A 54,942-nucleotide genomic window follows, 5' to 3' on the forward strand; every position below is an offset into this window, starting at 1 on the left:
CCACGGTGGCGCTGGGGTGCAGCATCGACTACCTGGCCCCGGCGCTGCGCGATGACGTGCTCACCGCCCACGCCAGCGAAGTCAGCCGCAAAGGCCGCACCGGCCTGTACGACGTGCGCATCGACAACCAGCGCGGTGAGCTGGTGGCGATGTTCCATGGCAAATCCTACAAAGTGCGCGGCACCGTGCTGGCGCAGGAGACGCAAGATGAATGAACCGACCCACGCCGATGCCTTGATCATCGACGCCGTGCGCACCCCCATTGGCCGCTATGCCGGGGCCCTGAGCAGTGTGCGCGCCGACGACCTGGCGGCCATCCCGCTCAAAGCCTTGATCCAGCGCCACCCCGAACTGGACTGGAAAGCCATTGATGACGTTATCTTCGGCTGCGCCAACCAGGCCGGCGAGGACAACCGCAACGTGGCTCACATGGCGAGCCTGCTAGCCGGGCTGCCAGTCGAAGTACCGGGGACTACGATCAACCGCCTGTGCGGTTCCGGCCTGGATGCCATCGGTAGTGCGGCACGTGCCCTGCGCTGTGGTGAAGCAGGGCTCATGCTGGCCGGCGGTGTGGAATCCATGTCGCGTGCGCCGTTTGTGATGGGTAAGTCGGAGCAGGCATTCGGGCGTGCGGCCGAGCTGTTCGACACCACGATCGGCTGGCGTTTCGTCAACCCGCTGATGAAGGCCGCCTACGGCACCGATTCCATGCCGGAAACGGCCGAAAACGTGGCCGAACAGTTCGGCATCTCGCGCGCCGACCAAGATGCGTTTGCCCTGCGCAGCCAGCACAAGGCTGCAGCCGCTCAGGCCCGCGGCCGCTTGGCACAGGAAATCGTGCCGGTCGAAATCCCGCAACGCAAAGGCCCGTCCAAAGTGGTCGAGCATGACGAGCACCCGCGCGGCGACACCACGCTGGAGCAGTTGGCTCGGCTCGGCACGCCGTTTCGTGAAGGCGGCAGCGTAACGGCCGGTAATGCCTCCGGCGTGAATGACGGCGCTTGCGCCCTGCTGCTGGCCAGCAGCGTCGCAGCCCGCCGCCATGGCCTGAAAGCGCGCGGGCGCATCGTCGGCATGGCGGTGGCCGGGGTCGAGCCCAGGCTGATGGGCATCGGTCCGGTGCCTGCGACCCGCAAGGTGCTGGCACTCACCGGTCTGGCACTGGCTGACATGGATGTCATCGAACTCAACGAGGCCTTTGCCGCCCAGGGGCTGGCCGTGTTGCGCGAGCTGGGCCTGGCCGACGACGACCCGCGAGTCAACCGCAACGGCGGCGCCATCGCCCTGGGCCATCCCCTGGGCATGAGCGGTGCCCGGTTGGTGACCACTGCCTTGCACGAGCTTGAAGAAACGGCCGGCCGCTACGCCCTGTGCGCCATGTGCATCGGCGTAGGCCAAGGCATTGCCATGATCATCGAGCGCCTCTGAGCGGTTCAGACCCTGCGCTTGTTACCGAACTGAACGCAGCCGTATATGCTGCCTCCATGACACTCACCGCGTGGCCTGCAACCGCTGGCGCGCGGCGTACAAGAACAATTCGAGTGAAGCCATGAACATGTACCATGATGCCGATCGTGCCCTGCTGGATCCGATGGAAACCGCCAGCGTCGATGCCCTGCGCCAGCACCAGCTGGAGCGTCTGCGCTGGAGCCTGAAGCACGCCTACGACAATGTGCCGCTGTACCGCCAGCGCTTTGCCGAGTACGGCGCCCACCCCGATGACCTCAAGTGCCTGGAAGACCTGGCGAAGTTCCCCTTCACCGGCAAGAACGACCTGCGCGACAACTACCCCTACGGCATGTTTGCCGTGCCCCAGGAAGAAGTGGTGCGCCTGCATGCCTCCAGTGGCACCACCGGGAAGCCGACGGTAGTCGGCTACACCCAGAACGATATCGACACCTGGGCCAATGTGGTTGCCCGTTCGATTCGTGCGGCCGGCGGGCGCAAAGGTGACAAGGTGCATGTGTCCTACGGCTACGGGCTGTTCACCGGCGGGCTCGGCGCGCACTACGGTGCCGAACGCCTGGGCTGCACCGTGATCCCCATGTCCGGTGGCCAGACCGAAAAGCAGGTGCAGCTGATTCGCGACTTCCAGCCCGACATCATCATGGTCACCCCGTCCTACATGCTCAACCTGGCTGATGAAATCGAGCGCCAGGGCATCGACCCGCACGACCTCAAGCTGCGCCTGGGCATTTTTGGTGCCGAGCCGTGGACCGACGAGCTGCGCCGCTCGATCGAGCAGCGCCTGGGTATCGATGCCCTCGATATCTATGGCCTCTCGGAAATCATGGGCCCCGGCGTGGCAATGGAGTGCATCGAGACCAAGGACGGCCCGACCATCTGGGAAGACCACTTCTATCCCGAGATCATCGACCCTGCCACCGGCGAGGTACTGCCGGATGGCCAATTGGGCGAACTGGTATTTACCTCGCTGAGCAAAGAGGCATTGCCGATGGTGCGCTACCGCACCCGCGACCTCACCCGGCTGCTGCCCGGCACCGCTCGGCCGATGCGGCGGATCGGCAAGATCACCGGCCGCAGTGACGACATGCTGATCATTCGCGGGGTCAATGTGTTCCCGACCCAGATCGAGGAACAGGTCCTGAAAATAAAACAGCTATCCGAGCTTTATGAGATTCATCTGTATCGTAACGGCAACCTGGATAGCGTCGAGGTGCATGTGGAGTTGCGTGCCGAGTGCCAGCACCTCGATGAGGGCCAGCGCAAGCTGGTGATAGGCGAGCTGAGCAAACAGATCAAGACTTACATCGGCATCAGCACCCAGGTGCACCTGCAGCCCTGCGGCACGCTCAAGCGCTCCGAGGGCAAGGCGTGCCACGTGTTCGACAGACGGTTGGCCAGCTGACCCATTCGGCTGCCTTTTCGGCCCCGGCATTGTCCGGGGCCTTTTTTTTGCCTGCGTTACGCCGGGCAAATGCTGCTGCCCGACAGCCCTCTTGGCTGTCAATGTGATACACAAATCTTACCTGATACACATAAATGTGTTTGACGTTATGTTTTGTATCGCTTACAAATGACTCATGCCTTAGCAGGAGTCGCAGCACATGTACGCACAGCTAGTGGAAACCGGAGTCAAGCGCGTTAAGACGCTGGAAGAAATGTCCCCCGAGGAACGCAACTTCCAGGAAAAGATCGACGCCGAAATCAAGATCGAAGCCAAGAACTGGATGCCCGAGGCCTACCGCCAGACCCTCATCCGGCAGATCTCCCAGCACGCCCACTCTGAAATCGTCGGCATGCTGCCCGAAGGCAACTGGGTCACCCGTGCCCCCAGCCTCAAGCGCAAACTGCAGCTGATGGCCAAGATCCAGGACGAAGCCGGCCATGGCCTGTACCTGTACAGCGCCATGGAAACCCTTGGGGCTGACCGCGACGAAGAAATCGCCAAACTGCACAACGGCAAGGCCAAGTACTCGAGCATCTTCAACTACCCCACCCTCAGCTGGGCCGACATGGGCGCTGTGGGCTGGCTGGTGGATGGCGCCGCCATCGTCAATCAGGTGGTGCTGCAGCGCACCTCTTACGGCCCCTACTCCCGCGCGATGATCCGTATCTGCAAGGAAGAGAGCTTCCACCAGCGCCAGGGCTACGAAATGCTCCTGACCATGATGCGCCAGGGCACCCAAGCCCAGCGCGACATGGTTCAGGACGCCATCAACCGCTTGTGGTGGCCGGCACTGATGATGTTCGGCCCTAGCGATGAACACTCGCCCAACAGCGCCCAGTCGATGGCCTGGAAGATCAAGCGCCAGACCAACGACGAACTGCGCCAGCGCTTCATCGACCAGACCGTGCCGCAGCTGGAACTGCTTGGCTGCACTGCGCCTGACCCTGAGCTGAAGTGGAACGCCGAGCGCGGCCACTACGACTTCGGTGAAATCCAGTGGGACGAGTTCTACGAAGTGATCAAGGGCAATGGCCCGTGCAACCTGGAACGTGTCGCCACCCGGCGCAAGGCCATCGAGGACGGCGCCTGGGTACGCGAGGCCGCCGTGGCCTATGCGCGCAAGCAACAGAACAAGAACGCCGCCTGAGCGGCGATTGATGCGGAGATCGAAAATGTCTGTCTGGACCCTCTACGAAGTGTTCGTGCGCAGCAAGCACGGCCTTAACCACAAGCATGTCGGCAGCGTGCACGCCGCCGATGCCGCCATGGCCATCGAGAACGCCCGCGAGCTCTACACCCGCCGTAGCGAAGGTGTGAGCCTGTGGGTGGTGCCGTCGGCGCTGATCACCGCCTCCTCCCCCGACGAGAAAGACCCACTGTTCGCCCCCTCGGACGACAAGGTCTATCGCCATGCCAGCTTCTACGAACTGCCCGACGAAGTCGGACACATGTGAGGTGGGCCATGCATAAAGAAGCCCTAATCCCCTATCTGCTGTTGCTCGGCGACAGCGCCCTGGTCCAGGGCCAGCGCCTCTGTGAGTGGTGTGGCCGCGCCCCGGCCATCGAGGAAGAGCTGGCCCTGATGAATGTCGGCCTCGATCTGGTCGGCCAGGCCCGCAACTGGCTGGAGTATGCCGCCGAGCTGCTCGACGATGGCCGGGATGCCGATGCCCTGGCGTTCCGCCGTGACGAGCGCGCCTACCGCAACCTGTTGCTGGTCGAGCAACCCAACGGTGATTTTGCCGTGACCATGACCAAGCAGTTCCTCTACGACGCGTGGCACTTCGCCGTGCTGCAGGGGCTGGTCGAGTCTAGCGACGCGCGAATCGCGGGGATTGCCGCCAAGGCTCTGAAGGAAGTCACCTACCACCTGCGCCGGTCCAGCGAATGGGTGCAACGGCTGGGCGGTGGTACCGATGTCAGCCGCCAGCGCATGCTCGCCGCTATCCCGGCACTGTGGCGCTTCACCGTTGAACTCGCCGCTGGCAGCGACAACGAAGTCCGTCTGGCCGAATGCGGTATCGCCGCCGACCCAGCGACCGTCGGCGCCACCTGGCTGAAGCAGGTCGCCGCGACGTTTGCTTCGGTCGAACTGCCGCTGCCCAAGGCCGCCAGCCACTTTTACCTGGATGGCCGCAAAGGCCTGCACACCGAGCATCTGGGCCTGCTGCTGGCCGAAATGCAGTTCCTGCCAAGGGCCTACCCCGATGCAACCTGGTGAACTGATTGCCGGTGACCGCGGCGCGCGGGCACAGCAAGGTGACGACCTGGCCCGGGCCTGGGCGGTACTGGGCCAGGTCATGGACCCGGAAGTGCCGGTGGTCAGCGTGGTCGACCTGGGGATCGTGCGCGATGTCGATTGGCGCGCCGGCCACCTGCACCTGGTGGTCACCCCGACCTACTCTGGCTGCCCGGCCACCGAAGTCATCGAAGGGGATATCCGCCAGGCGCTGGAACAGGCCGGTTTCACCGCGCCAGACCTGGAGCGCCGGCTGACCCCGGCCTGGAGCACTGACTGGATCAGCGAACTGGGCCGCGAGCGCCTGCGCGCTTATGGCATTGCGCCGCCGCAAGGCAGCGCCAGCAAGCGCAGCCTGCTCGGCGAAGCCCCCCAGGTGTGCTGCCCGCAATGCGGCAGCGCCCATACCGAATTGCTCAGCCAGTTCGGCTCCACGGCCTGCAAGGCGCTGTACCGCTGCCGCGAGTGCCTGGAGCCATTCGACTATTTCAAATGCATTTGAGCCGTGGAGACCACCATGAGCCAGTTTCACAGCCTGACCATCAAGCAAGTGCGCAATGAGACCCGTGATGCGGTATCGATTGCCTTCGATGTGCCCGAGCACCTGCAGGACCAGTTCCGCTTCACTCAGGGCCAGTACCTGGTCATGCGCACCCAGCTGGACAACGAAGAAGTCCGCCGCTCCTACTCCATCTGCAGCGCCGTGCAGGACGGCGAGCTGCGCGTGGCCGTCAAGCGCGTGCCGGGTGGGCGCTTCTCGGCGTTTGCCAATGAAGTGCTCAAGGCCGGCCAGCAGCTGGAAGTGATGCCGCCATCGGGTAGCTTCTTCGTGCCTCTGGACCCGGCTCGCCAGGGCAACTATCTGGGGGTGGCCGCCGGCAGCGGCATCACCCCGATACTGTCGATCATCGCCACCACGCTGGCCAGCGAGCCGCACAGCCGTTTCACCTTACTGTACGGCAACCGCTCCAGTTCGGGGGCGCTGTTCCGCGACAAGCTCGAAGACCTGAAAAACCGTTACCTCGACCGCTTGAACCTGATTTTCGTGTTCAGCCGCGAACAGCAGGACGTCGACCTGTACAACGGCCGCATCGACGCTGACAAATGCGGCCAACTGTTTTCGCGCTGGCTGGATGTTCCCGGCCTGGACGCGGCATTCATCTGCGGCCCGCAGGCGATGACCGAGACCGTGCGTGACAGCCTGCAGGCCAACGGCATGGCCAAGGAACGCATTCACTTCGAGCTGTTCGCCGCCGCCGGCAGCGAGGCCCGCCGCGAAGCCCGTGAGGCGGCACGCCAGGTGGATTCGGCGCTTAGCCATATCACCGTGATCAGCGACGGCCGGGCACTGAGCTTCGACCTGCCGCGCAACACCCAGAACGTGCTGGACGCCGGCAACGCCATTGGCGCCGAGCTGCCCTACTCGTGCAAGGCCGGCGTGTGCTCCACCTGCAAGTGCCGGGTGATCGAGGGCGAAGTGGAGATGGACAGCAACCATGCCCTCGAAGATTACGAAGTGGCGGCCGGGTATGTGCTGTCGTGCCAGACCTACCCGGTGAGCGACAAGGTGGTGCTTGACTTCGACCAGCTGTAGACCGAGTCGACTGCTTCGCGGGTAAACCCGCCCCTGCAGGGCCTGCGCAAGGCCTTGGGGCAGCATCCTTCCTGCGAAGAGGGCCTAAGCAACAACGCAATACCCCGCGTGACCTCAACAAAACAATTACAAAACCAAGAGATCGCTTGCCATGACACCCGAACGCATAGAAAGCATCGCCAACCACCCCGACTTCCAGCACCTGGTACGACGCAAACGCCGCCTGAACGGCAGCCTGACCCTGGCCATGCTGGTGGTCTACTACGGCTTCGTCCTGCTGGTCGCGTTCTCGCCCAGCACCCTCGGCCAGTCCCTCAGCGGCGGCGTGACCACGGTCGGCATGCTGGTGGGCGTGCTGATGGTGCTGCTGTCCTTTGCCCTGACCGGCATCTATGTGCACCGCGCCAACAACGTGCTCGACCCGCTCAACGACAAGGTCAAGCAGGAGTGCGCACAATGAACTGGACAGCCATTTCGATGTTCATGGTGTTTGTCTGCTTCACCCTGCTGGTCACCCGCTGGGCGGCCCTGCGTACCCGCTCGGCCAGCGACTTCTACACCGCCGGCGGCGGCCTGACCGGCATGCAGAACGGCCTGGCGATCGCTGGGGACATGATCAGTGCCGCTTCGTTCCTGGGCATTTCCGCGATGATGTTCATGAACGGCTACGACGGCCTGTTGTATGCCCTCGGTGTCCTGGCAGGCTGGCCGATCATCCTGTTCCTGATTGCCGAGCGCCTGCGCAACCTGGGCAAGTACACCTTTGCCGATGTGGTCAGCTACCGGCTGGCGCAAACCCCGGTGCGCTTGACCTCGGCTTTCGGCACTCTGGTGGTGGCGCTGATGTACCTGGTGGCGCAAATGGTCGGTGCCGGCAAGCTGATCGAGTTGCTGTTCGGCATCAGCTACCTGTACGCCGTGATGCTGGTTGGCGTGCTGATGGTTGCCTATGTCACCTTCGGTGGCATGCTCGCCACCACCTGGGTGCAGATCATCAAGGCGGTATTGCTGCTGTCGGGCACCAGTTTCATGGCTTTCATGGTGCTCAAGCACTTCGGTTTCAGCACCGAGGCCATGTTTGCCAGCGCCGTGGCCGTGCATGCCAAGGGCCAGGCGATCATGGCCCCAGGGGGCTTGTTGTCCAACCCGGTGGACGCTATTTCACTGGGGCTGGGCATGATGTTCGGCACCGCTGGCCTGCCGCATATCCTGATGCGCTTCTTCACTGTCAGTGATGCCAAGGAAGCACGCAAGAGCGTGTTCTACGCCACCGGTTTCATTGGTTACTTCTACCTGCTGCTGATCGTTGTCGGCTTTGGCGCCATCGTCATGGTCGGCACCGAGCCGTCCTACCGCGACGCCACCGGCGCAATCATCGGCGGCGGCAACATGGTCGCCGTGCACCTGGCCCAGGCCGTGGGTGGCAACCTGTTCCTGGGCTTCATCTCTGCCGTGGCCTTCGCCACCATTCTGGCTGTGGTCGCCGGCCTGGCGCTGTCCGGGGCTTCGGCAGTGTCCCACGACCTGTATGCCTGCGTGATGCGCAAAGGCAAGGCTACCGAGCAAGAGGAAATGCGCGTGTCGCGCATTGCCACACTGGTCATCGGCCTGCTGGCAGTGATCCTGGGCCTGATGTTCGAGTCGCAGAACATTGCCTTCCTCTCCGGCCTGGTACTGGCGGTGGCCGCTTCGGTCAACTTCCCGGTGCTGCTCCTTTCGATGTTCTGGAAAGGCCTGACCACTCGCGGCGCGGTGTGCGGCAGCATGGCCGGGCTGGTCTCGGCGGTGCTGCTGGTAGTGCTGGGCCCGGCGGTGTGGGTCAACGTGCTGCACAACGAAACGGCGCTGTTCCCCTTCAGCAACCCGGCGCTGTTCTCCATGAGCCTGGCCTTCCTCAGTGCCTGGGTGTTCTCGGTTACCGACAGCTCCGAACGTGCCGTTGAAGAGCGTGGCCGCTACCTGGGCCAGTTCATCCGTTCCATGACCGGTATCGGCGCAGCTGGTGCCAGCAAACACTGACTTCAAGGACGAACAGACATGTCGGGTAAAACAACAACAATGAACCGCACACACTTCCTGTCAGCCGCCTGGCTGGCCACCCTCGCCCTGCCCATGCCCGCGCTGGCCGATTTCATCGGCGACAGCCATGCTCGCCTGGAGCTGCGCAACCACTACATGAACCGCGACTTCCGCCAAAGCAACGCACCGCAGGCCAAGGCCGAGGAATGGGGCCAGGGCTTTACCGCCAAGCTGGAATCGGGCTTCACCGAGGGCCCGGTCGGCTTTGGCGTGGACGCCCTGGGCCAGTTGGGCATCAAGCTCGACTCCAGCCGCGACCGTCGTAACACCGGCCTGCTGCCGTTTGGCCCGAACAGCCACGAACCGGTCGACGACTACAGCGAGCTGGGCCTGACCGGCAAGGTTCGTGTGTCCAGGAGCACCTTGCGCCTGGGCACCTTGCAGCCGATCCTGCCGGTGGTGGTGTACAACGACACCCGCCTGCTGGCGTCCACCTTCCAGGGGGGGCTGCTCACCAGTCAGGACCTTGATGGCCTCACCTTCAATGCCGGACGCCTGACCAAGGCCAACCTGCGTGATTCCTCTGGCCGCGATGACATTGGCTATGGCGCAGCCAGCAGTGACCACCTGGACTTTGGTGGTGGCAGCTACGCCATCACCCCGCAAACCACAGTCAGCTATTACTACGCCAAGCTTCAGGATATCTACCGTCAGCAGTTTGTCGGGCTGATCGACACCCGCCCACTGGCAGAAGGTGTGAGCCTGCGCAGTGACCTGCGCTACTTCGACAGCCGCAACGACGGTGCCGAACGTGCCGGCAACATCGACAACCGTAACTTCAACGCCATGTTCACCCTGGGCGTGCGGGCGCACAAGTTCACCGCCACCTGGCAGCAGATGTCCGGTGACAGCGCCTTCCCGTTCGTCAACGGCGGCGACCCGTTCACCGTCAACCTGGTCACCTACAACACCTTCACCCGGGCCGGGCTGGACTCTTGGCAAGTGCGCTACGACTACGACTTCGTAGCCATGGGCCTCCCCGGCCTGAGTTTCATGACCCGCTACACCGACGGTCGCCACGCCGAAACTGCCACCGTGACCAATGGCCGCGAGCGCGAGCGCGACACCGACATCGCTTATGTCATTCAGAGCGGTCCGCTCAAGGACGTCAGCCTGCGCTGGCGCAATGTCACCTTCCGCTCCGGCAACGGCCTGACCAACGCCGTGGACGAAAACCGCCTGATCATCGGCTACACCCTGGCGCTGTGGTAACAGCGCCCCTCACATTTTGAACAGCATGGAGAACAGCATGTCTGCCGCCCCTACTCTGCAAAGTTTCATCGCCGGCCGTTGGCTCGGCCAGCATGGCGCCCAGGCCCTGCGTAGCGCCCTCGACGGCCACATGTTGGCCTACAGCCATGAAGAGCGCCCTGACTTCGCCGAAGCCGTGGACTACGCGCGTGCGCGCGGCCTTGCCTCGCTGATGGGCATGGATTTCCAACAGCGTGCCCAACGCCTCAAAGCCCTGGCCCTGTACCTGGCCGAGCGCAAAGAACAGCTCTACGCCCTGTCGCACCACAGCGGCGCCACCCGGGCCGACAGCTGGATCGACATCGAAGGCGGCAACGCCACGCTGTTCTCCTATGCCGGCATCGGCAGCCGCGAGCTGCCGTCGGGTAACCTGGTGCACGAAGGCCCAGCCATACCGTTGGGCAAACAAGGCCATTTCGCCGGCAGTCACATCCTGGTGCCACGGGCAGGCGTTGCGGTGCACATCAACGCGTTCAACTTCCCCATCTGGGGCATGCTGGAAAAGTTTGCCCCGACGTTCCTGGCCGGTATGCCCTGCATCGTCAAGCCGGCGACCTCGACCAGCTATTTGACCGAGGCCGTGGTCCGCCTGATGAATGCCTCAGGCCTGCTGCCCGAAGGCAGCCTGCAGCTTGTGATAGGCAGCACTGGCGATCTGCTTGACCGCCTGCAAGGCCAGGACGTGGTGACCTTCACCGGTTCTGCCGATACCGCTGCCAAATTGCGCGTGACGCCCAACCTGATTCGCAACTCGGTGCCGTTCACTGCCGAGGCCGACTCGCTCAACTGCGCCATCCTCGGCCCGGACGTGACACCGGACAGCGAAGAGTTCGACCTGTACATCAAGGAAGTGGTGCGTGAAATGACCACTAAAGCCGGGCAGAAATGCACCGCCATCCGCCGCGCGATCGTCCCGGCCAGGCACCTGGATGCCGTTGCCACCCGCCTGCGCGAGCGCCTGAGCAAGGTCGTGGTTGGCGACCCGTCGCTGGAAGGCGTGCGCATGGGGGCCCTGGCCTCCCATGACCAGCAGCGCGACGTTGGCGAGCGGGTGCGCAGCCTGCTGCAGAGTTGTGATCAGTTGTTCGGCGCCAGCGATGGCTTTGCCCCGCGTGGCGAAGGCGTGGCTGAGGGCGCGTTCTTTGCCCCGACCTTGTTGCAGGCCCGCGACCCACATGCCGAGGGCGGCGCCCACGACATCGAAGCGTTCGGCCCGGTCAGTACGCTGATGGCCTATGACGACCTCGACGAAGCCTTGGCACTGGCTGCCCGTGGCAAAGGCAGCCTGGTGGCGACCCTGGTCACCGCCGACCGCAACGTGGCCGCCAAGGCTATCCCGGTGGCTGCTGCCTGGCATGGGCGATTGCTGGTGCTCGATAGCCAGGCCGCCAAGGAGTCCACCGGCCATGGCTCGCCACTGCCGCAGCTCAAGCACGGTGGCCCGGGCCGCGCCGGTGGCGGTGAAGAGCTGGGTGGCCTGCGTGCGGTCAAGCACTACCTGCAGCGCGCGGCGGTACAAGGCTCGCCGAGCATGCTCACGGCGGTGACCGGCGAGTACGTGCGCGGCGGCGAAGTGGTCGAAACCGAAGTACACCCGTTCCGTCGCTACTTCGAGCAGCTGCGTATCGGCGAGTCGCTGCTCACCCATCGCCGCACAGTGACAGAAGCTGACCTGGTCAATTTCGGCTGCCTTTCAGGCGACCATTTCTATATGCACTTCGACGAAATCGCCGCCAAGGCGTCGCAGTTCGGTAAACGCATTGCCCACGGTTACTTCGTACTGTCGGCAGCGGCCGGGCTGTTCGTGTCGCCCGGTGCCGGCCCGGTGCTAGCCAACTATGGGCTGGACACCCTGCGCTTCATCAACCCGGTGGGCATTGGCGATACCATCCAGGCGCGCCTGACCTGCAAACGCAAGATCGACCAGGGCAAGACCAGCCCGCTGGGGCAGCCGCAGGGGGTGGTGGCATGGGATGTGGAGGTAACCAATCAGTTGGGTGAACTGGTGGCCAGCTATGACATCCTGACCTTGGTGCTGAAAAAGCCAGAATGATGGGTTGAAGCTACCGGCCTCTTCCCGGGCAAGCCGCCTTTGCCCGGTACTGCACGGCGCCCTCGTAGGAGCGGGTTCACCCGCGAAGAGGCCAGTAGCTGCCCAAGGCACTTGGGAAGTGCGCGTACGTGGCTGTAGTGAAGTACTCTGGCAACCGAAACCGTTGGTCAGCGACTGCCATTGCCCAGTGGATCTATGGCGTGTACCTGTCGATCTCAATTCATGACGATCATGAACGAGGACTGCACAATGGATTACCTACTGCAAATGGGCGGCGGCAATGTTGAAGATGATTGGCCGGAGCTGGAGCCTGATAGACGCAACGATCGGGCAGACGATCCTGATGCCGACCCCAATGTGACGGATGACGATGAAAACCGCCCTGGCGTCCCGGCCAGCGACCCTGAGTCCGGCGCCTGACAACATGAGCATCAACGTATCCTGCAGGAGCGGGCACGTCCGTTCCTGCAGTTTCTTTTACCGGTTGCAGGCGAGCTGTTAAACCATCGCCGCCGGATCGCCCACCGACTGGTTGGGCTTGCTCCCCGAAATCCGCCAGCTCACGGCGGTAATGCCGTAACGCTCGGCCATCGGCCGACTGACTTTCCTGATCTTCTCGCGACCGAACTTGGGAATGATGCCGATGCCCGCATCACAACTTGCCCAATGCCAGGCCTCGGCATTATCCAGGCGTTCCAGGCGAATAATGAAACTGCGCGGCTGGCCATGCAGTTTGTAATCAATTATGTACAGCTGTGGGCTAGGCATCGCAGGGGGCCTCCTCTTCTCCATGGATGACATTCTGATTGATCGGGCCGTGACCAGAAGATTCAAAATTTTGTCGAAACTTTGGTACCAGTGACCGAACGTGTGCCCTGCCTAGGTTCCAAGACCCCGGCTCATGTTGCGCTCAGTGGCTTTGGCGTCAGTTGACCGGGGGCATGAAAAACACGCAGGCAAGATGTTTGCGTGACGGAGGTGACCGTTCGTCAGCTTCAACGCAACGTTCATTGCCAACTAACGCCCAAACTTCATGCAATAAGGGACTCGCCCAGGAGCCTGAATGAAGCCAGTCAAGCATCGCGCCACCATTATTTGCCAGCATGGCAAGCAGCGCCATAAATGGTTGTGGGTGAGAAAGCCCAACGCGCCCTGGACCCTTCCAGGCGGCAAGATCGAGGCCGGCGAGACGCCAATGCAGGCCGCTGAGCGGGAGTTGCTGGAAGAGACCGGCCTACAGGCTGAGTCGCTGATTTTGTTGATGCGCCACGAAACGCCAGAACGGATGCATTACGTGTTCGCAGCGGAGTTTGCCGACGCACCGCAACCCAAGGCCCGGCATGAAATTTCCGATTGCCGCTTTGCCCACCTGGACCAGGTGGCTGCGGTGAAGGGCGAGATCAAGTCCCTGATCCGTTCCTTGCTGGCTTGTGACCCGGGCACTGCTGCGTCAGTTCGGTAAGCTAAGCGTGCACACTCCACTGAGCGGCATCCGCCTCGATCGGCATCTCGTCGATTGCGTGGATCATCCCGTTTGCCAGCGCTTCCTGCGGCGCCAGTATCCTGGGATAGGCCATTAGATAGCGCACTTGGTCCTGGCACCCTGCCATGAAGCGGGTATGCGGTGGAGACGCCAGTTGCCGCAAAGTTCAACTCGGCGTCAGCAGTTCCGTTGGTCAAGCGTTGTGAACCCTTGCCGGCCCTTGCCGGTCGCACTTTCAGAGCGACCGAACAAGGAACCGGCAGTGAGGACGGCAGCGTGAGCGATATTCGCATCGGTATCTCCGGGTGGCGCTATGGCCCCTGGCGCAAGGATTTCTACCCCAAAGGCCTGAAGCAGGACGATGAACTGGCATTCGCTTCACGGGCGGTGAACAGCATCGAGATCAATGGCTCGTTCTACAGCCTGCAAACGCCCGAGCGTTATCTGGGCTGGCGTGAACAAACACCGGACGGCTTCGTGTTCGCGGTCAAGGGGCCGCGCTATATCACCCATGTGCGGCGGCTGAAGGACATCGAAGAGCCAGTAGCCAACTTTTTTGCCTCCGGGCCGCTGCTGTTGGGCGAAAAACTCGGGCCATTCCTGTGGCAGTTCCCTCCCAGCATGAAGTTCGATGAAGACCGTTTTGCCCGGTTTTTCGAGCTGCTGCCTCACACCCGCAAAGCGGCCCGTGAACGCGCCCAAGGCTGCACCGAACGCCTCAAGGGCAATGGCAGCCTTGCCATCAAGGGCAATGCACGCTTGCGTCACGCCGTGGAAATCCGCCACGAGAGTTTTCTCTGCGAAGCCTTCATCAAGCTGTTACGCAAGCATCGCGTGGCACTGGTAGTTGCCGACAGCGCCGGCAAGTGGCCCTGTGTCGAAGATGTGACCGCCGACTTCGTCTACATGCGCCTGCACGGGGATGTGGAGTTGTACAGCAGCGGATATACCGCACGCGCGCTGCGGCGCTGGAAACAGCGTATCCAGCAATGGAGCGAAGGTACCCAGGCGGACGATGCCCGCCTGGTCGTGCCGGGGCCGCCGCCTCGGCGTGCGGCACGGGATGTATACTGCTACTTCGACAACGACCAGAAGGTTCACGCGCCATACGACGCCAGGCGATTGCTGCAAAAGCTGTCGTTGGATCATGAGCTGATGACCGAGCCTGGTATGGTGCCGGAGGTGGCCTTGTGAATAAGCCCCTGCCCACCCCACACTGCATCATCGACAAGGTGACAGCTGTACGCCGGCTCAATGTGTTGACGCTGAACGTGCACAAAGGCTTCACCTTCTTCAACCGGCGCTTCATCTTGCCCGAGTTGCGCGAGGCCGTACGGGCCACCGGCGCCGACCTGGTGTTTTTGCAAGAGGTGCACGGCAGTCATCAGCAGCATGCCCTGCGCCACCCTGCCTGGCCAGAAACGCCGCAATACGAGTTTCTGGCCGACAGCATGTGGCCGCAGTTCGCCTATGGCCGCAATGCCGTGTATCCCCATGGAGATCACGGCAACGCACTGTTGTCGAAATTCCCCATCAGCCGCTTCGACAACCTGGATGTCTCGGTGCAGGGCAATGAACAGCGTGGCCTGCTGCATTGCCAGCTGGAGGTGCCGGGCCATGACGAGGTGCATGCGGTATGCGTACACCTGGGCCTGCGGGAAGCCCATCGGCAGAGCCAGGTGAAGCTGATGCTGGACCTGCTGGCCAGCCTGCCGCCCAAAGCGCCGGTCATCATCGCCGGCGATTTCAACGACTGGCGGCTGAAGGCAGACGCGGTGCTGAGCGAACACCTGACAGAGGCCTTCGGCACCCCGGCGCGCAGTTTCCCGGCGCGCCTGCCGTTGTTGCGCCTGGACCGCATCTACGTGCGTAACGCCATACCGGGCGCTGCTCAGGTGCTGTCCAAATACCCGTGGTCGCATCTGTCCGACCACGTACCACTGGCTGCGGAGATCAACCTGTGAACCGACCTTGGGTAGAGGGCAACAGCGTGCAGTTGCTCATCAACGGCGAACAGTACTACCCCCGCGTGTTCGAGGCCATGGCCCAGGCGCGGGAAGAAATACTGCTGGAAACCTTCATCATCTTCGACGACAAGGTGGGCCAGCAATTGCAGCAGGTGCTGATCGACGCTGCCCGGCGTGGTGTGCGCGTGGAAGTGGCTGCGGATGGCTACGGCACAGCCGACCTGCCGGCTGCATTCATTTCAGCGATGACCGATGCGGGCGTAAGCTTTCACGCGTTCGATCCACAACCCCGGTTGTTAGGCATGCGCACCAACCTGTTCCGCCGTTTGCACCGCAAGATCGTGGTGGTCGATGGTGAGCGGGCCTTCATCGGCGGTATCAACTACAGCGCCGACCATTTGGGCGACTTTGGTGCCATGGCCAAGCAGGACTATGCCGTGGAGGTCACCGGCCCGGTGGTCGCGCAGGTACATGCCTCCAGCAAGCGCCTGATGTCCCCCGTGCTGCAGCCCCCCAGTGCTGTACGCCCGGTTACCGAGCCTGTCGGGGGTAGCGACGCTGTGCTGATCGAGCGCGACAACGGGATGCGCAGTAACGATATAGAAGCGCACTACCTTCAGGCTTTTCGCAAGGCCAGGCAACGCATCGTGGTCGCCAATGCGTACTTCTTTCCAGGCTATCGGTTGATGCGTGAGTTGCGTAACGCGGCCCGGCGTGGCGTGGAGGTTCACTTGATCTTGCAGGGCCAGCCTGACATGCGCTGGGTCCGGGCACTGTCGCGCCTGCTGTACAACTACCTGCTGCGCGACGGCGTGATGATTCATGAGTACTGCCAGCGGCCGTTGCACGGCAAGGTGGCCCTGGTGGACGACCAGTGGGTCACCGTTGGCTCCAGCAACCTCGATCCTCTGAGCCTGTCGTTCAACCTGGAGGCCAACCTGTTCATTCGTGATCGAGCCTTCAACCAGCAACTGCACCAGCATTTGCAGGCACTGGCCAGCGAGCAATGCAAACCGGTTACCTTGGAGCGCATGATTCGCGGCTACTGGTGGCGGGCACCGTTGATCTTCGCGTGCTTCCACGTGATCCGCCACTTCCCGCGCATTGCGGGCTGGTTCCCTGCGCACCGGCAGCGTTTGCGCTCGGTGCAGCCGGAGGTCGAACCCCAGGGCAAACTGCACGAGGGCAACTCCTGATGGCGCGCAAAAGCTGGCAAACCTGGGGCAAACGCTTGTTTACGCTTGCGTTCCTGATCCTGATCCCTGTGCTGCTGTACCTGCTGGCGCGTAATCTGGACTGGAATGAAGTACGCCAGTCTTTGCTGGCCTACAAACCTGGCATCCTTGCCACCGGCTTGGCGATCGCGTTGTGCAGCTATCTCGCGTTCGCCAGTTACGACCTGCTGGCCCGGGCTTACATCGGCCACACACTACCTGCCCGTCAGGTATTGCCAGTCGCGTTCGTGTGTTATGCCTTCAACCTCAACTTCACAACCTGGGTAGGCGGGGTCGCATTGCGCTACCGGCTCTATGGCCGACTGGGCCTGGATACCGCGACCATTACGCGAATCCTCACCTTGGGCCTGTTGACCAACTGGATGGGGTATATGCTGCTGGCCGGCACCGTCTTCGCCCTGGGCCTGGTCGAGATGCCCGGCGATTGGGCGGTAGGCACTACAGGCCTGCGCCTGATCGGCTTGCTGCTGCTGGCGATTGCGGGCGGCTACCTGCTGGCCTGTGGTTTTGCCAAAAAGCGCACCTGGTGTTGGCGCGACCACGAAGTGACGCTGCCCTCGCTGCGCCTGGCGCTTTGCCAGGTGGTGTTGGGTGCCAGCAACTGGGCACTGATGGCGCTGCTGATCTTCTGGTTGCTGCCGGGCGAAGCGTTCTACCCGTCGATTCTCGGCATCCTGCTGATCAGTTGCGTGGCTGGGGTGGTTGCGCACATCCCTGCGGGGCTGGGTGTGCTGGAAGCGGTCTTTCTGGCCCTGCTGCACGGGCAGATGGCACAGGGCACGCTGGTGGCTGCCCTGCTCGGCTACCGCACGCTGTACTACCTGATTCCGCTGCTGTTGGCGGTGGTGACCTACCTGATTCTGGAAAAGCGCGCCAAGGCCATGCGTCTGCGCGACAAGCCTGCCCAGACCTGAAAGGGGCCAGGTGCGCTGGAGGTGGCAAATGCGACGCGTTGTGTGGCACCGGCTGCGCCGGTGTTCGCGGGTGAACCCGCTCCTACGGGGGGCGCGCCAAGAAACCAACCCCGCGCAATCCATGCGCCGTAAATGTAGGAGCGGGTTTACCCGCGAAGCAGGCAACTCGTTGCATGGCACCGGCTGCGCCGGTGTTCGCGGGTGAACCCGTGCCTACGGGGGCGTGCGCCAAGAAACCAACCCCGCGCAAGCCATGCGCCGTAGATGTAGGAGCGGGTTTACCCGCGAAGCAGGCAACTCGTTGCATGGCACCGGCTGCGCCGGTGTTCGCGGGTGAACCCGCTCCTACGGGGGGCGCGCGCCAAGAAACCAACCCCGCGCAAGCCATGCGCCGTAAATGTAGGAGCGGGTTTACCCGCGAAGCAGGCAACGCAAAACCCGATGCCCCAATGACTGGCGACCGGGTGAAAGGGCAGCCCGCCTACTGGCTTCAGGGTGAAATCGGGTCACTCGCCGGATAGGTTTCATCCAGCGCATTGTCCACCGCATTCTCGCCCGGCTTTTCACCACAATGGCAGTCCTGCATCCGGCATGGCTCACCATTTCGGTGGCCGGTGGCGCAGGCCTCGCAGCAATATGCCTTACCGTCGCGCTCCATGGCATTGGCATCCACCGTGCAGGAACAGTGCGTGCACGCGCAGCGTTGATCGTTCATGGCTTGCTCTCCTCGTCGTCAATCACATCATCGGTCCAGGGCACCCCATCCAGCGGCGCGGATCGGGCCAGCTCGGCCTCGTCCAGGCCAATGCCGCCACCGATCTCATCGGCATCCACCTGGCGCAAACGCTGGTCTGCCGGGCCGCCACTGCCGCCCGCCTCGTGGGGGGCGCGGGCACCGGTTTCGTCAAGCAGCGTGTCCGGGCTCAAATCGTCGTAGGAGACATTGTCCTCATGCAGGCTGTCACTCAGCGCCTCGCCGCCGGTCATGCCACTCTGCGCCACGCGTCGGGGGGGAAACTCACGGGCGACTTCGGCGGCCGGTCGTTCGTCGCCCACACGCCCTTCACGCTCATCCAGGCGTTCATCGAAATCCAGCTCATGCACGCTGCCCATGCGGTCTTCGGTGTCATCGATTTCGGTGGGTGTGTACGGCTTAGGTTCATCGGATCGGGCCACGTGCGTTCTCCATCAGTTGGCTTCATTCGGTCGACTGCGCCAGCTCACGGAAGATTCAGAGTTTTTTGAACTACCGCCTCGGCCGACGCCTCCCACCTTAGAGACTGTGATCTGCCCGGAGCCCGCCATGGCCAAGCCCCTGCAGGAATACGCGCGCAAGCGCAACTTCAACGCCACACCCGAGCCCAGCGGCAAACGCATCCGGGGCAAGCGGGCTCATGCGCTGCAGTTCTGCATCCAGAAACACGACGCCAGCCACTTGCACTACGACTTCCGCCTGGAACTCGATGGCACCTTGAAAAGCTGGGCAATCCCCAAAGGCCCTTCGCTGGACCCCAAGGTGCGCCGCCTGGCAGTGCATGTGGAGGACCACCCGCTGGACTATGCCGATTTCGAGGGGCATATCCCTGAAGGCCACTATGGTGCAGGCGATGTGATCGTCTGGGACCGTGGCATTTGGGAGCCTGAAGGCGATGCGCATGAAGCCTACGCCAAAGGCAAGCTGCGTTTCCGCCTGCAAGGTGAGAAGCTTGGCGGCGTGTGGAACCTGTTCCGCACCCAGTTGGCCGGCAAGAAAGAGCAATGGATGCTGGTCAAGTCACACGATGGCCAAGCGCGCAGCGAAGCGGAGTACAGCATTGTCGAGGCCCTGCCCGACAGCGTGCTCAGCGAGCGCACGCTGGTGCCACGCAAACCCGCTGCAAAAAAAGCCGCTACACCGCGCAGTAGTCGTAAACGCCCCGGCAAAGCTCAGACTGCACCGTTGCCAGCGCAGTTGCAGCCGCAACTGGCCACGCTGGTGGATTCTCCACCCAGCGGCGACTGGCGCTACGAAGTCAAGTTCGATGGCTACCGTATCCTGGCCCGCATCAAGGGCCAGGACATCCGCCTGTTCACCCGCAACGGCCATGACTGGAGCAGCAAGATGCCCCGGCAGGTTGCCGCCCTGCGCGCGCTCGGTATCGACTCGGCCTGGCTCGACGGTGAAATGGTGGTGGCTGATGAGAATGGCATGGCTGACTTCCAGGCGTTGCAGAACGCCTTCGATACCGAGTACGACGAACACATCACTTATTACCTGTTCGACCTGCCATTTCTGGGCGGTCAGGACCTGCGACAGCTACCGCTGCAGAACCGCCGCGATACATTGCGCCAACTGCTTGAACACAACCATTCCGACGTCATCAAGTATTCCGCCGACTTCGACCAACCTGTCGGGTCACTGCTCGACAGTGCCTGCCGGCTGAAGCTGGAAGGCCTGATCGGCAAGCGTGCTGACAGTGTTTACAGCGGCCGCCGCAGCCCGGACTGGATCAAGCTCAAGTGCAAGCAACGCCAGGAATTCGTGATCGTCGGTTACACCGACCCCAAAGGCAGCCGGAGCGGCTTTGGGGCCCTGCTGCTGGCCCTGCACGACAATGACAGTGGCGAGCTGCGCTATGCCGGGAAGGTAGGCACCGGCTTCAATTCCACGACACTGGCCAGCATCCACGCGCGGCTCAAGCCCCTGGAAATCGCCAAGCCAGCCCTGCCCTCGCCGCCCGCCGGTGCCCAGGCGCGTGGTGTGCACTGGCTGCGGCCGCAGCTGTTGGCCGAAGTTGCCTATGCCCAAATGACCCGTGACGGCATCGTGCGCCATTCGGTATTCCACGGCCTGCGCGATGACAAGGCAGCAACCGCCATTGACCTGGAGCGCGCCATGCCGGCAAAGACTGTATCCAACCGCAACAAGCAGGCCAAGGCGTCTGAAAACCTGGGTGAAACTCGCCTGACCCACCCCGACCGGGTCATTGATCCCACCACTGGGGTGACCAAGCGCGAGGTCGCCGAGTATTACGCCGGCATCAGCCAGTGGATCCTGCCCCAGCTCAAGCACCGCCCGGTGGCATTGGTCCGCGCCCCGGACGGCCTGGGCGGCGAGCTGTTCTTCCAGAAAAACGCGGGCCAGTTGCACATACCCAACCTACTCAGCTACGAAAAGGCCGAGGCAGGCCAGGCGGCGATGGTCATCAATCGCCCGGACACGCTGCTGGGCGCGGTGCAGATGAACATGCTGGAACTGCACACCTGGAACGCCACGGACAAGAACTTCGACAAACCGGACCGTTTCGTGCTCGACCTGGACCCTGACCCCGCGCTGCCCTGGAAGGCAATGGTGGAGGCGACCCAACTGACCCTCACCCTGCTGGACGAACTGGGCCTGAAGGTGTTTCTGAAAACCAGTGGTGGCAAGGGTATTCACGTGGTCGTGCCCTTGACCCGGCGAGCCGGGTGGGACGAGGTCAAGGACTTCAGCCACGCCATCGTCAATTACCTGGCCAAGCTGTTCCCGGAGCGCCTGAGCGCGGTTTCGGGGCCGAAAAATCGCGTGGGACGCATCTTCATCGACTACCTGCGCAATGGCAAGGGCGCCACCACGGCGTGCGCCTACTCACTGCGTGCCCGTGAGGGGCTGCCTGTATCGGTGCCTATCTGGCGTGATGAGCTGGCGCACATCAAAGCCGCCAACCAATGGAACATCACCAACCTGCGCGAGCGTCTGGCGGAGGTCGACGACCCTTGGGCCGACATGGGCAAGGTACGCCAGTCGATCACCGCGCGCATGCGCAAGCAGCTAGGGCTCGAATGATGACGCCCAAGCGATTGGACACGACCCGGGAGGCCCGACCATGAGCATCGTTCAGGACTTCAACCTGACCACCCTTGACCGCCTTTTACGCACCTTTGGCGAACGCCAGTTACCGCTCAACCTGGACACCCAATTGCCGCAACTGATTCAGGCGCTGCAAGCTGATCACCTCGACCTGCTGCCGCTGCCGGGGCAAGGCAACACTTTGCTGCGCTGGCAGACCTTGGCACGGGTGGCCGGTTGCGACCTGGCGCTGGCCAAGCTCTATGAGGGCCATACCGATGCCTTGGCGATCCTGGCGGAATGTGGCGCTGCGCACCACGCCAACGACGGCATTTGGGGCGTGTGGGCGGCAGAGCCGCCCGATGCACGGGTCCACATCACTGCGCGTGAAGGCGACCAGGTGCGCCTGAACGGCACCAAAGCCTGGTGTTCAGGTGCCTTGCAGATCGATCGCGCGCTGATTACCGCCTGGGATGAGGCCGAGCAGCCGCAATTGGTGGCAATCGAGCTGTCACAGCCAAGCCAGGGCCTGAACATCGAGCACTGGCAGGCCGTTGGCATGGCCACCACCGCCAGTGTCGAGGTGGCTTTCAACGATACCCCAGGCACGCTCATTGGCACGCCAGGCCAATACCTCTCGCGCCCTGGTTTCTGGCAAGGCGGTGCGGGTATCGCCGCCTGCTGGTACGGCGCGGCCGAGGCGCTGGCGGATTACCTGCGTGAACATTGCCGCAAACCCCGCCCAGACCCGCATGCCGATGCGCATCTGGGGGCTGTGGACGCAGCGTTGCATGGCGCCCGTGCATCACTGCGTGAATGTGCTGCCTGGATTGATCAACAGCCCGGCGTGGATGCCAGTTTCGAAGTTCGCCGCACCCGCGCCCAGGTAGAACAGGCCGTAGAGCAGGTTATCAGCCACGTCGGTCGTGCCTTGGGGGCCACGCCGTTCTGTCGCAGCAGTCATTTTGCCCGGCTGAGCGCCGACCTGCCGGTGTTCCTGCGTCAGAGCCACGCCGAGCGCGATCTGGCGATGCTGGGCCAGCAGTTGACCCACTTGCCAGCGGGGGTATGGCAGCTATGAACCAGAACCTGATCCAGTCCGCCGGTGGCACGCCCTGGACAGCCTGGCAGCATAGCGCGCACCTGGCGCGTGCAACCTGGCTCGACGCACACCAACTGTGCCCGCCGGGGCGCCGGCTGGTATTGATTGCGCCGCATCCGGATGACGAAATTCTCATGGCCGGCGGCCTACTGGCAGGTTTCAAGGGGCGTGAGGATGAGCTGGTGCTGGTCTCCGCCACCGACGGCGAAGGCAGCCACCCCGGCTCCAGCCATTGGACCGAACATCGCTTGCGCCGCCAACGCCCTCAGGAAAGCCGGCAGGCCCTGCAACAGCTCGACCTTGACCTTGAGCGCCTGGACTGGCGCAGGCTCCATCTGAAGGACGGCCAGTTGCCGCGCGAAGAAGCGTTTCTGGCCAGTCACCTCACGCAGTTACTGCGCCCCAATGATCTGCTGATGGCCACCTGGCGCAGTGACGGCCATTGCGATCACGAGGCCGTCGGCCGCGCCGCTGCGCAGGCGGCTGCAGCCCGTGGGGTGCAACTGGCTGAGGTACCGGTCTGGGCCTGGCACTGGGCTGAGCCTGACGACCCGCGCCTGCCATGGCCCCGTGCGCACCGTCTGCAGCTCGATGAAAGCCATCTGGCACGCAAGCGCAAAGCCTTGGCCGCCCACGTCAGCCAGCTGCAGCCGGACGGCGAGCAGCCGCCGGTGCTACCGCCGCACCTGTTGGATTGCCTTCTGCAACCTTTCGAACTGGTGTTCCTTTGAGTGGAGCTGTCATGAGCCTCGATCCTCAGTATTTTGCCGAGCTATACGCCACCAATGAAGACCCTTGGGCCTTTCGCACCCGCTGGTATGAGAAGCGCAAACGCGAGCTGGTGATGGCCAGCCTGCCACGCCAGTGCTATCAGCGCGTATTCGAGCCAGCCTGCGCGAATGGCGAGCTCAGTGCGCTGCTGGCCGAGCGCTGCGCTGACCTGCTATGCCAGGACCTGGACCCGACGGCCGTAGGCTTGGCCCGGGAACGCCTGGCTCACGTGCACAACGCTACGGTCGAGCGGGCCCGGCTACCGGGGGACTGGCCGGGCGGCCGCTTTGACCTGATCGTGCTCAGCGAGGTGGGCTATTACCTTGATCCCACCGACTGGCTGCAGGTGATCGAACAGTCAGTGGCCAGCCTTGGCTACGACGGCACGCTACTGGCCTGCCACTGGAAGCACCCTATCGCGGGTTGCCCGCAGGATGGTCGCGAGGTGCACCGTATGTTGACCCGGCATTTGCCGTTGCATCTGCAGTTCCGGCATGAGGAGGCGGACTTTTTACTGGAGTGCTGGTCATGCCAGCCAAGCGTTGTCGATCTCGATGAGACGTGCCCATGATTGCCGTTGTCATCCCTGCACATAACGAAGCCCGCCGCCTTGGGCGATGCCTGCGGGCGGTGCTGGTGGCTGCTCAGCAAGCGCAGCAAGCGGGACTGCGCGTGGAAGTGCTGGTGGTGCTGGACCGCTGCAGCGACGGCAGCGCCGCCGTGGCGCGGCGTTTCGGTGTACACACGCTGGAGGTGGATGCCGGTAATGTCGGCATGGCACGTCGTGTTGGGGCGGCGCACATGGTCGAGCGTGGCGCCACGTGGCTGGCATGCACCGATGCAGACAGCAGGGTCCCGGCGCACTGGCTGCTGTCGCAGCTGGCCTGTAGCGCCGAGGTGGTTTGCGGCACCGTGCATGTCGAGTACTGGCAACCCTGGCAGACCGCCGCGCTGCGCAAGCTGTACCAGAGCCGCTACCAGACGTGTGAAGGGCATCGGCATGTGCACGGCGCGAACCTGGGGGTATGTGCCGATGCTTATGAGCGTGTGGGTGGCTTCCAGCCCCTGGCGGCGCATGAAGATGTGCAACTGGTCAGCGACCTGCAGGCCAGCGGTGCCCAGATCATCTGGACCGCCAGGCATAGTGTGGCCACCAGCAGCCGGCGCGATAGCCGCGCCCGCGAGGGGTTTGGGGATTACCTGGCCGGGTTACAGGCGCAGTCCTGAAATCACTGGGATTTCGGCAGTGTTCATGAAGCTTTGCGCGTTTTCTTCACCGGTTTCTTGCCACCCAGGCTGCGCTTGAGCAGTTCGGTCAGGTCGAGGATGTCCGCACCTTTCTCGGCCCCACCTGCGTCGCCCTTCTCCACCGCCTCGATCTTGCCCTTGCTGGCTTTCTCTTCCACCAGGTCCATGATCGTCTGGCGGAAGGCGTCATGATAATCCTCAGGCTTCCAGGGCCCGCTCATGTCCTCTACCAGGCGCTTGGCCATCTCCAGCTCGCGCTTCTCCACCTTACTGTCGGTGACGCTGGAGTCCAGCTCCAGCGTTTCCAGCCCTCGCACCTCTTCAGGCCAGCGCAAGGTGATCATCACCAGCGCATCGTCCAGCGGCCGCAGCAGCGCCAGGTGCTGCCGGGTATGCAATACCACGGTGGCCAGGGCCACCTTGCCGGTCTTTTCCAGCGTCTCGCGCAGCAAGGCGTACACCTTGCCGCCACGGCGGTCCGGTGTCAGGTAGTACGGCGTATCAAAATGCTGCAGCGGAATGTCGCCCGCTTCCACAAAGGAAAAGATATCGATCGTCTGGGTCGCTTCGGGCCGGGCCTTGCGGATCTCCTCCTCACTGATCACCACGTAGCGGCCCTTCTCGAACTCTACGCCCTTGACGATATTGTCCTTGTCGATTTCCTTGCCGGTCACCTTGTTCACCCGCTTGTAGCCGACCGGCTCCATGCTGCGCTTGTCCAGCCAGTCAAAATCCACACGCTCGGTGCGCACGGCGGTATTGAGTGCCACGGGGATGTGCACAAGGCCAAAACTGATGGCGCCTTTCCAGATTGCCCGAGCCATGAGGGTGCTCCCAGAGTTGCCTGCTGATACCAGAAGTGACTGCGCCGGGCGACAAAGGTTTAGCTGCCCTGCCCTGCGGCAACCGTCACGCCTGGCTGAACAGCACCCGTTTGAACGCTTCGGCCGCCAGGTGCACTTGCACTGCCCAATCCCCCGCGGCATCGCTGCCGGCGTCATCGGAAATGTATTTCAGGCACACGAACGGAATACCTTCGTCACGCGCGATCAATGCCAGCACGTAGGCTTCCATGTCGACCACGTCATAAGGTGCGTCGCCATGGTTGATCTCGAAGCTGTCACCGCTGCCACAGGTTTCCACAGCCAGGCCGGGAATTACCGCCCCATGCTCGAGTACCACCGGGGTATCGGACAAGGGCGTTTCATAGCGGGCAAAGCCCAGCGCGGTCACATCCATGTCGCGTTGTACGAAGCGGTTACAGCACACGACTTCGCCCTTGCCATGACGCTGGCTGCCAGCCGAGCCCAGGTTGACGATAAGTTTGGGCCTGCGCGTTGCGATCGCCTTGGTCAGGGCGATAGCGGCATTGACCTTGCCAATGCCGGTGAACACGGTGTTCACCTCGGTAAAGACATCGCCAGCCTCGGCCTCGAGGGCAAAGACGAACAGCGTGTCATCCAGGGAAATGTCGGGGAATTGCTTGATCAGCATCATAGAGCAGGTGTTTCCGAGTGGCTGCAAAGGGCGCGGCCATTGTCGGCCAACACAGCCTAAATGCAAGTCCCGGCGATATCGGCAGATTCGCTTTATTACGAGAGGTTCGGGCCGGTGGCGTTCAGCGACATTGCCATATTGGGTGCGCTTGTCAGTGGTGCGGCGGGCTCTCCATGCGCGCCTGGCGCCGGCCCAGCCAGCCACCTGTCGCGGCCCAGCCCACGGCAAGCAGCGCACCGATCAGCATCGCCAATTGCGGGTGCTCGCCCATCACGTCCAGTGCACGCTTGACCCAGCCGCTCAGGGCATCGCCACCACGGTAGACCACCGTGTCGATGAAGTTCTTGGCTTTGTACTTGTCCTCGGCGGGCAGCACGGTGAACAGCATCTCCCGCCCCGGCCGTACCAATGCGTATTCACCCGCCCGACGCACCACCATTACCACCACGAACAGGGCGAAAACCGGGGCCAGTGCCAGCCACAAGAAACCGGCAGCCATCACCAGCGGCACTGCAACCAGCAACACACCGACCCCCAGCCGACGGGCCAGGCGCCCGGTAAGAAAGACCTGGGTAAGGATGGCCAGGGCCTGCACAACCGTGTCGATCAGCCCGAATACCTGTGTCTGCCGGGTGCGGTCAGTGAAGGTTTCGCTGACAATACGCGCCTGCTCGAAGTACAAGAATGTGCTGACGCTGGCCAGCAATACCACGAACAAAGCGATGCCTAGCAGATAGGGCGAGCGCAGGACGGCGGTGGCGCCGGTAAACGGGTTGCCACCCAGTGGCCGCGCGTCCTGGTGTTTGGTTTGCATCGCAATGGGTTGGCGTGCTCGCCAGCGTTGTAGAAACAGTGTCGCGCCGACACTGCCCAGCAGCAATACCGCGGCCAGCACCAGCAACCCGGCATGTCCGAGCGGCGCCACCAGCAAGGTGCCAAGCATGGGGCCACTGAGCCCGCCCAGGCTGGCCCCGGCTGCCAGCAGGCCGAACAGCCGCTTGCCTTGGGCGGTGGAAAACAGATCGGCGAGCACGCTCCAGGCCAGCGAGATCGTCAGCAAATTGAACACCGACAGCCAGATGTAGAAAGCCCGGGCGGTCCACAGATCGTCAGGGTTAGCGGCCAACAGTGCCGCGAACAGCAACAGGTTGCTGGCGAAAAAGCCATAGGTCCAAGGCAGGATATGCCTGCGCTGTACCTTGGATGCTAGCCAGCCAAACAGCGGCAGGCACGCCAACGTGGCAATGAAGGTGCCGGTGAACAGCCACTGCAGGTTTTCCACGCCACCGGCAACGCCCATGGTCTCGCGCACCGGGCGCAGCATGAAGTAACCGGTGAACAACAGGTAGAACAGCAACAAGCCGGCGACTACCGCCGCCCCCTCACCAGGCTGGATGTTCAGCGCTTGGTCCAGGCGCCGCCGCCAGGCTTGCATGGTGTCAGGCAAACTGCTTGATCAGCGCCTGTTGCTGCGCCTGGGTGAGCATTGGCCCATGCCCGGCCTTGAGCTGATCGAGCTGGCGGTCAGGCCGACTGGTAGCAGGTATGACCGTGGTCACTGCAGGGTGGCTGATGGCGAACTTGAGAAATAGCTGTGCCCAGCTGCCGATGCCTGCTTCGGCGGCCCAGCCCGGCAAGGCCTGGCCCTTGACCCGGGCGAACAGCCGGCCATCGTCGAAGGCCCGGTTGATGAGTACCGCAACACCCTTGTCCTGGCACAGTGGCAGCAGTTCACGGGCGGCGTCGGGAGCATTGACCGCGTAGTTGATCTGGATGAAGTCCAGCGGCTCGCTGCGTACGATACGGGCAACGTCGTCGTGGCCACTGTTCAGGTAATGGGTGATGCCGACATAACGTGTCCCGCCCTGCTGCTTCAACTCGCGGGCATAAGGCAGCTGGGTCTGCCAGTCACGCAGGTTGTGAATCTGCAGCAAGTCCACCTTGTCGGTACGCAGGCTCTTGAGGCTGCCGAACCACTGCGCCTGGGCTTCAGCCCGGCTATTGGCGGCGATTTTGGTGGCAATGAAGCACTGGCGGTGCCAGCCGCCCTCTTCCAGCAACTGGCCGAGAATGCGGTCGGCCCCCCCGTAGTTGGGCGAGGTGTCGATCACCCGGCCGCCGCCTTCGAAGAACGCCTTCAGCACGGTTTTGAGCTGAAGGTATTGGGGTGAACCGCTTACTACCTCGAAACTGCCGGAAGTACCGGCACCGATCACCGGCAACGCTTCACCGGTGGACGGTATTTTACGGGCTAGCAAACCAGCCGGCACCGCAGCGTGCAGCCAAGGGCTGGCAGCAGCCAGCAACCCCAATGCTGCACCTGCGCGTAGGACATCACGACGTGCGTACACGGAAAATCTCCCGTCATAAACCGGAAACTTTCAAGGCTAGCCGCTCTGTCACTCGCCTGCGGGTGTTTCTGTATCTGGATGTTTAGAGATCAGGCCCGCAGCAACAGGCTCAGATCAACACCCGTCTCGCCCATCGGCGGGCACCAGTAGTAGCCACCCGTCAGCGGGCGGCTAAAGCGGTACAGTCCGTCGATGATGCCGTCTTCCAGGCCACTCATGCGCCGCAACTGCACTTCGAATGCCTCGAAGCTTTTGCCCAGAGCGACGAAAGCCAGGCCGGCGCCGCGTTGGTCGGCCCAGGCTACCGAGCGACGGACCATGAACGCCTCGGGTTCAAAGCTTTCCTGGGCGGTGCGTTTGACGTGCGCGGACTCCGGGGCGTCGTCGAGCTCTTCGTTGTCGCTCAGGCGGCGGCCGATGATGTTGTCCTGGTCAGCCTGGGGCAGCGACTTGAAGTATTCCAGGTCGTGCTTCCACAGCTGGAACGCGGCAAAACTGGAGCCATCGGCGGCAATGGCCGCTTGTACGGCATCTTCGTCCACCGGGTTTTCGGTGCCGTCTTCGTAACCGGTAAGGTCATGGCCACCCCTGTGCAGGAAGCCATCAACGCTGTCGGCCAGTTGCAGGGCCGGTGCCAGCGCCTGCTCCAGGGCCTGGGCGCGCAGCAGCAGGTCGCCACGTTCGTCGCCACGCAGCCACAGCCACAGGGCGTGTTGAGTGCTGGGGTTCTCCACTGCGGCATCCAGCAGTGGGAATGGGCGCAAGCCTGGTATTTCAAGGCCCAGGGCCTTGGCCAGCGGGGCGCCTACGCCGAGCAGCAACTGTTCGCCATCGACCTGCGGCAGCAAGGCATCCAGCGCGGCAGGCAACGCCTCGGGCGTCTGCAGGGTGAAGAACAGGTGACGGGCGTGGGCCGGCACCGGGGTGGCAAGCAGACCTTGCTGGAACGGCATATCAGGCTAATCCTAAGGTAAAAACGGAATGCTACTTCGCCTGCATGCCTGCTGCAATGCGGCATGCAGCCTCGCCAGCTGCTGCACGTGGTAACAAACGGTTACCAAGAGCTGGCCCTTTGCAATTAGCTATCAATCAGGGCCGACCTACACTGCTTCAGATCCTTCGCCCGAGAACGCCCTCATGACTGCCTCGCCCCTGCTCACTGCGTTTCTGCCGCTTGCCCTGGGCATCATCATGCTTGGCCTTGGGTTGTCACTGACCCTGGCTGACTTCGCTCGCGTGGTGAAGTACCCAAAGCCCGTGGTGGTGGGCCTGGTGTGCCAGATCCTGCTGTTGCCGCTGGTGTGCTTTCTGATCGCCAATGGCTTTGGCCTGGAATCAGCCCTGGCGGTGGGGCTGATGCTGCTGGCTGCTTCGCCGGGCGGTACCACGGCCAACCTGTTCAGCCATCTGGCCCACGGTGACGTGGCGTTGAACATCACCCTGACGGCGGTCAACTCACTGATCGCGATCCTGACCATGCCGTTGCTGGTGAACCTGTCGCTGAGCTGGTTCATGGCCTCGGACCAGGCTATTCCACTGCAGTTCGCCAAGGTCATGCAGGTGTTCGCCATCGTCTTGCTGCCGGTGGCGCTGGGCATGCTGATTCGCCACTTCGCCCCGGCGTTCGCTGCCCGCATGGAAAAACCGATGAAGCTGGTGGCTGCGCTGTTCCTGGCCTTCACCATCGTCCTGGCACTGGCCAAGGACTGGCAGACGGTGGTCGAGTACGCACCGGTGGTGGGCCTGGCGGCGCTGCTGTTCAACCTGCTGAGCCTGACGGTGGGCTATTGGGTGCCGCGGCTGTTGAACATTCCCAAGCGCCAGGCGATTGCCATTGGTATGGAAATTGGCATCCATAACGGGACCTTGGCGATTGCCCTGGCGTTGAGCCCTTCGCTGCTGAACAACGCGACCATGGCGGTGCCGGCTGCGTTGTACAGCTTGATCATGTTCTTTACCGCGGCCGGTTTTGGCTGGTGGGTGAGCCGCGGGCATGTGGCGGAAGAGCCCAAGGGAGAACCAGTGAACTGACGTCACTCAATGCCCGGCAGGTGCCGGGCCTGTCAGGGATGCGTCACGATTGGCTGCGCCTGCTGCGCAGCTGCTGCTTCAACACCTTCAGCGGCGGCGCATAGAAGAACCCGAACGACACGCTCCCCGTGCGCCCCTTCACCGCATGGTGCAGGCGGTGCGCGCGGTGCAAGCGTTTCAGGTAGCGGTTGACCGGCCGCGGCTTGCGCGGCCAGTGCCGGTGAAAGAAGCCGTCGTGGGCCAGTACATACAGTGCCCCATACCCTGCCACACCACCGCCCACCCACTGCAAAGGCGCATAACCACTTTTGCCCAGCGCCACCAGCGCCGTGGCGATCAGCCCCAGGGCCACCAGGTACAGGTCGTTGGTTTCGAGCATGCCCAGGTGTGGCTCATGGTGCGATCGGTGCAGCCACCAGCCCCAGCCATGCATGATGTACTTGTGAGCCAGCGTACCAACGCCCTCCATGGCCACCAGGGTGCCGAACAATATGGCGAGATTGAACAGCATGGAACGGTCCGGGTGATGGCAAAGGAAGGCGCAAGGTTACCGGCTGCCCAGGGTTTTTTCCATGTGGGCGTGACCGGCAGCAGGCCGTTCCCGGATGAAGCCATTGTCATGTTTTTGCCCTTGACCTGCTCTGCCCTGCGGCGTATGGTCCGCGACGCAATTTTGCCTTCCTCAACAGGAGACCTGCCTTGGACAGTAGCCCCAGTCGCTTGCGACAGGCCCGCGTAGCGCGCTAGCCCGGCAATGTTCTGCACTGTCTGGCCGCGCTGGCAAGACGGTGGTTTCCTGTAACCCCCGCTTCTCCTTCCCTCCTCGTGGTCCTGCGCAATTTTCTGGTTTTTCAACCGCGCCAACTGATGGCGTTCATGCAGGCGTGTGCCTGCGGAAGAGGTTTGCTATGGATTGGAAAGTATTTCTGCTGCGCGTCAGCATTGCTTTGGTGCTGGGTGCGCTGATCGGTGCCGAGCGGCAATTGCGCCAGCGCCTGACCGGCCTGCGCACCAATGCGCTGGTCAGTACCGGTGCCTGCCTGTTCGTATTGATGACCCAGGCGGTGCCAGGCATGGCGCCTGCTGATGCGTCGCGCGTCGCAGCCTATGTGGTGTCGGGCATCGGCTTTCTCGGCGGTGGTGTGATCATGCGCGATGGTTTCAATGTGCGAGGCCTGAACACCGCGGCCACCTTGTGGTGCACGGCTGCGGTCGGCGTGCTGTGCAGCCTTGGGCTGATGATGGAGGCGGCACTGGGCAGCCTGGTGGTGCTCTGCGCCAACATCTTGTTGCGTGACATCGCCCAGCGCCTCGACCGTCAGGACGTGGTGCCGGCCAGCGAGGTGGAACAGCACTTCGAAGTCCGTATCGTCTGCCGCGGCGAGGACGAGATCCAGGTGCGTAGCCTGATGTTGCACAGCCTGGGCGACCCACAACTGCGCCTGCAGTCGTTGCAGAGCCAGGACCTGGACAACCCTGCGCACCTGGAAGTGCGCGCCGAGCTGTTGGGCACCGCGCAGGCACCGGCGCAGCTGGAGCGCCTGGTCAGCAGGGTCAGCCTGGAGAAAGGTGTAAGCTCGGTGCGCTGGCAATTACAGCCGCAGGTGCTGGCGACGGATTAGAACGACAGGAGTGATTCATGCTTATCCGCCCTACCCTTGAACAGGACATTGAATGGCTGCCGGACGTCGAGCGTTCGGCAGCCCAGGCTTTTGTCAACTGGCCGGCACTGGCCTGGCTGGCGCAAGGCGAAGTCATGGATTGCGCGGCGCACAGGGCTTTCGTCGAGGCAGGTGGTAGTTGGGTGGCGCAGGACGCGGCTGGGTGCATTGTGGGTTTTGCATGCGCCCGGCTGGCGGATCAGGCATTGCACCTTCATGAAATATCGGTGCGCCAGGAGGCCCAAGGGCAAGGTGTCGGGCGCCGGTTGCTGCAGCAAGTGGTCGATGCAGGGCGCTGCGCCGGTGTACGTGAGCTGACACTGACCACCTTTGTGGATGTGCCTTGGAATGCGCCGTTCTATGCACGTTTCGGGTTTGAGATGCTTCAGGAAAGGCGGCTTGGCGAACGGCTCCGGGGCATTCTGGCCAGCGAGTATGCTCACGGTTTCAGTGGGCGTTGTGCAATGCGTCTGCGCGTTTCGCCGCCTCTCACCCTATAGTTCAGTGTCGCGCGGTCGAAACCCGCAGCAAAAAAGATTAAACCTTTGCCACGGCTTCACCCTCAACCGTACGCGACACTGAGGTCGCGCCACGGTTTAAGGAGTGAAGCATGAATAACCTCTTCATCAGGCATGTTGGTTTTTCCATGGTCTTGGGCCTGGCATCGATGCAGGCAATGGCCGCGACTTCCGATGATTTCGTCGATGCAGCCACCGAGGCCGGCATTGCCGAAGTGGTGACTGGCAAGCTGGCTCAGGAGAAAAGCCAGAACGCCGAGATCAAGACTTTCGCTCAGCAAATGGTCACCGACCACACCCAGGCCAACCAGAAACTCGGCGACATTGCCCGCAAACTGGACATTTCGGTTCCGGATGAGGCCGCGATGACCGACAAGATCAAGAAAATGATCCTGGAGTGGCGCGACGAGTCCTTCGACAAGTCGTACCTCAACAACCAGGTCGACGCTCACGAAAAAGCGGTGGAACTGTTCAAGAAGGAGGCTGCATCGTCCGACAAGGCCGAGCTGAAGGCCTTTGCCAGCGAAACGCTGCCCAAACTCGAACAGCACCTGGAGCAGGCAAAAGCCCTCCAATCCAAGCACGGCAAGTGAGGCCGCACATGAGTAACGATGCATTGAAGACCGAAGTACTTACCCGCCTGTTGCATGCGCACCCCGAAGGGCTAGGCAAGGAAGTGCTGGACAACTACCGCGGCGAAAAGGCGGTGGCCGGCATGCTCAAGACGCTGCAGGAAGCCGGTTTGATTCACGACGGGAGCGTGGCAGTAAGCAGTGATCACCAGATCAGCGTGCACTATCCGATCAAGCTGTCGGCGGCAGGCGTAGAGGCCGCCAGGCGCGCCGAGGGCTGACACTTGCCTGGTCTGGTCTTGTCGCCAGCAAGCCCGCCCCGAGGGATAACGCATGGCTTGCCGGCGACAAGGCCAGTCATCAAGGCCGTGGTTCACTCCTTTTTCTCAATGTCTCCAGGCAGCTTGGCCGGCCCCTGTGGGTCGACTTGAGGGTCTTCGACATCCGGTGAATCGGGGTCGAAACCAAGGTCCGTCTTTTTATCGGCCTGCTCGGTCGAGTGAGGCCCCTCTTTGCGTGGTGGTTGAGATCCAGGCATGGCGTTGTCTCCGGTGAGTGTCTAGGGAAGAAACCACCCGCCAGGAAAAGTTTGATTAATCTGCAACCGAGGCCAACTGCGCCCGACACTGTGCCAACGCCTCGTCGCGTGCCTTCAACTGTTCCTCAAGCCACTGCAACTGCCGCGCCTGCTCGGCGCACACGTCGCGCCTGGCTTCCAGGCTCTGGGCTTGCACATCCAGCTGCCGGCGCATCTCTTCGCTGGCGCCTTGTGCCTGGGCCAGGATCGTGCGCAGGCCCTGGATCTGCGCATCGCGCTGCTCCAGCAACTCATCCTGTGCCCGGCATTCACTGGCCGCCTGACGGTGCTCTCCCAGTAAACGCTCATTGTCGCGGTGCAAACGGGTAAGTTCGTCCTGCTTGACGATCATGCCCTGCTGCAACTGGCGCAACTCCACCTGCATCTGCTGCAACTGCGCTTCATGGCGGCGCTGTTCCTGCTCGCGCTGTTCACGGCTGGCATTGCGGTAGTGCTCCAGGGCGTCGCGGGCATGGCGGTGCTTGTCTTCCAACGATTTGACCTGCTCGTCCTTGTCAGCCAGGCGCACCTGCAACTCACCCAGCGACTGGTTGAGGCTGGCACTGCGCAGCTGTTCGGCTTGCAGCGTGCTCTGGGTGGACAACAGTTTTTCTGTCTCAGCAGCCAATGCCGCTGCATCGATCTTGTGTTGCTGGTGCGCTGCTGCCAGTGCCTGCTGGGCGATTTCCAGTTGCGCCTCAAGCGTCTCGCGCTGTTGCGTGAAGGTGCTCTCGGCCTGCTCGATCTTCAGGTCGGCCTCGTCCTGCAACTGGGTTGCCAGTTGCCCAACCAGGCGGCTCAGCACATCGCTCAGCGCGACCCCTCCTTCGGAAGCCACCGGCTGCTGGCCGTTCAGTTCCTTCAGGTAGCGGTGAATCGTGGTTTTGGAGCCGGTATTGCCCAACTCGATACGTATGGCATCGATGCTGGGGTTTTCGCCCCGGGCAATCAGCGCCTGACGCGCCTGCTGCACTACCACCTTGTTGATACCGCCACGGGCCATGCTTGCTCCTACGATTTTGTACTGTGTTATGTAACATGTAATTACGTACCAATTATGGCGATACCAAACCTCACCTGCAAACATTTCCTCAGGTGAAATAATCACGGCTTATCGTATGTGAGCCTAAAAATCGCTTGGATTCAGCCGACGCAGCAGCGCTCATGACTAAATCTGTTGAAAATCGCGAACTGAAGGCTGTGATACAGGCGAGCAGGCGTTTTGGTAAGACTGAGCCGCCAGGCATCTCGCGTGGGGTAGTGGCTGGCCCAGGGAGCTTCACAGTCGTGACCGCCTCGAAGGCCTGCATCGGTCCGGCGTTTGATCTCTGCGTTGAGCCGCTCAAGCGGATTGGTATCGCGCAACTGCCGCCGGCGCGCCTTGGGAAATGCCGTACGCGCCAGCACTTCATCCTCGCAGCCGTCCATGAGCATCGCGATCTTGGGATACTTCTCGCGTAACCGATCAGCGATACCCGGCCACTGCTGGACGAGTTCAGCGTTAAGTCAAGCCAACATGGGCACCCGCATGCGCTCAATGAAGTGCAATCCAACGCGTGGTTTACCCAGACTGTTTTATCGGCCCAAGTACCAACAGCACAACATCATCGAGCGCATGTCTGGCTGACTGAAGGGAACCGCCGGGTCGTGACACCCTTCGACAGGCTTACGAAAAGCTATGCCGTAGTTGTCTCGCTGGCTTGTCCATGCGGTGTTTGCGACATCTGCATTCGTACAGAGCCTAGAAATGCACCTTGATCAATGCACTCAACGCGTTCTGATCGGTCGGAAAACCGTGGCTGTCTTCGATGCCATATTTGTCGGACCAATAGTCCCACTCGATTCCCGCATAGAAACGCGCCGGCGCTTGCCCCATCGCCTTACCGACGTCGTACTTGATCTGGGGGTTGAAGTGGAAACTCTTGGCTACATAGTTCGAGGTACCCTTCGTCCCCACATCATTGACGTACCACTCCAGATAACCGTCGAACAAAATGTCTGAGCGGCCGAGCGGTATCGTCATGGCCCAGGTCGGGTTGATCTGCCACTGTCCAGACGCTTTACCGGTGATCCCATCGGGCTTGCGGTAGTAAGTGTTCAGTGAAAAACGATCAAATCCAGGCAGGTTCAGGTCAACAGCGGGCCCAAGCAGGTACTTTCGATTGCGCCCTTCTCCGCGCTCATAGGTGGCAGCGATCAACACATCCTTGACGATGCCATAGCTGAGACGGTGGCCACTGATTTTGCCGAGCGACAGTCGCGGTGAAAACTCGCCGTAATAGGTGTAGCCATCGTTGCCGGACAAGCCGTTGGACCACTTGATGCAAAGGGCCAAGGCCGGCGAACGCGCCAAGGCCCGCCATGCTGGCGGCGATCTGGAGGGTGGTGCCCATGCCGCCAGCGTGGAGGACGTTGTGCGCTGGGGCACAGCAGGTGGCGCTCAGGTGCTGGGCCTGGACGCCATCGGCACGCTGCAGGTCGGCATGGCGGCGGACTTGGCGATCTATCGCCTCGATCAACCCCGCTACTTCGGTCTGCACGATCTGGGCATCGCGCCAGTGGTTGGCGGTGGCCGTCCGACGCTGCGGGCATTGCTGGTGGGCGGCCGCCTGAGCGTGGAAAACGATGCGCTTCCTGGCTTGGACCTCGCCGAACTGGGCAGCCAGGCACGCCAAGCTGTACTTCGTCTGCAACAGGCCGCGGGGGTACGCGCATGAGCTGGACGCCTCTGCAGGTGCGGGCCCTGCGCCTTGAAGCCGACGACGTGCTAGGTGTGGAACTGGCCCCGCCGAGTCCTGCTCCCCTGCCCTTCGACTGGGCACCCGGTGCTCATGTGGACCTGCGCCTGGGCAATGGCGTGGTACGCCAATACTCAGTGGTCAGCCTGCCCGAGGACGGTCATGTATACCTGGGCATCAAGCGCGAAAAAGCCTCCCGCGGCGGCTCGCAATGGCTGCACGAGCACCTGCGGCTGGGTGCCCGGGTGGAGGTGGGCCTGCCGCGCAACTTCTTTAACCTGCAACCTGGCACTGGACAGGTCGTCTTGGTGGCCGCAGGCATAGGAATCACGCCACTGCTCGCCATGTACCGGCAATGCCAAGCGCAAGGTCGGTCGGTGCGCTTGCTGTTTTTCACCCGCGATGCCAAACAGGTGCCTTTTGTCCAGTACCTCGATGCGAATACCGAGGTTCATGCAGGCTTGCGCGCCCCGATGATCGCCGGGTACCTGGAGGAACACCTGCCGGCCTGGGACGGCAGCGCAAGCCTCTATTGCTGTGGCCCTGCAGGTTTCATGGATTGTGTTGAGCACGTCGCGCTGGCAAGCGGCTGGCCAACCACGGCGCTTCATCGCGAACATTTCCAGGCCGCAGAGCCCACCTTGCACGTGGAGCGTCACTGCACACTGGTGCTACAGCGCAGTCGTCTCCAGGTCGAGGTGCAACCGGGCGAAAGTTTGGTACAAGCAGCATCGCGGGCTGGCGTGGAGCTACCCGTGTCATGTGGGATGGGTATCTGCGGCGCCTGTGTCAGCCGGGTCATCGAGGGGCAGCTTGATCACCGCGACGAGTACCTCAGCGATGTCCAGCGCAACAGCGGAGAATGGATAACGCCCTGCGTATCGGGCTGCCACAGCGCCCGGTTGGTGCTGGACGTTTGACCATCGCCCGCAGCTGCCCGACGGCCAACGGCTGACGGCAGTTGCGCACGCCCGCTCCTTTCGGCCCATGGCTTTGTCCCTAATCGAAGATCGCTACCGCCCGGACGAAGCCGGCTGAGGCATGCCGGATCTTGTAAGGGAAGCAACTTACCAGAAACCCATCCGCCGGTAGCTGCTCCAGATTGGCCAGCTTCTCCATCTGCCCATAGCCGATATCACGCCCGGCCTTATGGCCCTCCCAAATGATCGAGGCGTCGCCCGTTTCACTGAAGCGTTCGCGGGTGAACTTGAATGGCGCATCCCAACTCCAGGCATCGGTACCGACCACCCTCACCCCGCGCTCCAGCAGGTACAAGGTCGCCTCGCGGCCCATCCCCACTCCGGCTTCGAGATAGCCTGGCTGGCCGAACAAGCTGCCCGCGCGGGTGTTGACAAGCACGATCTCCAGCGGCTGCAGCTCATGACCAATACGCGCAAGCTCCGCCTCGACCTGCGCCGCAGTGACCACGTGGCCATCCGCCATATGACGAAAATCCAGCTTCACCCCCGGCTGCAGGCACCACTCCAGCGGCAGTTCGTCGATGCCGAAGGCCGGCTTGCCACCGTCGGTGGTGGATGCGTAGTGCCAGGGCGCGTCCATGTGAGTACCGCTGTGAGTGGTGATCTGCAGGCGCTCCGCCGCCCAGGACTCGTCGCCCGGCAGGTCCTCCTTGCGCAGCCCGGGAAACATCGCGGCCATCTCCGGCCAACCCTGCTGATGATCCATATAATCGATCTTCGGCAGCAAAGGTAGCGGATCAGTGTAAGGGTTGTTGTCCAGGGTGACAGACAGGTCCAGCAAGCGACGTGTGTTCAAGCTCATACGAGGATTCCTTTGCGGATGGCCGCGCGACGGGTGTGGCGCGGCGGCAAGTCGAGGGCATTACGCAGCAGCCCGGCCACTGAACCGTCGTGGCAGAAGCCCAGTTCGCGGGCAAACGAGGTACGCAACGGTGGGTAGCGGCCAAACAGGCTTTCGAGCTGGGGATCGGGGGCGAAGGCGATGCGCTCACGGTTGGCCTCGCCAACAACAGCCGCCAGCCCGTTCAGCACCTGGGCGATGGTCAAATGCAGCACGGGCAGTTGCCAAACCCGCTGGCTGCCCGGGTCTTCCAGCTCGGCGGCGTGCAGCAGGTTGTCCACGCAACAACGGACCGACATCCACCAGGCGCTCGCTTCGGGTGACACCGGGCAGGTGTAGGCCTCCCCGGCCACATAGGCGTGCAACAGGTCGCTCATGAACGCCGAGCGCAGACCATTCGGCTCGCGGGGGCGAGCAACGATACCGGGCAAGCGCAAGGCGCGGCCGTCAACCTCGCCACGGCGGGCAAGGTCCTGCAACGCGATCTCCACCATGCGTTTGTGCGCCGCATAGGACAGCTGCGGCGACGCTGGCTGGCCTTCGTCCATGCGCGTCGGCAACTTGCCGCCGTACACCGCGACGCTGCTGGCGTACACCAGCACCGGTGGACAGAGGGGATTACGCAGTTGGTCGAGCAACTCCAGGCTTGCTTGCAGGTTTACCTGGTAACCCCGTTCGTACTGCGCCTCGGCAGCGCCGCCAGGCACGCTGACGAGATGGAAGACCACGTCGACACCATCAGCCAGCACCCGACGCAGCAAGGCCGCGTCAGTGACGCTACCGTGATGACGACGCAGGCGCGCGTCTTCGGGCAGGCCATCCAGTGCCTGATCCAGCGCCAGCAGTGCCTCGATTCGCCGCCCGCGCAGCTCGCCCAGGTCCAGCAGGCGCTGCACCAACTGGCGCCCGACGAAGCCATTGGCCCCGGTGACCATCACTCGCATGGCCAGCCTCCCCGCACCACGCGCTGGTCGATGGCCCCGAACAGCACCTCGCCCTCGGGCCCGCGAGCCTCCATGCGCACCCTGTCGCCAAAGCGCATGAAGGCCGTGCGCGGCGCACCGCAGGCGATGGTTTCGATGGCGCGGCGCTCGGCGATGCACGCCGAGCCCACGCTGCGCTCGGCGTTGGACACGGTGCCGGAGCCGAGTAGCGTGCCCGCACTCAAGCGTCGCGTCAGCGCCGCATGGGCAATCAACTGGTGGAAACCGAAGTGCATGGCGCCGCCATGCGGATGGCCGAACCACTCGCCGTTCCAGTGCACGTGCAGCGGCAAGTGCACCCGGCCGTCGCGCCAGGCCTCGCCGAGTTCGTCCGGGGTGACCGCGACGGGCGCGAAACTGCTGGCGGGCTTGGCCTGGAGAAAGCCGAAGCCGGTCTTCATTTCCCGCGGTGCCAGGGCCCGCAGGCTGACATCGTTGAGTTGCAGGATCAGGCGAACATGCTGCAAGGCCTGCTCCGCCGGGCATCCCATGGGTACGTCATCGAGCAACACCGCGAACTCGCCCTCGAAGTCGATGCCGTGGGCCTCGCTGGGCAAGGGTATGTCCGCGAGTGGCCCGAGAAAGTCATCGCTGGCACCCTGGTAAATCAGTGGGGTGTGCTCGACGCCTTCGATCGGGTCCAGGTTGAAGGCCTTCTGCATCAACGCGCCATGGCTGAGGAAGCACGAGCCATCCAGCCATTGGCTGGCACGCGGCAGGGGCGCAGCCAGTCGAGCGAGGTCGAGCGCGAAGGCACCCGCAACCGCATTGTCGTTGAGCTGCTGATACAGCGCCTGCAAGCGGGCTTCGACCTGGGGCCAGTTTTCCAGCGCGACCTGTAAGCTGGTGGCGATGTCGCTGGCATCGACCGCATGCCCGAGGTCACGGGCCACCACCAGCAGGCGACCATCGCGGCTGCCGTCGTCGAACGTGGCGAGCTTCATGGCAGCAGCTCCTTGAGCGTCTCGGCATAACGCCCATCGAGCAGGATGAAGACCATCCGGGCCATCTGTTCGCTGCGGTTGCTCCAGGCGTGGTTGGTACCGCGCTGGACCACGATATCGCCCCGTTTGAGGTGGACTTCGCCATCATCCAGCACCAGCCAGACCTCGCCCTCGGTAACGATGCCGTAGTCCAGGGTTTCGGTGCGGTGCATCAGCTTGTGCTTCGAATCGGCTTTGCCCGTGCCGGCACTCGCCTCGCCGATCTCGGCGAAGGCAGCGGCAGCATCTTCGGCACTGACCTGGTTCTGCACGCTGTCGGGCGGTATGTCCACCACGCGAATCACGCTGCCCAGCGGCCCAGGGCTCAATTGCAGCGGCTGCGCTGTCGGATCATTGCCGTTGTCCAGTGTCGCCGGGCTGCCGACACTGTTCCAGACTTCGTAGAAGAGGGTGCCAGGCACCGCCTTGAGTGGGAAGTTGTTCGGTGTCGGGCCGCAACTGGCGACGACCGCCTGGCCCTCGGCATCGTGGCCGGTGACTACACGTTTGAATGCAGGAAGCGATTGCATGCTGTCTCCTTTCAATTGCCGTCGCCGATGGTCGAGCCACCGTCGACAATAAGATTCTGTTCGCTGATGAACGCTGCGCCTTCAGCCATGGCCGGTAGCCGCGTGCTGGTCAGCCACATGGCGCTGCGCAGATAACGATTGGCACCGGCTCGCCCGCCAAGGAAACGTTCGCTCATCGTGCACCTGCCACCGTCACCGGCCGCCGGTCGCGCATCAAGGACAGGCACAAAGGCGCCAGCAGCAGTTGTCCGATGGCGACCAGCAGCAGTGCATGCGGCAGTTGCGTAGCCACACCAGCGGTCAATGCCAGGACGATCAATGGACTGACGAACTCACCCGCGAAAATCGCCGAAGTGAACCCACCCGTGGCACGGCCGCGCTGATCGAAGCCAACCTGCTGCATCACCAGGGTGATCAGCGTCGGCAGCAACAGCCCAACACCCAGGCCGTTGATCAGCACCGCCAGCACCACTGGCGCGTGGCTGCTCGCCAGCGCCATCAGGCCGCCACCGAGCCCCGCCGTGGCAAAGCCCAAGGCCAGCAACCGCCCAGCCGGCAAGCGCGCCAGTAAGCGAAAAGCCAATGCGCCGGCCAACACGCCGAGCTGGTTGGCGCCCATGGTCAAGCCGACCTGACGGGGCGCATCTATGTGCAGTAACTGCAGCACGTAACCGGCCTGTACCGGGACGATGAACAGGCTGACGCCAGCCAGCACGGTGAGCAGGTATAACGGCGTCAGGGCCGCCCATGGAAAACGCGAATCGACGGTGGCTTCGCTGGCGGTCTGGCAGGCACGCGGCTCCCACAACAGCAGGGCCATCAAGGGCAGGCACAGCGCACCCACCGCATAGAGGGTGAACGGTGTCCGCCAGTCGCTTTCCCCCAGCGCACCGCCCACGCCCATGAACAACGCCGCCGCCAATGAGGTGACCACCATCTGCAAAGCGAACAACCGCGCCCGGCGCTGGCCGTCGAAGTAGTCACCCATCAGCGTGGTGCAACAGGTCATGATGCCGGCTTCGGCCAAGCCGATGCCGGCGCGGCTGGCGACAATCAGCACCAGCGAATCCAGCCACAACGGCAGCAAACCGCACAGGCTGTAGAGCAACATGCTCGCCAGCAGCAGTGCTCGCCGCCCCACTCTGTCTGCCAACACCCCGGCCAGCGGCGCCAACAAGGCTATGACCAGTGCCGGCAACGTCAGGGCCACCGGCACCAGCACGGCCACGCCCGGCGTCTCGGCAAAATGCGCGTGCATGCGGGGTAGCACCGGTGCGATGAGCACCGCCCCCAGGACGGGCAGGCAACTGCCGAACAGCAACAAGGCAGCCTGGGCGCTTCCGGCAGTGCGTTCAGCGGCCATGGCTCACCTCCTCCAGCGGGCGAAAACTGGCGCCCTGCACCAGCATCCCGCTACTGCGCTCGCGCTTTGTGTGCTCATGCGCCGGCAATGCCAGCTGCTCGGTACATGCCTTGCGGTGCGGCAACAGGAAGTAGGCCAACGCGGGTAGCAGGATCAATGCGCCGACCATGTTCCAGACGAACATGAATGCCAGCAGCACGCCCATGTCGGCCTGGAACTTGATCGGCGAGAAGATCCAGGTACCAACGCCGATGGCCAGGGTGATACCGGTGAGCATGACCACCTTGCCGGTGAACAGCAGCGCGCGGTAATACGCCTGGGACAGGCTCGCACCTTGGCGCAGCTGGGCCAGCACGATGCTCATCACATACAGCGCGTAGTCCACGCCGATGCCGACCCCAAGGGCGATCACCGGCAGGGTCGCCACCTTCACGCCAATACCCAGCGCCACCATCAGCGCTTCGCAGAGGATCGAGGTGAGTACCAGCGGCAGCACCGCGCAGAGCACCGCGCGCCAGGAGCGGAAGGTCACTAGGCAGAGCACGATCACCGCGGCGTAGACCCACCAGAGCATGTCGCGGTTGGCCTGCTTGACCACCTGGTTGGTGGCAGCCTCGATGCCTGCACTGCCGGCAGCCATGAGGAAGCTGGCCTGCTCGCTGTCGTTGGCCTGGGCAAACGCCTGGACGCTGTCGACCACCCGCGCCAGGGTGTCGGCCTTGTGATCGGTCAGGTAGGCATAGAGCGTCAGCAGGCTGCAGTCGTCGTTGTACAGCCCGCGCGGGGCACCGGCGGTGACCATGTTCAGGGTCGCCTGGTTGTTGACCAGGTCATACCATTTCGGGCTGCCTTCGGAGAGGCCGACCAGCACCCGGCGGTTGAGCAACGCCAACGAGTTTGTCGAGTCCACGCCCTGCAGGCCACGCAGTTGCCAGTCGAGGTCATCCACGTGTTTCAAGGTGCCGTAGGCCGAACAGCCACCGGGAGCGGTGCGCACCATCACCGCGAACACATCGCTGCTGGCGCCGTAGTGCCGGGTGACGAAGGCATTGTCGCGGTTGTAGCGCGAATCGGCGCGCAGCTCGGGAGCGCCGGCGTCGAGGTCGCCGACCTTCAGGTGCAGGCTCACGGCGTAGCCCCCGGCAGCCATCAGCGCAGCGACGGCGATGCACGCCGCCGCCCAGCGCCGGCGGGTGAACAGGTCGAGGAAGCGCCACACCGCATGCTTGCCCGCTCCGCTGGCCTCGGCCTCTTCAGCGCGCAGGCTGCGCCGCGCCGCACGGGCACTGACGCCCACGTAGGAGAGCAGCACCGGCAGCAGAATCAGGTTGGTGAAGATCAGCACCGCCACGCCCAGGCTGGCGATGACGGCCAGGTCCTGGATCACCTGTATCTGAATGATCATGAGCACGGCAAAACCGACCGCATCGCATAGCAGCGCGGTGAGCCCGGCCAGAAATAACCGGCGGAAGGTGAACCGCGCTGCCACAAGGCGATGCATACCGCGGCCGATGTCCTGCATGATGCCGTTCATCTTCTGGGCGCCATGGCTCATGCCAATGGCGAACACCAGGAACGGTACCAGCACCGAATAGGGGTCGAGCGCGTAACCCAGCAGTGGCAGCAGGCCGAGCTGCCAGATCACTGCCACCAGCGAACACACCACCACCAGCGCGGTGCTGCGCACACAGCGGGTGTACCAGTACAGCACGGCGGCGGTGATGGCAATGGCGGCGGCAAAGAACAGCAGGATCTGCCGCAGGCCGTCCATGAGGTCGCCGACGACCTTGGCGAAACCGGTGATGTGGATCTCCACCCCCTGCGCCTGGAAGCGCTCGCGCAGGGTTTCCAGCTCATGGGCGAAGGCCGTGTAGTCGAGGGCCTGGCCGTCCGGGGTCTTCTCCAGCAGCGGCACGTAGACAATGCTCGAACGCTGGTCGAAGGCCACAAGTTGACCAATCTCGTTGGAGCGTTCCACGTTGCGCTTGAGCGCTTCCAGGCTAGCGGCAGCGCCATCGTAGCCGTCGGGCACCACCGGGCCACCTTCCAGGCCCTCCTCGGTGACTCCGGTCCAGCGGGTGGACGGCGTCCACAGCGACTTCATCGCCGCACGGTCGACGCCAGGCAGCAGGTATACCGCGTCGTTGAGCTGCTGCAGGCTGTGCAGGTATTCCTTGTCGTAGATGCTACCGCGCGGATTGGCCACGGCGATGCGCACCGCGTTGCCCAGGCCGGCGAGTTCCTGGCGGTGCTCCAGGTAGTTGTGGATGAACGGATGATCGCGCGGGATCATCTTCTCGAAGCTGGCATTGAGGGTCAGGCGCGAGGCCTGCCAGCCGAGCAGCAAGGTCGCCGCCAGGCACAGCAGCAACACCAGCACACGGTGGTTGAAGAGCGCACGTTCCAGCAGCGAGCCGGACGCGCTGTCGAAGTCGTCGAGATGGCCGCTGGAAGGCGCAGATGAATTCATGACGTGCATGGTTCAGTCCGTCGTGGTGGAAAGAGAGGAAGGTTCCAGGCGGCGCGCACCGGCCATGCCGACGGCGACGATGGAGCCATCGGCGGCGGTGGTAGCGGCGGTCAGTGGCAGGCCATCGGAGACCGCCACGGGCTGGGCGACAAAGGCGCCGAGGCCGCTGCGCAGGAGCATCCCTGCCTGGTTGGCGAGCAACAACTGGTCACCGGCGACGCGCAGGCCGTTGATCGATGCCGGGATCGGGTTGGCTAGCGCCTGGAAACTGTCGCCACCGTCGTCAGAGGCGAACAGCGAACCGCGCAGGCCGCCGAGCAGCAGACTGCCATCAGGCAACACGGTGGCGGCGAAGTAGCTGCCATCGTAGGGCCCGTGCAGCGCCTCGTAATGCTCACCGCCATCACGCGAGCGAAGCAGCAGGCCCTGCTCGCCGGCGATGTACACCTGGTTGCCTTGGCGCGCCAGGGCATACAGGTGCAGTCCACGCCCGTTCGGCAGTCGGCCGATCTCCGACTGCCAGCTCCGCCCGCCGTCGGCGGTGCGCATGGCCAGCCCGTAGGCACCCACGACCAGGCCGTTGCGGGCATCGGTGAAATTCAGGGCCAACAACGGCTTGTCCGCGCCGTCAGCCAGCAGCCGTTGCGCCGCCGCCATGCGACGCTCGTCTGCGGCAGCCTCGGCTGCCTGCACCTCCAGGGCGGCGGCGCGCTTGCCGTCGAGCTGCACGCTCCAGTGCTCACCACCGTCCTGGCTGTGCAAGACCACGCCGGCATGGCCGACTGCCCAGCCGTTGCGGGCGTCGATGAACTGCACGGCGGTCAGGCTGACACTCACCGGCACGGCAGTGGCCTGGCGCCAGGTGGCACCATTGTCATCGGACAGCAGTACCACGCCACGTTCACCCACCGCGACCAGGCGTGCATCGGCCCGGGCCACATCCTGCAACACCGCACGCAGGGCCTGGGGGCCGTGCAGCGCGGGCTGCGCGAGAATATCCACGCTGTCACCGGCGAACGCCGGCGGCAGCCCGCAACAGGCTGCCAGCAGCCAGCCGTAGAGCATCTTGTTCATCGCACGCAACCTTTTGTTCTTAGAGTCGGTACTGCACCTGCGCAGCGCGCCTGCTCAGCGCACACCCTCGCCGGCCATGGCGTCGGCGGTGAACACCGAGTCCTTGTAGGGCGGCACGATGCGGTACTGTTCGTTCTTGCCTGCGAACAGGTCACCGGCGAACCAGGCACCGGAGAGCAGGTCGTAGAAGCCGTTGGTCAAGGTCACCACGCCCGGCAGGTCAGGCAGCACCACCGGCGAGGTCCAGACCACCTTGGCCAACTGGTTGCGGGCGTCATAGCGCTCGCCCAGCACGGCAGCCCAGGTGTCTTCGTCGAGGTAGTAGGTGCTACGCGGCATCACATGACGCTGGCCATTCTTCAGCGTCGCCTCCACCACCCACACACGGTGCAGCTCCCAGCGGATGGCGTCGGGATTCAGGTGATGGGGGGCCAGCAGCGCCTCGGCGTTGCTGGCGGTGAACACCTTGTTGGCGTTGTAGGGGATGTACATCTCCTTCTTGCCCACCAGCTTCCAGTCGAAGCGATCAAGACGACCGTTGAACACGTACAGCTCATCGAAGCTCATGACGCCGGCGGTGGCCGGGGTCGGCGTGTCGCAGCAGGCGTTGGGCAGGCGACGCACACGGCGCTGACCAGGCAGGTAGGTCCAGACCGCAGCTTTGTCGGCGTTGAGATTCTCAAGGCCGGTAATGGCCTCCCCGGCACGCAGGGGCGGGCCGTCGTTGGTCATGCGGATGGACCAGAACACACCCTTGTCGCCACTGCCACCGGGCAGGTACCAGGGCATCTGCAAATCGGCCCGCGAGTCATTGGTGAGCACGTGCTTGCCGTCGGCGGTGGTCAGGTACTGATTGAAGCTGGCATGCCAGGACGCACCCCGCCAACGCAGCAGGTGGTTCCACATGGCTTCCACGCCATTGGCCGGGATCGGGAACGGGATGCCACCGGATGCGCCTTCGGGCATGGGGCCGGCGGGGCCGTCCACCAGCTTGCCGCTGGTGGCGTTGGCGAGGGTGGCGTCGTACACCGACTGCGGAGCGGCAGCGCTGCGGCGTGTCGGGTAGACGTCGAGACGATAGCTGTCCGGGTACTTCTTCAGCATGGCCTGGATGCCCGGCGTCAGCTTGTCGGCATACTGCGCCATGTTCTGCGCGGTGATGCTCAACAGCCGCTTGTCGCTGGCGAACGGATCGCCACGCTTGCCGCCTTCCTTATAGGCCGGGTCGGCCTGGATGTAGCCACCGGTCCAGGCAGGAATGCTGCCATCCGCATTGCCGGCCCGCTCGCCACCGAGCGGGGTCAGGCTGGTCTTGAGCATGGCCGCCTGCTCGGCGGGCACTGCGGCAACGGCGCCGTGGGCCAATAGCAGCGAGGCACTCAGGGCAGTGAGCAGGGAAACGACTTTATTATTGTGTTTCATCGGGTGGTCCTCGGTCAGAAGGTGCGGCTGACAGTGAAGGCGATGAAGTCGCGGTCTTTGAGCGACTGTTCGAAGGTGTAGTGGTTATCGGCGTCGAGGAAGGTGTTCTCCGGGCCGTAGTAGTGCGTGTAGGTCAGACCCAAACTCCAGGTGTTGAGGTAGTTACCTTTCAGGCCGATGTTCAGGTCACCGCCATGATCGGTACCAAAACCGGTGCCCAGCGCCATGGACGCGCCGTTGGTGTAGCTCGCGCCGATCGGCACCGACAGGTCGAGACCCGGTAAGATCTGCCGGTACATCGGTTCGAACACCAGGCGCAGGCTGGTGGCGTCACGGTCGGCGTTAGGGTCAACGGCATCGGCGTTCTTGCTCACGCTCATCACCCGGTTCCAGGCGATTTCGCCGAGGAAGCTTGACTCGGCAGCGATGAAGTTCGGCTCCAGGCTGGCAAGCCAGGAGAAGTTGGCGTGCAACGTGCGGCCGGTGGCGTAAACCGGGTTATCGTCATTGTCGATCGCCTCGCCCACGGCCAACGCATGCTGGTTGGTCGAGGCCAACGGCTGGTTCCAGCGCGTTGACAACTCACCGGCGAGGTTGAAGTTGCCAACGGTGGTGGAGAAGCTCGCACCGAACACCTCGATACCCTCGGGATACACCCAGTAGAACTCGCCGGCCTTGCCGCTGACCGGGTCGAGGTTGGCGAAGTCCGGGCGTACGTTAAGTTGCGGCGACTTGTCGTGAAAGCGGATGGCGTATAGGCCCCAGTCGACAGTCTCGGTGCGCCAGCGCACCTGCACGCCGCCCTGCCCTGAGTCCTTGGCTTGCTTGTCGTTGCCGTGGAAGAACGCCAGAGGTTGGCCACCGGGGAACACCGGCGCGCCGACGAACATGCGCTCGGCGCCATCACCAAAGAAGTCGTCTGTGGAGAAATAGCTGCCCGCTGCCGGCAGGCGGTTGGCCTCCCACTCGAACTGGTAGTAGGCCCCCACCGACACATCCGGCGTCAGTTGGAGTTGTCCGGAAATCTGCTGTACCGGACGGATCAGTTCCTTGAACTGCGTGTTGGGTACCGACAGCCCCTTGACCACGTCCACCGGAGCCATGCCGCCGGCAATGCCGTTCATGCCAAAGAACAGGCTCTCGCCCCACTGCATGGCGTATTGACCCAAACGGCCGGACAGCGGCATGTCGCCGATCTCGGTCTTGCCGAAGATAAAGGCGTCGAGCAGCTCGCCCTTGCGTCCATGCAGCTTGCGCGTGTCGTCGGTGAACGCGTCGTAGTCGACCGAATAACTGTTGGCACGGCCAGGGTCGTTGTTGTCAGTCCCTTGGTTGTAGACATCGTCGTACCAGGCCGCGCCGCTGACCCGTGCGCCGACGTTGTTGTAAGTAATGTCCAGTTCCGACAGCAGGTCGAGGCGGTTGGAGATCAGGCCTTTGTCGAAGTTGCGGTCACCGTCGTCCAGGTTCAGCGCGGTCTGCCCTTCGGTGAGCTTGCTGCTCGCGTCCTGTGTACGCCAGGCGGCGCTGTATTTCAGCGTATTGTCCCAGCGCACCCGCAGGTCGGGGTTGCCGGTATCGAATTCGAAGGCCTGGGCCTGGCTTGCGGCCAGCGCGACAAGCGCCAGGCTGAGGGGCTTGAGCGCCGGTAACGGCCGTGTGAATGCACCTTTGCGAGTCAACATCGGGGTTTCCTCTTTCTTTTTATTGTGCGTCGGTGTTGGCATAGGGCCGGCGCGCCGACAAGGCAGGGCGTGCCGGGTACGGGGAGTCAGATCGGCTGCGCGGTGACCTCCAGCATGCGCTTGACCAGGCCGATGCGGTCGAAGGAAGGATCGCGCTGGATCTCCTTCACACCTGCCAGCAGGGACATTTCGCTGATGAACTTGCAGCGCTCGAAACGCCGGCCCATGAAACGCTGCAATTGCGCGTCGAGGCTGCCACCCGCGGTGAGTTCTTCGGCGAGCACCACGGCGTCCTCAATGGCCATGCCAGCCCCCTGCCCCAGGTGTGGCGTGGTGGCATGGGCGGCATCCCCGATCAGCAGCACTCGACCGTAGTACCAGGGTTCGTCGACAAACACCGCTTCAAGCGGCTTGTAAACGACCCCGGCGTTGTCGACGATCTGCTCGCGCAATTCGCCGATCAGCCCGCCGAAACCGGCCAGGCGCTGGCGAAGGCCATCAGCCAAAGCGGCCGGTTCCATCCAGGGGTTGCCCGGCTCGTGGGAGGTGGTGAAGAGGTACATCAGGTCATCGGCCAGCGGAACCAGCCCCGCGTTGCCAGAGGGTCCTTGGTAGTTGGCAAGGTGGTCGATACCTGCCGCACGCGGGAAGTTGTAGCGCCACACCGACTGCCCGGTGAAACGCGGCTGATAACGATCACCGAACAGCACGCTGCGGACTTTCGAGAACAGCCCGTCGGCGCCGACCATGAGACCGTAGCGCCCCTGGCTGCCATCGGTGAACAGCACGTCCACTGCGCTGTCGTCTTGCTCGAAGCTTTCCACCGAGGTGCCCAGGCGCACCTGGGTGCCCAGTTCGATGGCAGTTTCGCTCAACACCTTGTGCAGGGCGCGGCGCGAGATACCCACATTGGCCGGATACTGCGGACCGGCCAGGCGCTGGCCAGGGATGCGCGCCAGTTGCTGCCCTTCGGTGGTATAGATGGCCACGTCCTCGAAGGCGTAGGCCGCATCAAGGTAGGCTTCGAGCAGGCCCAGCCGGTGCATCTCGCGCACCACATTGCTCTGTTGAATGATGCCGACGCCGTAGACGGTCCACTCGGTTTTCAGCTCGACCAGATCGACGGCGATGCCCTTGCGGCGCAAGGCGATGGCGGCACACAGCCCGCCAATTCCGCCGCCCACGATCAACACGTTGTTCACAGTATTCATGGCATGTCTCACGTTTTGTTCTTGTTGTGCGCCCCGTCATGCGGGGCGGCCGTTTCCTGTGCCTATGCACAGCTTCCCGCCTGCGCCGGTCCATGACCAATCGCGTCGCGGGATGCGACCTATCGCGCGGCGCGATAGGTCAGCGATCGAGCTGCTCCAGCGGCAATAGCAGCCAGCCGTCCGCTTCCTTGTGATCGAGTGCCTCCAAGGCTTCGCCTCGGCAGGGGCCGTGAACGCAAGTACCGTCTTCGGGCGTGAAGCGCGCGCCGTGGGCGTAGCAGACGATCCAATGGCCATCGGCGCTCAAAAAGCGGTTCTTGCGGTACTCCATGGGCACCATCAAATGCGGGCACAGGTTGCGGTAGACGCGTACCTGGCCCAGGTACCGAAGGGCGAACAGGCTGTCCGCGCCCCTGCCCTGTGGGTCGAAACCGCGCGCTTGACCTTCGCCCAGCTCATCGAGCCGGCACAGCTCCACCCACGCCATGTTTCAACCCTGCTTCGCAGGTGGGCCGCTGGGTGCCCATTTCTCCCGCGAGGCGAACAGGAACAGCTGCGAGTTGTCGGCCGACATCGGCGCCTGACGCGCCGCCCATGCGTCATCGTGCTTGTCCATGTCGGCGTCGTACTCGATGTGGCAGCCCAGCGGGCTGTTGAAGTACCAGAACCAGTTGGAACCCAGCAGGTGTCGGCCCGGGCCCCAGAAGCTGGTCCAGCCTTGCTGCTGGAAACGCGTACCGGCCAGCAGGACCTCGGTGCCGCTGCCCATATGGAAGGTGAAGTGCTCGCAACCCTGCATGTGCGGTGGGGTCTGGATCATGAACAGGCAGTGGTGATCGTCCATGGCGGCGGTGCGCATGAACGGGCCGACGCCTGTGAAGCTGTCAGTGGTGACGAAGCCCAGGCGATCGCGGTAGAACGCTTCGCCCTTGGCCGCATCGGGTACGAAGTACACCACGTGGGACAAGGTGCGCGGCAACGCCGGCATGTCCGGGGCAATGCCCAGCTGGTTGATCGGGCGCTGCGGTGCGCTACCGGGGGCGTTGGTAAGGTCGGCCGGCGCGTCGAAGGGGCGACGGCAGGTCACCTGGAAGGCAATGGCAAAGCCCAGGTCGTCGAAGGTGTGCAACGCGCCGCTGGCGTCGCGCCGCACTTCGCGATCACGGCCCAGCTCGTCGGCGATGGCCGCCAGATCGGTGCTCGACGCGACGCCGTAAACGGTCTCGCGCAGCGATGGGGTCGGCCCGAGCGCTGGCGGCAGGCCAGGGTCGTCGCCGCGGCGGATAATGATCGAGGTGCCGTCCAGCGCCTCGAAACGGCCGCCGTCGCCGTCCAGCTGAACGGCATCGAGGCCATAGTCACGCAGGCAATCGGCACAGGCCTGGATATCGTCGACGCCAAACACCAGCGCGTCGAGACCAAGAATATTCATGGCTACCACTCCATTGAAATTGTTATTCGGCGAGGCAGGTCACCGGTAGTGGGTCGCGGCGGCACATCGGCCGTACGACTGGCGTGCAGGTTGCTCGGTGGCGGGGTGGCGTGACCAATCGCGAGTCAGAATGCGAGGCATCGGCAATCGCGATACCTGGGCCAAAGCCCATGTGCTGTGGCGTTGGCTCGGTATCGTGGCTTGAAGGTCTTGACGTATCGGCAATGCAGCGGGAAGGTATCGCGAAAATAACTACAAGAACCGAGAGCTATCACCATGCGCTTTCACCACCTGGACTTGAACCTGCTGGTTGCCCTGGACATCCTGCTCGAGGAGCAAAACATCACACGCGCTGCCGAGCGCCTGCACATGACTCAATCGGCCACCAGTGGGGTGCTGGGGCGTTTGCGAACGTTTTTCGAGGATGAGTTGCTGGTGCAGGTCGGCCGCAAGATGCAGCCCACCCCCTATGCTCTGGAACTGGCCAAGCCGGTACGCGAGGTGCTGCTGACCATTCGCGCCTCGATAACGGCCAAGCCGGTGTTCGATCCGGCCGCCAGCAAGCGACACTTCCGCCTGGTGGCCTCGGACTACCTGATCAGTGTGGTATTCGCTCAGGTCATCCAGAAAATCCATCAGGAGGCGCCGCACATCACCTTCGAGATGATCGGCCCAGGCGACAGTAGCGCCGAATTGCTGATGCGAGGTGAGGTCGACATGATGATCGTGCCCGAGCGTTACCTCATCGAGGGCCATCCGGCGCAGTTGCTGTTCGAGGAAGATCATGTCTGCGTGGTGTGGCGCGACAACCCCGAGGTGGGCGAGCATCTGACACTTGAGCAGTACATGCAGATGGGCCACATCTCGGTGGGCTTTGGCCGCAACCGCCACTTGAGCATCGAGGACTGGTTCATGAACCAGTACGGCTTCAATCGGCGGCTGGAAGTCATCACCAACGACTTCAATACCCTGCCCCAGTTGTTGGTGGGCACCGTGCGGATCGCTACCATGCACCGCCGACTGGCCGAACTCTATGCCGGCTACCTGCCGCTGCGCCTGTTGCCACCGCCAGTGAAGATCCCGGTTATGCGTGAATTCATGCTTTGGCACCGCAGCATGGACGGCGACCCCATGCACAGATGGCTGCGCGAGCGCATCAGCGATGTCATTCAATGCGCCAGCACGCAGCCAGATGCTCTGCGCGCCACCGCCTGAGCGGCGGCCATCGCCCCAGACACCGCAACGGTGCTGGGGCATCGCGTTTCGCGATACCTCGCATCCCTGATCACGATTGGCCCCACCCTGCCCTGCCTGCGTACCTTGCCTTCAAACCGCGCCCTACCTGCCTGTCGCTCAATTGGGCGCCGGACTCCACGACCGCAGAAGGACAACAAGAATGTTCCGTTACTTCCCCACCAATTACGTCTGGAACCTCTCGGTGGACCTGGCCATCGAAATGGGTGCCCGCATGGGTGAAATCGAGGAAATGTGCGCACCGCTGCAGGAAGCCGCCAAACAGCCCGACGCCGCCGGCACCCAGGCCTTCCGGGAAATATGGTCGACCATGGCCGACAAGCTGTGCGGCTTGGCCGAAGAAGACGAAACCGCCGGCCGACGCTTGTCCGCCGGCGAAAAATACAACCGCGCGGCCACCTACTACCTCACCTGCGAACGCTTGCAGGCCCACGGCGCGCCGGGTCGTGCAGCTTTGTATCAGCGCTTCCTCGACACCTTCGCCCGCGGCATCGATTTGGCCAAGGAGAACTGTGAGCGCGTAGAGATCCCGTATGAAGGCAAGCACCTCTCGGGACTGCTGGTGCGCGCAGAAGGCGTGAGTGGCCCGGCACCGCTGCTGGTGCAAGTCAACGGGCTGGATTCGACCAAGGAAATGAAATACCGCGTCGGCCTGCCTGCCTGGCTGGCCAGGCGAGGCGTGTCGTCGCTGATTGTCGACCAGCCCGGCACCGGCGAAGCGCTTCGCCTCCACGGCATGACGGCACGCCATGACAGCGAACACTGGGCCAGCCGCATAGTGGACTGGCTGGAAACCCGCCCTGATGTCGATGCCAGGCGCATCGGCCTGGAAGGCGTTTCCCTGGGCGGCTACTACTGTCCGCGCGCAGTGGCGTTCGAACCGCGCTTTGCTTGCGGCGTGGTGTGGGGCGCCAACCACGACTGGCGCGACGTGCAGAAGCGTCGCCTGGAGAAGGAAGGCAACTTCCCGGTGCCGCACTACTGGGCGCACGTGCAATGGGTCTGGGGGGCGAAGGACCTGGACGACTTCATGCGCATCGCCGAAAACGTACACCTCGACGGTGTCCTCGACCGTATCCACGTACCGTTTCTGGTCACCCACGGCGAGAAAGACTCGCAGATCCCGCTCAAATGGGCACACCGCACCTACGAGCAACTGGTCAACAGCCCGAAACGCGAACTGAAGATTTTCACTGACCGTGAAGGTGGCGTGCAGCATTCGAGCTTCGACAACAGCATCAATGCCGGGCACTACATCGCCGACTGGATCGCCGAAACCCTTGGCGGCCACACGGCCTGATCGGCGCTGCCGGCCCTGGCTCCGACGGCGCCGATTGGCGCCGTTCTCGTTTCTGCGCCAGAGAGCGCCAGGTATCGATGCCATCGATACCTGGCCATCAATAGCATCTGTTGGTGCTGGGCAGTCACCACGGCCTAGCCTTGCACCACCCTCACGATGAGAGAGCTCACCAATGAGTGCCCTGCACCTGCACTGCTCTACCCTGTTCGACGGTACTGGCCTGCACACCCGCCAACGACAGACATTGATCATCGAAGGCGGCGTGATCCGCCATGTCGGGCCATCCGCCGAGGCACCCCGTCCGCAACCCGGCGACCGTGAAGCCCACGGCCAGTTCGTCATGCCCGGGCTGGTGGACGTGCACACCCACCTGGCGTTTGGCAATGCCCAGAGCGAGGAAGACATCGACATCTGGACCAGCGACGAGTTTCGCGCCCTGCGGGGGCTATTCTTCGCTCAGCACGTTCTGGCTGCCGGCGTGACGTCCATGGTCTGCCCTGGCGATAGTGGCCAACTCAGCATTGCCGTGCGCAATTCGGTCAACGCCGGACTGTTCGAAGGCCCACGTATCGCTGCAAGCAGCCGAGTGATCACCAATCGACAGAGCCTGAACGACTGGTTCCCCAGCCGCGTCGGCGCCCCTGAGTACTTCACCGCCGCGCTGGTCACCAGCCGTGACGATGCCATTGCCCAGATCCGCAAGCAGGCCAAGGACGGCGTGGACCTGATCAAGATTGCCATGGACGGCACCCACCGTCGCCCCAACGGCGAAATCATCGCCGCTTTCACCGCCGACGAGACCCGTGAGATGGTC

General features: G+C 63.2%; 55 protein-coding genes and 5 pseudogenes (2 of these 60 running past the window's edge). 33 read left to right on the forward strand and 27 right to left on the reverse strand.

Features of this window, described 5'->3' with window-relative positions; genetic code table 11:
- From paaI to INQ47_RS02790, 13 genes and pseudogenes are all read left to right on the forward strand, one after another.
- On the forward strand, positions 1–215 hold the end of the coding sequence (gene paaI, locus INQ47_RS02730; protein ID WP_392521824.1) for a hydroxyphenylacetyl-CoA thioesterase PaaI. 226 nt of this gene lie to the left of the window's left edge; 215 of the gene's 441 nt are visible here — the last part of the coding sequence; the start codon falls outside the window, past its left edge; its stop codon occupies positions 213–215.
- Positions 208–1,428 carry a 3-oxoadipyl-CoA thiolase gene (pcaF, locus tag INQ47_RS02735; protein ID WP_404701017.1) on the forward strand — a complete coding sequence of 407 codons (1,221 nt, stop codon included), beginning with the start codon at positions 208–210 and terminating at the stop codon, positions 1,426–1,428. Before paaI ends, pcaF begins: the two co-directional genes overlap by 8 nt.
- Before the next feature lie 121 nt (positions 1,429–1,549).
- Positions 1,550–2,869: a phenylacetate--CoA ligase PaaK gene (paaK, locus tag INQ47_RS02740; protein ID WP_404701018.1), complete on the forward strand. Its 1,320-nt coding sequence runs from the start codon at positions 1,550–1,552 to the stop codon at positions 2,867–2,869.
- Between the two features lie 199 nt (positions 2,870–3,068).
- Positions 3,069–4,058, forward strand: a complete 990-nt coding sequence (paaA, locus tag INQ47_RS02745) for a 1,2-phenylacetyl-CoA epoxidase subunit PaaA (RefSeq protein WP_404701019.1) — start codon at positions 3,069–3,071, stop codon at positions 4,056–4,058.
- A 25-nt stretch (positions 4,059–4,083) separates the two neighbouring features.
- Complete coding sequence (gene paaB / locus INQ47_RS02750; RefSeq protein ID WP_004374528.1) at positions 4,084–4,365, forward strand: 1,2-phenylacetyl-CoA epoxidase subunit PaaB; 282 nt, start codon at positions 4,084–4,086, stop codon at positions 4,363–4,365.
- Positions 4,366–4,373: 8 nt separating this feature from the next.
- On the forward strand, positions 4,374–5,132 hold the full coding sequence (paaC, locus tag INQ47_RS02755; RefSeq protein WP_404701020.1) for a 1,2-phenylacetyl-CoA epoxidase subunit PaaC: 759 nt from the start codon (positions 4,374–4,376) through the stop codon (positions 5,130–5,132).
- Positions 5,119–5,652, forward strand: coding sequence for a 1,2-phenylacetyl-CoA epoxidase subunit PaaD (gene paaD, locus INQ47_RS02760; RefSeq protein WP_004577381.1), 534 nt, complete (start codon positions 5,119–5,121; stop codon positions 5,650–5,652). The genes paaC and paaD overlap by 14 nt, the downstream gene beginning before the upstream one ends.
- A gap of 15 nt (positions 5,653–5,667) precedes the next feature.
- Positions 5,668–6,744, forward strand: a complete 1,077-nt coding sequence (gene paaE / locus INQ47_RS02765) for a 1,2-phenylacetyl-CoA epoxidase subunit PaaE (protein WP_404701021.1) — start codon at positions 5,668–5,670, stop codon at positions 6,742–6,744.
- 151 nt (positions 6,745–6,895) lie between these two features.
- Positions 6,896–7,204 carry a DUF485 domain-containing protein gene (locus INQ47_RS02770; protein ID WP_004374508.1) on the forward strand — a complete coding sequence of 103 codons (309 nt, stop codon included), beginning with the start codon at positions 6,896–6,898 and terminating at the stop codon, positions 7,202–7,204.
- A pseudogene (locus INQ47_RS02775) lies at positions 7,195–8,763 on the forward strand (cation acetate symporter); the annotation flags it as partial. The gene INQ47_RS02770 and the pseudogene INQ47_RS02775, both read left to right, overlap by 10 nt.
- Before the next feature lie 39 nt (positions 8,764–8,802).
- A complete protein-coding gene (locus INQ47_RS02780) occupies positions 8,803–10,035 on the forward strand; it encodes an OprD family porin (RefSeq protein ID WP_404701022.1) in 1,233 nt (410 codons plus the stop codon).
- Between the two features lie 37 nt (positions 10,036–10,072).
- A complete protein-coding gene (gene paaZ / locus INQ47_RS02785) occupies positions 10,073–12,127 on the forward strand; it encodes a phenylacetic acid degradation bifunctional protein PaaZ (RefSeq protein ID WP_404701023.1) in 2,055 nt (684 codons plus the stop codon).
- A 249-nt stretch (positions 12,128–12,376) separates the two neighbouring features.
- On the forward strand, positions 12,377–12,547 hold the full coding sequence (locus INQ47_RS02790; protein WP_404701024.1) for a hypothetical protein: 171 nt from the start codon (positions 12,377–12,379) through the stop codon (positions 12,545–12,547).
- A gap of 78 nt (positions 12,548–12,625) precedes the next feature.
- Here the strand turns inward: INQ47_RS02790 and INQ47_RS02795 are convergent, their stop codons facing one another.
- Positions 12,626–12,895 carry a DUF6555 family protein gene (locus INQ47_RS02795; RefSeq protein ID WP_252461369.1) on the reverse strand — a complete coding sequence of 90 codons (270 nt, stop codon included), beginning with the start codon at positions 12,893–12,895 and terminating at the stop codon, positions 12,626–12,628.
- A 295-nt stretch (positions 12,896–13,190) separates the two neighbouring features.
- On the opposite strand from INQ47_RS02795, the gene INQ47_RS02800 reads away from it, so the two are divergent.
- On the forward strand, positions 13,191–13,589 hold the full coding sequence (locus INQ47_RS02800; protein ID WP_404701025.1) for an NUDIX hydrolase: 399 nt from the start codon (positions 13,191–13,193) through the stop codon (positions 13,587–13,589).
- Position 13,590: 1 nt separating this feature from the next.
- On the opposite strand, the pseudogene INQ47_RS02805 reads toward INQ47_RS02800, so the two are convergent.
- A pseudogene (locus INQ47_RS02805) lies at positions 13,591–13,722 on the reverse strand (Clp protease); the annotation flags it as partial.
- A 29-nt stretch (positions 13,723–13,751) separates the two neighbouring features.
- Between INQ47_RS02805 and INQ47_RS02810 the strand changes: the two are divergent.
- From INQ47_RS02810 to INQ47_RS02825, 4 genes are read left to right on the forward strand one after another with little or no spacing between them, the layout of a single operon-like run.
- Positions 13,752–14,804, forward strand: coding sequence for a DUF72 domain-containing protein (locus tag INQ47_RS02810; protein ID WP_252461366.1), 1,053 nt, complete (start codon positions 13,752–13,754; stop codon positions 14,802–14,804).
- Positions 14,801–15,574, forward strand: a complete 774-nt coding sequence (locus INQ47_RS02815; RefSeq protein WP_404701026.1) for an endonuclease/exonuclease/phosphatase family protein — start codon at positions 14,801–14,803, stop codon at positions 15,572–15,574. Before INQ47_RS02810 ends, INQ47_RS02815 begins: the two co-directional genes overlap by 4 nt.
- Positions 15,571–16,773, forward strand: a complete 1,203-nt coding sequence (gene clsB / locus INQ47_RS02820; protein ID WP_404701027.1) for a cardiolipin synthase ClsB — start codon at positions 15,571–15,573, stop codon at positions 16,771–16,773. The genes INQ47_RS02815 and clsB overlap by 4 nt, the downstream gene beginning before the upstream one ends.
- The gene (locus tag INQ47_RS02825; RefSeq protein WP_404701028.1) at positions 16,773–17,726 is read left to right on the forward strand and encodes a lysylphosphatidylglycerol synthase domain-containing protein; all 954 of its coding nucleotides are present in this window, start codon (positions 16,773–16,775) and stop codon (positions 17,724–17,726) included. The genes clsB and INQ47_RS02825 overlap by 1 nt, the downstream gene beginning before the upstream one ends.
- Before the next feature lie 490 nt (positions 17,727–18,216).
- Here the strand turns inward: INQ47_RS02825 and INQ47_RS02830 are convergent, their stop codons facing one another.
- Both INQ47_RS02830 and INQ47_RS02835 read right to left on the reverse strand, forming a co-directional pair.
- Entirely contained in the window at positions 18,217–18,441 is a 225-nt protein-coding gene (locus INQ47_RS02830; protein ID WP_252461362.1) for a metallothionein, read from the reverse strand.
- Positions 18,438–18,902 (reverse strand): phosphotransferase system, HPr-related protein, encoded by a 465-nt coding sequence (locus INQ47_RS02835; protein ID WP_404701029.1) that lies wholly within the window; start codon positions 18,900–18,902, stop codon positions 18,438–18,440. Before INQ47_RS02835 ends, INQ47_RS02830 begins: the two co-directional genes overlap by 4 nt.
- Before the next feature lie 127 nt (positions 18,903–19,029).
- Between INQ47_RS02835 and ligD the strand changes: the two genes are divergently transcribed.
- From ligD to INQ47_RS02860, 5 genes are read left to right on the forward strand one after another with little or no spacing between them, the layout of a single operon-like run.
- Positions 19,030–21,531 carry a DNA ligase D gene (gene ligD / locus INQ47_RS02840; protein ID WP_404701030.1) on the forward strand — a complete coding sequence of 834 codons (2,502 nt, stop codon included), beginning with the start codon at positions 19,030–19,032 and terminating at the stop codon, positions 21,529–21,531.
- A gap of 40 nt (positions 21,532–21,571) precedes the next feature.
- Positions 21,572–22,615, forward strand: coding sequence for an acyl-CoA dehydrogenase family protein (locus tag INQ47_RS02845; RefSeq protein WP_252461358.1), 1,044 nt, complete (start codon positions 21,572–21,574; stop codon positions 22,613–22,615).
- Positions 22,612–23,367 (forward strand): PIG-L deacetylase family protein, encoded by a 756-nt coding sequence (locus tag INQ47_RS02850; RefSeq protein ID WP_176684235.1) that lies wholly within the window; start codon positions 22,612–22,614, stop codon positions 23,365–23,367. Before INQ47_RS02845 ends, INQ47_RS02850 begins: the two co-directional genes overlap by 4 nt.
- A gap of 11 nt (positions 23,368–23,378) precedes the next feature.
- The gene (locus tag INQ47_RS02855) at positions 23,379–23,978 is read left to right on the forward strand and encodes a class I SAM-dependent methyltransferase (RefSeq protein WP_404701031.1); all 600 of its coding nucleotides are present in this window, start codon (positions 23,379–23,381) and stop codon (positions 23,976–23,978) included.
- Positions 23,975–24,634, forward strand: a complete 660-nt coding sequence (locus INQ47_RS02860; RefSeq protein WP_252461354.1) for a glycosyltransferase family 2 protein — start codon at positions 23,975–23,977, stop codon at positions 24,632–24,634. Before INQ47_RS02855 ends, INQ47_RS02860 begins: the two co-directional genes overlap by 4 nt.
- A 23-nt stretch (positions 24,635–24,657) precedes the next feature.
- On the opposite strand, the gene INQ47_RS02865 is transcribed toward INQ47_RS02860, so the two are convergent.
- From INQ47_RS02865 to INQ47_RS02885, 5 genes are all read right to left on the reverse strand, one after another.
- A complete protein-coding gene (locus tag INQ47_RS02865; protein WP_209966132.1) occupies positions 24,658–25,479 on the reverse strand; it encodes a Ku protein in 822 nt (273 codons plus the stop codon).
- Between the two features lie 85 nt (positions 25,480–25,564).
- Entirely contained in the window at positions 25,565–26,152 is a 588-nt protein-coding gene (locus tag INQ47_RS02870; RefSeq protein ID WP_252461353.1) for a nucleosidase, read from the reverse strand.
- Between the two features lie 151 nt (positions 26,153–26,303).
- Entirely contained in the window at positions 26,304–27,587 is a 1,284-nt protein-coding gene (locus INQ47_RS02875; protein ID WP_404701032.1) for an NTP/NDP exchange transporter, read from the reverse strand.
- A gap of 4 nt (positions 27,588–27,591) precedes the next feature.
- Positions 27,592–28,503, reverse strand: a complete 912-nt coding sequence (locus tag INQ47_RS02880; RefSeq protein ID WP_404701033.1) for an aldo/keto reductase — start codon at positions 28,501–28,503, stop codon at positions 27,592–27,594.
- A gap of 89 nt (positions 28,504–28,592) precedes the next feature.
- Positions 28,593–29,456, reverse strand: a complete 864-nt coding sequence (locus INQ47_RS02885) for a Dyp-type peroxidase (protein ID WP_404701034.1) — start codon at positions 29,454–29,456, stop codon at positions 28,593–28,595.
- Between the two features lie 184 nt (positions 29,457–29,640).
- On the opposite strand from INQ47_RS02885, the gene INQ47_RS02890 reads away from it, so the two are divergent.
- Entirely contained in the window at positions 29,641–30,534 is an 894-nt protein-coding gene (locus INQ47_RS02890) for a bile acid:sodium symporter family protein (RefSeq protein ID WP_252461348.1), read from the forward strand.
- A gap of 43 nt (positions 30,535–30,577) precedes the next feature.
- Here the strand turns inward: INQ47_RS02890 and INQ47_RS02895 are convergent, their stop codons facing one another.
- Positions 30,578–31,045 carry a sterol desaturase family protein gene (locus INQ47_RS02895; protein ID WP_004374446.1) on the reverse strand — a complete coding sequence of 156 codons (468 nt, stop codon included), beginning with the start codon at positions 31,043–31,045 and terminating at the stop codon, positions 30,578–30,580.
- A gap of 397 nt (positions 31,046–31,442) precedes the next feature.
- Here INQ47_RS02895 and INQ47_RS02900 point away from each other — a divergent pair, with 397 nt between their 5' ends.
- The 4 genes from INQ47_RS02900 (at position 31,443) to INQ47_RS02915 (ending at position 33,566) form a co-directional block, all read left to right on the forward strand.
- Positions 31,443–32,156, forward strand: coding sequence for an MgtC/SapB family protein (locus INQ47_RS02900; RefSeq protein ID WP_209966146.1), 714 nt, complete (start codon positions 31,443–31,445; stop codon positions 32,154–32,156).
- A 17-nt stretch (positions 32,157–32,173) separates the two neighbouring features.
- Complete coding sequence (locus INQ47_RS02905; RefSeq protein ID WP_404701035.1) at positions 32,174–32,695, forward strand: GNAT family N-acetyltransferase; 522 nt, start codon at positions 32,174–32,176, stop codon at positions 32,693–32,695.
- Between the two features lie 110 nt (positions 32,696–32,805).
- Positions 32,806–33,306, forward strand: a complete 501-nt coding sequence (locus tag INQ47_RS02910; RefSeq protein ID WP_404701036.1) for a DUF4142 domain-containing protein — start codon at positions 32,806–32,808, stop codon at positions 33,304–33,306.
- An 8-nt stretch (positions 33,307–33,314) separates the two neighbouring features.
- Positions 33,315–33,566: a hypothetical protein gene (locus INQ47_RS02915; RefSeq protein WP_004374436.1), complete on the forward strand. Its 252-nt coding sequence runs from the start codon at positions 33,315–33,317 to the stop codon at positions 33,564–33,566.
- A gap of 92 nt (positions 33,567–33,658) precedes the next feature.
- Here INQ47_RS02915 and INQ47_RS02920 read toward each other — a convergent pair whose 3' ends face one another.
- The 4 genes and pseudogenes from INQ47_RS02920 to INQ47_RS02935 form a co-directional block, all read right to left on the reverse strand.
- Positions 33,659–33,823: a DUF6021 family protein gene (locus tag INQ47_RS02920; protein ID WP_404701037.1), complete on the reverse strand. Its 165-nt coding sequence runs from the start codon at positions 33,821–33,823 to the stop codon at positions 33,659–33,661.
- 55 nt (positions 33,824–33,878) lie between these two features.
- On the reverse strand, positions 33,879–34,865 hold the full coding sequence (locus tag INQ47_RS02925; protein WP_404701038.1) for a DNA-binding protein: 987 nt from the start codon (positions 34,863–34,865) through the stop codon (positions 33,879–33,881).
- A 305-nt stretch (positions 34,866–35,170) separates the two neighbouring features.
- A pseudogene (locus tag INQ47_RS02930) lies at positions 35,171–35,350 on the reverse strand (transposase); the annotation flags it as partial.
- Positions 35,351–35,603: 253 nt separating this feature from the next.
- Positions 35,604–36,182, reverse strand: a pseudogene (locus INQ47_RS02935) (hypothetical protein); the annotation flags it as partial.
- Between INQ47_RS02935 and INQ47_RS02940 the strand changes: the two are divergent.
- A pseudogene (locus tag INQ47_RS02940) lies at positions 36,181–36,579 on the forward strand (amidohydrolase family protein); the annotation flags it as partial. The pseudogenes INQ47_RS02935 and INQ47_RS02940 sit on opposite strands and share 2 nt — an antisense overlap.
- Positions 36,576–37,520, forward strand: coding sequence for a PDR/VanB family oxidoreductase (locus INQ47_RS02945; protein WP_404701039.1), 945 nt, complete (start codon positions 36,576–36,578; stop codon positions 37,518–37,520). The pseudogene INQ47_RS02940 and the gene INQ47_RS02945, both read left to right, overlap by 4 nt.
- 79 nt (positions 37,521–37,599) lie before the next feature.
- Here the strand turns inward: INQ47_RS02945 and INQ47_RS02950 are convergent, their stop codons facing one another.
- From INQ47_RS02950 to INQ47_RS03010, 13 genes are all read right to left on the reverse strand, one after another.
- On the reverse strand, positions 37,600–38,382 hold the full coding sequence (locus tag INQ47_RS02950; RefSeq protein ID WP_404701040.1) for a cyclase family protein: 783 nt from the start codon (positions 38,380–38,382) through the stop codon (positions 37,600–37,602).
- Complete coding sequence (locus tag INQ47_RS02955; RefSeq protein ID WP_392461321.1) at positions 38,379–39,365, reverse strand: NAD-dependent epimerase/dehydratase family protein; 987 nt, start codon at positions 39,363–39,365, stop codon at positions 38,379–38,381. The genes INQ47_RS02950 and INQ47_RS02955 overlap by 4 nt, the downstream gene beginning before the upstream one ends.
- Entirely contained in the window at positions 39,356–40,348 is a 993-nt protein-coding gene (locus INQ47_RS02960; RefSeq protein ID WP_404701041.1) for a fumarylacetoacetate hydrolase family protein, read from the reverse strand. Before INQ47_RS02960 ends, INQ47_RS02955 begins: the two co-directional genes overlap by 10 nt.
- A complete protein-coding gene (locus tag INQ47_RS02965; protein ID WP_014862035.1) occupies positions 40,345–40,917 on the reverse strand; it encodes a cupin domain-containing protein in 573 nt (190 codons plus the stop codon). The genes INQ47_RS02960 and INQ47_RS02965 overlap by 4 nt, the downstream gene beginning before the upstream one ends.
- Before the next feature lie 11 nt (positions 40,918–40,928).
- Positions 40,929–41,093 carry a hypothetical protein gene (locus INQ47_RS02970; protein ID WP_404701042.1) on the reverse strand — a complete coding sequence of 55 codons (165 nt, stop codon included), beginning with the start codon at positions 41,091–41,093 and terminating at the stop codon, positions 40,929–40,931.
- Positions 41,090–42,280 (reverse strand): MFS transporter, encoded by a 1,191-nt coding sequence (locus INQ47_RS02975; RefSeq protein ID WP_404701043.1) that lies wholly within the window; start codon positions 42,278–42,280, stop codon positions 41,090–41,092. Before INQ47_RS02975 ends, INQ47_RS02970 begins: the two co-directional genes overlap by 4 nt.
- A complete protein-coding gene (locus tag INQ47_RS02980) occupies positions 42,270–44,759 on the reverse strand; it encodes an RND family transporter (RefSeq protein WP_404701044.1) in 2,490 nt (829 codons plus the stop codon). Before INQ47_RS02980 ends, INQ47_RS02975 begins: the two co-directional genes overlap by 11 nt.
- A 3-nt stretch (positions 44,760–44,762) precedes the next feature.
- Positions 44,763–45,824, reverse strand: coding sequence for a WD40/YVTN/BNR-like repeat-containing protein (locus INQ47_RS02985; RefSeq protein WP_404701045.1), 1,062 nt, complete (start codon positions 45,822–45,824; stop codon positions 44,763–44,765).
- 54 nt (positions 45,825–45,878) lie between these two features.
- The gene (locus INQ47_RS02990) at positions 45,879–47,246 is read right to left on the reverse strand and encodes a DUF1329 domain-containing protein (protein ID WP_239607661.1); all 1,368 of its coding nucleotides are present in this window, start codon (positions 47,244–47,246) and stop codon (positions 45,879–45,881) included.
- Between the two features lie 14 nt (positions 47,247–47,260).
- Positions 47,261–48,931 (reverse strand): DUF1302 domain-containing protein, encoded by a 1,671-nt coding sequence (locus INQ47_RS02995; protein ID WP_404701046.1) that lies wholly within the window; start codon positions 48,929–48,931, stop codon positions 47,261–47,263.
- Between the two features lie 86 nt (positions 48,932–49,017).
- Positions 49,018–50,142 carry an FAD-dependent oxidoreductase gene (locus INQ47_RS03000; RefSeq protein WP_404701047.1) on the reverse strand — a complete coding sequence of 375 codons (1,125 nt, stop codon included), beginning with the start codon at positions 50,140–50,142 and terminating at the stop codon, positions 49,018–49,020.
- Between the two features lie 139 nt (positions 50,143–50,281).
- On the reverse strand, positions 50,282–50,629 hold the full coding sequence (locus INQ47_RS03005; RefSeq protein ID WP_404701048.1) for a Rieske (2Fe-2S) protein: 348 nt from the start codon (positions 50,627–50,629) through the stop codon (positions 50,282–50,284).
- Between the two features lie 3 nt (positions 50,630–50,632).
- Positions 50,633–51,574: a VOC family protein gene (locus tag INQ47_RS03010; protein ID WP_404701049.1), complete on the reverse strand. Its 942-nt coding sequence runs from the start codon at positions 51,572–51,574 to the stop codon at positions 50,633–50,635.
- A gap of 276 nt (positions 51,575–51,850) precedes the next feature.
- Here INQ47_RS03010 and INQ47_RS03015 point away from each other — a divergent pair, with 276 nt between their 5' ends.
- The 3 genes from INQ47_RS03015 to INQ47_RS03025 all read left to right on the forward strand — a co-directional run.
- The gene (locus INQ47_RS03015; protein ID WP_020191687.1) at positions 51,851–52,789 is read left to right on the forward strand and encodes a LysR family transcriptional regulator; all 939 of its coding nucleotides are present in this window, start codon (positions 51,851–51,853) and stop codon (positions 52,787–52,789) included.
- Between the two features lie 181 nt (positions 52,790–52,970).
- Positions 52,971–54,128: an alpha/beta hydrolase family protein gene (locus tag INQ47_RS03020; protein ID WP_404701050.1), complete on the forward strand. Its 1,158-nt coding sequence runs from the start codon at positions 52,971–52,973 to the stop codon at positions 54,126–54,128.
- Positions 54,129–54,300: 172 nt separating this feature from the next.
- Positions 54,301–54,942, forward strand: the beginning of a protein-coding gene (locus INQ47_RS03025) for an amidohydrolase family protein (RefSeq protein WP_404701051.1). The gene runs 702 nt beyond the window's last position; only the first 642 of its 1,344 coding nucleotides appear in the window; the start codon lies at positions 54,301–54,303; its stop codon lies off the right edge, out of view.

The sequence above is a fragment of the Pseudomonas sp. 3HC3 genome (assembly GCF_044904505.1).
Taxonomy (GTDB): domain Bacteria; phylum Pseudomonadota; class Gammaproteobacteria; order Pseudomonadales; family Pseudomonadaceae; genus Aquipseudomonas; species Aquipseudomonas putida_Y.

Excerpts from the sequence above, each read along its gene's own strand:
- INQ47_RS02915 (WP_004374436.1), top strand. The coding sequence starts at position 33,315 with ATGAGTAACGATGCATTGAAGACCGAAGTACTTACCCGCCTGTTGCAT.
- INQ47_RS02905 (WP_404701035.1), top strand. The coding sequence starts at position 32,174 with ATGCTTATCCGCCCTACCCTTGAACAGGACATTGAATGGCTGCCGGAC.
- INQ47_RS02875 (WP_404701032.1), bottom strand. The coding sequence starts at position 27,587 with ATGCAAGCCTGGCGGCGGCGCCTGGACCAAGCGCTGAACATCCAGCCT.
- INQ47_RS02980 (WP_404701044.1), bottom strand. The coding sequence starts at position 44,759 with ATGCACGTCATGAATTCATCTGCGCCTTCCAGCGGCCATCTCGACGAC.
- INQ47_RS02900 (WP_209966146.1), top strand. The coding sequence starts at position 31,443 with ATGGATTGGAAAGTATTTCTGCTGCGCGTCAGCATTGCTTTGGTGCTG.
- INQ47_RS03015 (WP_020191687.1), top strand. The coding sequence starts at position 51,851 with ATGCGCTTTCACCACCTGGACTTGAACCTGCTGGTTGCCCTGGACATC.
- paaZ (WP_404701023.1), top strand. The coding sequence starts at position 10,073 with ATGTCTGCCGCCCCTACTCTGCAAAGTTTCATCGCCGGCCGTTGGCTC.
- INQ47_RS02885 (WP_404701034.1), bottom strand. The coding sequence starts at position 29,456 with ATGCCGTTCCAGCAAGGTCTGCTTGCCACCCCGGTGCCGGCCCACGCC.
- INQ47_RS02790 (WP_404701024.1), top strand. The coding sequence starts at position 12,377 with ATGGATTACCTACTGCAAATGGGCGGCGGCAATGTTGAAGATGATTGG.
- INQ47_RS02850 (WP_176684235.1), top strand. The coding sequence starts at position 22,612 with ATGAACCAGAACCTGATCCAGTCCGCCGGTGGCACGCCCTGGACAGCC.
- INQ47_RS02895 (WP_004374446.1), bottom strand. The coding sequence starts at position 31,045 with ATGCTGTTCAATCTCGCCATATTGTTCGGCACCCTGGTGGCCATGGAG.
- paaK (WP_404701018.1), top strand. The coding sequence starts at position 1,550 with ATGAACATGTACCATGATGCCGATCGTGCCCTGCTGGATCCGATGGAA.
- ligD (WP_404701030.1), top strand. The coding sequence starts at position 19,030 with ATGGCCAAGCCCCTGCAGGAATACGCGCGCAAGCGCAACTTCAACGCC.
- paaD (WP_004577381.1), top strand. The coding sequence starts at position 5,119 with ATGCAACCTGGTGAACTGATTGCCGGTGACCGCGGCGCGCGGGCACAG.
- INQ47_RS02830 (WP_252461362.1), bottom strand. The coding sequence starts at position 18,441 with ATGAACGATCAACGCTGCGCGTGCACGCACTGTTCCTGCACGGTGGAT.
- INQ47_RS02845 (WP_252461358.1), top strand. The coding sequence starts at position 21,572 with ATGAGCATCGTTCAGGACTTCAACCTGACCACCCTTGACCGCCTTTTA.
- INQ47_RS02870 (WP_252461353.1), bottom strand. The coding sequence starts at position 26,152 with ATGATGCTGATCAAGCAATTCCCCGACATTTCCCTGGATGACACGCTG.
- INQ47_RS02890 (WP_252461348.1), top strand. The coding sequence starts at position 29,641 with ATGACTGCCTCGCCCCTGCTCACTGCGTTTCTGCCGCTTGCCCTGGGC.
- INQ47_RS03000 (WP_404701047.1), bottom strand. The coding sequence starts at position 50,142 with ATGAATACTGTGAACAACGTGTTGATCGTGGGCGGCGGAATTGGCGGG.
- paaB (WP_004374528.1), top strand. The coding sequence starts at position 4,084 with ATGTCTGTCTGGACCCTCTACGAAGTGTTCGTGCGCAGCAAGCACGGC.
- INQ47_RS02860 (WP_252461354.1), top strand. The coding sequence starts at position 23,975 with ATGATTGCCGTTGTCATCCCTGCACATAACGAAGCCCGCCGCCTTGGG.
- INQ47_RS02975 (WP_404701043.1), bottom strand. The coding sequence starts at position 42,280 with ATGGCCGCTGAACGCACTGCCGGAAGCGCCCAGGCTGCCTTGTTGCTG.
- INQ47_RS02865 (WP_209966132.1), bottom strand. The coding sequence starts at position 25,479 with ATGGCTCGGGCAATCTGGAAAGGCGCCATCAGTTTTGGCCTTGTGCAC.
- INQ47_RS02925 (WP_404701038.1), bottom strand. The coding sequence starts at position 34,865 with ATGGCCCGTGGCGGTATCAACAAGGTGGTAGTGCAGCAGGCGCGTCAG.
- INQ47_RS02950 (WP_404701040.1), bottom strand. The coding sequence starts at position 38,382 with ATGAGCTTGAACACACGTCGCTTGCTGGACCTGTCTGTCACCCTGGAC.
- paaC (WP_404701020.1), top strand. The coding sequence starts at position 4,374 with ATGCATAAAGAAGCCCTAATCCCCTATCTGCTGTTGCTCGGCGACAGC.
- paaE (WP_404701021.1), top strand. The coding sequence starts at position 5,668 with ATGAGCCAGTTTCACAGCCTGACCATCAAGCAAGTGCGCAATGAGACC.
- INQ47_RS03010 (WP_404701049.1), bottom strand. The coding sequence starts at position 51,574 with ATGAATATTCTTGGTCTCGACGCGCTGGTGTTTGGCGTCGACGATATC.
- INQ47_RS02920 (WP_404701037.1), bottom strand. The coding sequence starts at position 33,823 with ATGCCTGGATCTCAACCACCACGCAAAGAGGGGCCTCACTCGACCGAG.
- INQ47_RS02960 (WP_404701041.1), bottom strand. The coding sequence starts at position 40,348 with ATGAAGCTCGCCACGTTCGACGACGGCAGCCGCGATGGTCGCCTGCTG.
- INQ47_RS03020 (WP_404701050.1), top strand. The coding sequence starts at position 52,971 with ATGTTCCGTTACTTCCCCACCAATTACGTCTGGAACCTCTCGGTGGAC.
- INQ47_RS02995 (WP_404701046.1), bottom strand. The coding sequence starts at position 48,931 with ATGTTGACTCGCAAAGGTGCATTCACACGGCCGTTACCGGCGCTCAAG.
- INQ47_RS02990 (WP_239607661.1), bottom strand. The coding sequence starts at position 47,246 with ATGAAACACAATAATAAAGTCGTTTCCCTGCTCACTGCCCTGAGTGCC.
- INQ47_RS02965 (WP_014862035.1), bottom strand. The coding sequence starts at position 40,917 with ATGCAATCGCTTCCTGCATTCAAACGTGTAGTCACCGGCCACGATGCC.
- INQ47_RS02855 (WP_404701031.1), top strand. The coding sequence starts at position 23,379 with ATGAGCCTCGATCCTCAGTATTTTGCCGAGCTATACGCCACCAATGAA.
- pcaF (WP_404701017.1), top strand. The coding sequence starts at position 208 with ATGAATGAACCGACCCACGCCGATGCCTTGATCATCGACGCCGTGCGC.
- INQ47_RS02970 (WP_404701042.1), bottom strand. The coding sequence starts at position 41,093 with ATGAGCGAACGTTTCCTTGGCGGGCGAGCCGGTGCCAATCGTTATCTG.
- INQ47_RS02770 (WP_004374508.1), top strand. The coding sequence starts at position 6,896 with ATGACACCCGAACGCATAGAAAGCATCGCCAACCACCCCGACTTCCAG.
- INQ47_RS02955 (WP_392461321.1), bottom strand. The coding sequence starts at position 39,365 with ATGCGAGTGATGGTCACCGGGGCCAATGGCTTCGTCGGGCGCCAGTTG.
- paaA (WP_404701019.1), top strand. The coding sequence starts at position 3,069 with ATGTACGCACAGCTAGTGGAAACCGGAGTCAAGCGCGTTAAGACGCTG.
- INQ47_RS02825 (WP_404701028.1), top strand. The coding sequence starts at position 16,773 with ATGGCGCGCAAAAGCTGGCAAACCTGGGGCAAACGCTTGTTTACGCTT.
- INQ47_RS02985 (WP_404701045.1), bottom strand. The coding sequence starts at position 45,824 with ATGAACAAGATGCTCTACGGCTGGCTGCTGGCAGCCTGTTGCGGGCTG.
- INQ47_RS02780 (WP_404701022.1), top strand. The coding sequence starts at position 8,803 with ATGAACCGCACACACTTCCTGTCAGCCGCCTGGCTGGCCACCCTCGCC.
- INQ47_RS02910 (WP_404701036.1), top strand. The coding sequence starts at position 32,806 with ATGAATAACCTCTTCATCAGGCATGTTGGTTTTTCCATGGTCTTGGGC.
- INQ47_RS02945 (WP_404701039.1), top strand. The coding sequence starts at position 36,576 with ATGAGCTGGACGCCTCTGCAGGTGCGGGCCCTGCGCCTTGAAGCCGAC.
- INQ47_RS03005 (WP_404701048.1), bottom strand. The coding sequence starts at position 50,629 with ATGGCGTGGGTGGAGCTGTGCCGGCTCGATGAGCTGGGCGAAGGTCAA.
- INQ47_RS02795 (WP_252461369.1), bottom strand. The coding sequence starts at position 12,895 with ATGCCTAGCCCACAGCTGTACATAATTGATTACAAACTGCATGGCCAG.
- INQ47_RS02800 (WP_404701025.1), top strand. The coding sequence starts at position 13,191 with ATGAAGCCAGTCAAGCATCGCGCCACCATTATTTGCCAGCATGGCAAG.